49 protein-coding genes (1 of these 49 only partly in view) are annotated in these 57,357 nt (G+C 62.8%); 27 read left to right on the top strand and 22 right to left on the bottom strand.

The window, feature by feature from the left end; translation table 11 throughout:
* Together HWE04_RS08325 and HWE04_RS08320 are read left to right on the top strand one after the other, a co-directional pair.
* Positions 1-102 carry the final stretch of a pirin family protein gene (locus HWE04_RS08325; RefSeq protein WP_077237597.1) on the top strand. The gene continues 600 nt to the left of window position 1, outside the view, so only the last 102 of its 702 coding nucleotides appear in the window; its start codon lies beyond the left edge, outside the window; it ends in the stop codon at positions 100-102.
* Positions 103-230: 128 nt separating this feature from the next.
* Entirely contained in the window at positions 231-806 is a 576-nt protein-coding gene (locus HWE04_RS08320; protein WP_006464657.1) for a flavodoxin family protein, read from the top strand.
* A 94-nt stretch (positions 807-900) separates the two neighbouring features.
* On the opposite strand, the gene HWE04_RS08315 is transcribed toward HWE04_RS08320, so the two are convergent.
* Positions 901-1,791: a sulfurtransferase gene (locus tag HWE04_RS08315; protein ID WP_006464658.1), complete on the bottom strand. Its 891-nt coding sequence runs from the start codon at positions 1,789-1,791 to the stop codon at positions 901-903.
* Between the two features lie 239 nt (positions 1,792-2,030).
* On the opposite strand from HWE04_RS08315, the gene dnaE reads away from it, so the two are divergent.
* Both dnaE and HWE04_RS08305 read left to right on the top strand, forming a co-directional pair.
* Positions 2,031-5,489, top strand: coding sequence for a DNA polymerase III subunit alpha (gene dnaE, locus HWE04_RS08310; RefSeq protein ID WP_077237595.1), 3,459 nt, complete (start codon positions 2,031-2,033; stop codon positions 5,487-5,489).
* Between the two features lie 38 nt (positions 5,490-5,527).
* Complete coding sequence (locus HWE04_RS08305; protein ID WP_241812096.1) at positions 5,528-6,781, top strand: O-antigen ligase family protein; 1,254 nt, start codon at positions 5,528-5,530, stop codon at positions 6,779-6,781.
* Positions 6,782-6,797: 16 nt separating this feature from the next.
* On the opposite strand, the gene HWE04_RS08300 is transcribed toward HWE04_RS08305, so the two are convergent.
* The 14 genes from HWE04_RS08300 to HWE04_RS08235 form a co-directional block, all read right to left on the bottom strand.
* Positions 6,798-7,838, bottom strand: a complete 1,041-nt coding sequence (locus HWE04_RS08300) for a glycosyltransferase family 9 protein (RefSeq protein WP_241812095.1) — start codon at positions 7,836-7,838, stop codon at positions 6,798-6,800.
* Between the two features lie 41 nt (positions 7,839-7,879).
* Positions 7,880-8,866: a glycosyltransferase family 8 protein gene (locus HWE04_RS08295; RefSeq protein ID WP_241812094.1), complete on the bottom strand. Its 987-nt coding sequence runs from the start codon at positions 8,864-8,866 to the stop codon at positions 7,880-7,882.
* Complete coding sequence (locus HWE04_RS08290; protein WP_152486717.1) at positions 8,866-9,963, bottom strand: glycosyltransferase family 9 protein; 1,098 nt, start codon at positions 9,961-9,963, stop codon at positions 8,866-8,868. Before HWE04_RS08290 ends, HWE04_RS08295 begins: the two co-directional genes overlap by 1 nt.
* A gap of 8 nt (positions 9,964-9,971) precedes the next feature.
* A complete protein-coding gene (gene msbA / locus HWE04_RS08285) occupies positions 9,972-11,714 on the bottom strand; it encodes a lipid A export permease/ATP-binding protein MsbA (protein ID WP_006464664.1) in 1,743 nt (580 codons plus the stop codon).
* Between the two features lie 47 nt (positions 11,715-11,761).
* Positions 11,762-12,988: an O-antigen ligase family protein gene (locus tag HWE04_RS08280; RefSeq protein ID WP_241812093.1), complete on the bottom strand. Its 1,227-nt coding sequence runs from the start codon at positions 12,986-12,988 to the stop codon at positions 11,762-11,764.
* Between the two features lie 143 nt (positions 12,989-13,131).
* Entirely contained in the window at positions 13,132-14,595 is a 1,464-nt protein-coding gene (gene rng, locus HWE04_RS08275) for a ribonuclease G (protein ID WP_077237526.1), read from the bottom strand.
* Positions 14,592-15,206, bottom strand: coding sequence for a Maf family protein (locus tag HWE04_RS08270; RefSeq protein ID WP_077237525.1), 615 nt, complete (start codon positions 15,204-15,206; stop codon positions 14,592-14,594). The genes rng and HWE04_RS08270 overlap by 4 nt, the downstream gene beginning before the upstream one ends.
* Before the next feature lie 56 nt (positions 15,207-15,262).
* Positions 15,263-15,733, bottom strand: a complete 471-nt coding sequence (rlmH, locus tag HWE04_RS08265; protein WP_102664423.1) for a 23S rRNA (pseudouridine(1915)-N(3))-methyltransferase RlmH — start codon at positions 15,731-15,733, stop codon at positions 15,263-15,265.
* On the bottom strand, positions 15,733-16,545 hold the full coding sequence (gene rsfS / locus HWE04_RS08260; RefSeq protein WP_241812092.1) for a ribosome silencing factor: 813 nt from the start codon (positions 16,543-16,545) through the stop codon (positions 15,733-15,735). Before rsfS ends, rlmH begins: the two co-directional genes overlap by 1 nt.
* The gene (locus tag HWE04_RS08255) at positions 16,545-17,213 is read right to left on the bottom strand and encodes a nicotinate-nucleotide adenylyltransferase (protein ID WP_006464670.1); all 669 of its coding nucleotides are present in this window, start codon (positions 17,211-17,213) and stop codon (positions 16,545-16,547) included. The genes rsfS and HWE04_RS08255 overlap by 1 nt, the downstream gene beginning before the upstream one ends.
* Positions 17,213-18,133: an oxygen-dependent coproporphyrinogen oxidase gene (gene hemF, locus HWE04_RS08250; RefSeq protein ID WP_006464671.1), complete on the bottom strand. Its 921-nt coding sequence runs from the start codon at positions 18,131-18,133 to the stop codon at positions 17,213-17,215. Before hemF ends, HWE04_RS08255 begins: the two co-directional genes overlap by 1 nt.
* Positions 18,134-18,266: 133 nt before the next feature.
* Entirely contained in the window at positions 18,267-19,097 is an 831-nt protein-coding gene (locus HWE04_RS08245) for a mechanosensitive ion channel family protein (RefSeq protein ID WP_077237522.1), read from the bottom strand.
* Between the two features lie 155 nt (positions 19,098-19,252).
* Positions 19,253-20,521: a phosphoribosylamine--glycine ligase gene (purD, locus tag HWE04_RS08240; protein WP_006464673.1), complete on the bottom strand. Its 1,269-nt coding sequence runs from the start codon at positions 20,519-20,521 to the stop codon at positions 19,253-19,255.
* A gap of 51 nt (positions 20,522-20,572) precedes the next feature.
* Positions 20,573-21,298, bottom strand: a complete 726-nt coding sequence (locus HWE04_RS08235; protein ID WP_006464674.1) for a YebC/PmpR family DNA-binding transcriptional regulator — start codon at positions 21,296-21,298, stop codon at positions 20,573-20,575.
* A gap of 231 nt (positions 21,299-21,529) precedes the next feature.
* On the opposite strand from HWE04_RS08235, the gene HWE04_RS08230 reads away from it, so the two are divergent.
* The 6 genes from HWE04_RS08230 (at position 21,530) to HWE04_RS08205 (ending at position 27,843) form a co-directional block, all read left to right on the top strand.
* A complete protein-coding gene (locus tag HWE04_RS08230; RefSeq protein ID WP_241812091.1) occupies positions 21,530-23,197 on the top strand; it encodes a helicase HerA-like C-terminal domain-containing protein in 1,668 nt (555 codons plus the stop codon).
* 58 nt (positions 23,198-23,255) lie between these two features.
* The gene (locus HWE04_RS08225) at positions 23,256-24,170 is read left to right on the top strand and encodes a DMT family transporter (RefSeq protein ID WP_006464676.1); all 915 of its coding nucleotides are present in this window, start codon (positions 23,256-23,258) and stop codon (positions 24,168-24,170) included.
* 70 nt (positions 24,171-24,240) lie between these two features.
* Positions 24,241-25,215, top strand: coding sequence for a quinone oxidoreductase family protein (locus HWE04_RS08220; protein ID WP_182992751.1), 975 nt, complete (start codon positions 24,241-24,243; stop codon positions 25,213-25,215).
* A gap of 28 nt (positions 25,216-25,243) precedes the next feature.
* Positions 25,244-25,414, top strand: coding sequence for a hypothetical protein (locus HWE04_RS08215; protein WP_166758259.1), 171 nt, complete (start codon positions 25,244-25,246; stop codon positions 25,412-25,414).
* A 167-nt stretch (positions 25,415-25,581) separates the two neighbouring features.
* A complete protein-coding gene (locus HWE04_RS08210; RefSeq protein WP_241812090.1) occupies positions 25,582-26,814 on the top strand; it encodes an ABC transporter substrate-binding protein in 1,233 nt (410 codons plus the stop codon).
* 90 nt (positions 26,815-26,904) lie between these two features.
* Positions 26,905-27,843 carry a DMT family transporter gene (locus HWE04_RS08205; protein WP_006464680.1) on the top strand — a complete coding sequence of 313 codons (939 nt, stop codon included), beginning with the start codon at positions 26,905-26,907 and terminating at the stop codon, positions 27,841-27,843.
* Here the strand turns inward: HWE04_RS08205 and HWE04_RS08200 are convergent.
* Positions 27,840-28,493, bottom strand: a complete 654-nt coding sequence (locus tag HWE04_RS08200) for a DUF4136 domain-containing protein (protein ID WP_241812089.1) — start codon at positions 28,491-28,493, stop codon at positions 27,840-27,842. The genes HWE04_RS08205 and HWE04_RS08200 overlap by 4 nt on opposite strands.
* A 420-nt stretch (positions 28,494-28,913) precedes the next feature.
* On the opposite strand from HWE04_RS08200, the gene pepN reads away from it, so the two are divergent.
* Both pepN and HWE04_RS08190 read left to right on the top strand, forming a co-directional pair.
* The gene (gene pepN, locus HWE04_RS08195; RefSeq protein ID WP_241812088.1) at positions 28,914-31,610 is read left to right on the top strand and encodes an aminopeptidase N; all 2,697 of its coding nucleotides are present in this window, start codon (positions 28,914-28,916) and stop codon (positions 31,608-31,610) included.
* A gap of 77 nt (positions 31,611-31,687) precedes the next feature.
* Positions 31,688-32,689: a class 1 fructose-bisphosphatase gene (locus HWE04_RS08190; protein WP_006464683.1), complete on the top strand. Its 1,002-nt coding sequence runs from the start codon at positions 31,688-31,690 to the stop codon at positions 32,687-32,689.
* Positions 32,690-32,714: 25 nt separating this feature from the next.
* On the opposite strand, the gene HWE04_RS08185 is transcribed toward HWE04_RS08190, so the two are convergent.
* From HWE04_RS08185 to HWE04_RS08175, 3 genes are all read right to left on the bottom strand, one after another.
* A complete protein-coding gene (locus tag HWE04_RS08185; RefSeq protein WP_241812087.1) occupies positions 32,715-34,295 on the bottom strand; it encodes a sensor domain-containing diguanylate cyclase in 1,581 nt (526 codons plus the stop codon).
* 111 nt (positions 34,296-34,406) lie between these two features.
* Positions 34,407-35,318 (bottom strand): EamA family transporter RarD, encoded by a 912-nt coding sequence (rarD, locus tag HWE04_RS08180; protein WP_241812086.1) that lies wholly within the window; start codon positions 35,316-35,318, stop codon positions 34,407-34,409.
* 200 nt (positions 35,319-35,518) lie between these two features.
* The gene (locus HWE04_RS08175; RefSeq protein ID WP_241812085.1) at positions 35,519-35,845 is read right to left on the bottom strand and encodes a hypothetical protein; all 327 of its coding nucleotides are present in this window, start codon (positions 35,843-35,845) and stop codon (positions 35,519-35,521) included.
* A gap of 630 nt (positions 35,846-36,475) precedes the next feature.
* Here HWE04_RS08175 and HWE04_RS08170 point away from each other — a divergent pair.
* The 3 genes from HWE04_RS08170 to HWE04_RS08160 all read left to right on the top strand — a co-directional run bounded on the left by HWE04_RS08170 (position 36,476) and on the right by HWE04_RS08160 (position 39,426).
* Complete coding sequence (locus HWE04_RS08170) at positions 36,476-37,285, top strand: substrate-binding periplasmic protein (RefSeq protein ID WP_241812084.1); 810 nt, start codon at positions 36,476-36,478, stop codon at positions 37,283-37,285.
* Between the two features lie 232 nt (positions 37,286-37,517).
* Positions 37,518-39,041 (top strand): methyl-accepting chemotaxis protein, encoded by a 1,524-nt coding sequence (locus tag HWE04_RS08165; RefSeq protein WP_241812083.1) that lies wholly within the window; start codon positions 37,518-37,520, stop codon positions 39,039-39,041.
* Positions 39,042-39,045: 4 nt separating this feature from the next.
* Positions 39,046-39,426, top strand: coding sequence for a helix-turn-helix domain-containing protein (locus HWE04_RS08160; RefSeq protein WP_077237512.1), 381 nt, complete (start codon positions 39,046-39,048; stop codon positions 39,424-39,426).
* Positions 39,427-39,605: 179 nt separating this feature from the next.
* Here the strand turns inward: HWE04_RS08160 and HWE04_RS08155 are convergent, their stop codons facing one another.
* Positions 39,606-39,854 (bottom strand): DUF3297 family protein, encoded by a 249-nt coding sequence (locus HWE04_RS08155; protein WP_006464690.1) that lies wholly within the window; start codon positions 39,852-39,854, stop codon positions 39,606-39,608.
* A gap of 259 nt (positions 39,855-40,113) precedes the next feature.
* Here HWE04_RS08155 and HWE04_RS08150 point away from each other — a divergent pair, with 259 nt between their 5' ends.
* From HWE04_RS08150 to HWE04_RS08140, 4 genes are all read left to right on the top strand, one after another.
* Positions 40,114-41,496 carry an iron-containing redox enzyme family protein gene (locus HWE04_RS08150; protein ID WP_241812082.1) on the top strand — a complete coding sequence of 461 codons (1,383 nt, stop codon included), beginning with the start codon at positions 40,114-40,116 and terminating at the stop codon, positions 41,494-41,496.
* A 246-nt stretch (positions 41,497-41,742) separates the two neighbouring features.
* Positions 41,743-41,865 (top strand): hypothetical protein, encoded by a 123-nt coding sequence (locus HWE04_RS24450; protein ID WP_255411918.1) that lies wholly within the window; start codon positions 41,743-41,745, stop codon positions 41,863-41,865.
* Between the two features lie 237 nt (positions 41,866-42,102).
* Entirely contained in the window at positions 42,103-42,261 is a 159-nt protein-coding gene (locus HWE04_RS08145; protein ID WP_166758255.1) for a hypothetical protein, read from the top strand.
* 101 nt (positions 42,262-42,362) lie between these two features.
* The gene (locus HWE04_RS08140; protein ID WP_241812081.1) at positions 42,363-43,031 is read left to right on the top strand and encodes an SOS response-associated peptidase; all 669 of its coding nucleotides are present in this window, start codon (positions 42,363-42,365) and stop codon (positions 43,029-43,031) included.
* 25 nt (positions 43,032-43,056) lie between these two features.
* Here the strand turns inward: HWE04_RS08140 and HWE04_RS08135 are convergent, their stop codons facing one another.
* A complete protein-coding gene (locus HWE04_RS08135; RefSeq protein WP_241812080.1) occupies positions 43,057-46,827 on the bottom strand; it encodes an autotransporter domain-containing protein in 3,771 nt (1,256 codons plus the stop codon).
* Between the two features lie 344 nt (positions 46,828-47,171).
* A complete protein-coding gene (locus tag HWE04_RS08130; RefSeq protein WP_006464694.1) occupies positions 47,172-48,272 on the bottom strand; it encodes an alkene reductase in 1,101 nt (366 codons plus the stop codon).
* Positions 48,273-48,567: 295 nt separating this feature from the next.
* Here HWE04_RS08130 and HWE04_RS08125 point away from each other — a divergent pair, with 295 nt between their 5' ends.
* The 8 genes from HWE04_RS08125 to HWE04_RS08090 all read left to right on the top strand — a co-directional run bounded on the left by HWE04_RS08125 (position 48,568) and on the right by HWE04_RS08090 (position 57,332).
* Positions 48,568-49,467, top strand: coding sequence for a LysR family transcriptional regulator (locus HWE04_RS08125; protein ID WP_241812079.1), 900 nt, complete (start codon positions 48,568-48,570; stop codon positions 49,465-49,467).
* A gap of 189 nt (positions 49,468-49,656) precedes the next feature.
* Positions 49,657-50,289, top strand: a complete 633-nt coding sequence (locus tag HWE04_RS08120; RefSeq protein ID WP_077237505.1) for a LysE family translocator — start codon at positions 49,657-49,659, stop codon at positions 50,287-50,289.
* 350 nt (positions 50,290-50,639) lie between these two features.
* Positions 50,640-51,626, top strand: a complete 987-nt coding sequence (locus tag HWE04_RS08115; protein ID WP_241812077.1) for an MBL fold metallo-hydrolase — start codon at positions 50,640-50,642, stop codon at positions 51,624-51,626.
* Between the two features lie 153 nt (positions 51,627-51,779).
* On the top strand, positions 51,780-52,388 hold the full coding sequence (locus HWE04_RS08110; RefSeq protein ID WP_166758254.1) for a TetR/AcrR family transcriptional regulator: 609 nt from the start codon (positions 51,780-51,782) through the stop codon (positions 52,386-52,388).
* 41 nt (positions 52,389-52,429) lie between these two features.
* The gene (locus HWE04_RS08105; protein WP_241812076.1) at positions 52,430-53,866 is read left to right on the top strand and encodes an MFS transporter; all 1,437 of its coding nucleotides are present in this window, start codon (positions 52,430-52,432) and stop codon (positions 53,864-53,866) included.
* A 125-nt stretch (positions 53,867-53,991) separates the two neighbouring features.
* Complete coding sequence (locus HWE04_RS08100; RefSeq protein WP_241812075.1) at positions 53,992-54,750, top strand: SDR family oxidoreductase; 759 nt, start codon at positions 53,992-53,994, stop codon at positions 54,748-54,750.
* A gap of 288 nt (positions 54,751-55,038) precedes the next feature.
* On the top strand, positions 55,039-55,488 hold the full coding sequence (locus HWE04_RS08095; protein WP_241812074.1) for a carboxymuconolactone decarboxylase family protein: 450 nt from the start codon (positions 55,039-55,041) through the stop codon (positions 55,486-55,488).
* A gap of 383 nt (positions 55,489-55,871) precedes the next feature.
* On the top strand, positions 55,872-57,332 hold the full coding sequence (locus tag HWE04_RS08090) for an AIPR family protein (protein WP_241812073.1): 1,461 nt from the start codon (positions 55,872-55,874) through the stop codon (positions 57,330-57,332).
* The last annotated feature ends 25 nt before the right edge of the window (positions 57,333-57,357 follow it).

Below are 57,357 nucleotides of genomic sequence, written 5' to 3'. Positions count from 1 at the left end.
GCCCTGGAAGCCGGCGATGCCGTCAAGCTCAGTGCGGTCGACCGCATCGAGATCAGCGACGGCGACAAGGCGGAAGTCCTGTTGTTCGACCTGCCGCGCTGATGGATTCGGGTGTCTGCTGCGGCAGCCCCATGATTCTGTAGTCCCGTAGTCGCATTGCCCGCCGGTACCGATCACACCGGCGGATTTTCCACCGTGTCACTTCACTCTCTAGAGAAGGAATACCCGTCATGACCAAAGTTGCCATCGTCTACCATTCCGGCTACGGCCACACCAAGAAGCAGGCTGAAGCCGTGCAGGCCGGCGCTGCTGGCGTTGCCGGCGCCGATGTCGAACTCATCGCTATCAGTGCCGAAGGCACCATCACCGACGCGCAGTGGGCCAGCCTGGATGCGGCCGACGCCATCATCTTCGGCTCGCCGACCTACATGGGTACCGTGTCCTGGCAGTTCAAGAAGTTTGCCGACGCATCCTCCAAGCCCTGGTTCAGCCAGAAGTGGAAGGACAAGGTCGGTGCCGCCTTCACCAACTCGGCGACCATGAACGGCGACAAGCTCTCGACCCTGCACTACCTGTTCACCCTGGGCATGCAGCACAGCATGATCTGGGTCGGCACCGGTCTGATGCCCTCCAACAGCAAGGCTGCCCAACGCAACGACATCAACTTCGTCGGTTCCTTCTCGGGCCTGATGGCGCAAAGCCCGTCGGATTCCTCGCCGGAAGAAGGCCCGCTGCCGGGCGACCTGGAAACCGCCAAGCTCTTCGGTGCACGCGTGGTGGAAACCGCAGCCAAGTTCAAGAAGTAAGCAGCAGGAAGCATCCAGCAACCGCCACGGCGGACGCAAAAAAGCCGGCCTCAGTTCACTGGGGCCGGCTTTTTCATTGCTGCAGGACGGGCGATCAGGCCTGGGCGGACGCGGTTTCCTGTGTTTCTTCACCCTTTCGCTGCGCCGAAGCGCAATGCGGGCAGGACTTGCCCGGCACATAGTCTGGCGACAACTGCTCGCGTGGCGTGACCACGGCGCGGCAGGCGAAGCACTGGGCGGTCTGGGTTTCCTTCAGTTCCGGGCTCAGGGCGGTACGGTAGTCGAAGACGAAGCAGTCGCCGTTGTAGTGGGCACCGCCGACATCCTCGAAATACTTCAGGATGCCGCCTTCCAGCTGGTAGACATGGTCATAGCCGATGTTTTGCATGTGGATGGCGGCCTTTTCGCAGCGGATCCCGCCGGTGCAGAAGGTGACCACGGTCTTGCCTTCGAAGTCGGCCCTGTGGTCCTCGATGACCTTGGGGAATTCGGTGAACTTGCTGATGCGGTAGTCGACCGTGTTCTCGAAGGTGCCGACATCGACCTCGAACCCATTGCGGGTATCGACCATCACCACCGGACGGCCCTCGTCATCATGGCCCTGGTCCAGCCAGCGCTTGAGCTCCCTGGGTTCCACGAAGGGTGCCCGGCCCAGCTCGGGCTTGATCAGCGGATGCTTCATGGTGATGATTTCAGCCTTCAGTTTCACCAGCATGCGCGTGAACGGTTGCTTCTCGGAATAGCTTTCCTTGACGATCAGGTCGGCGAAACGCGGATCGGCGCGCAGCCAGGCAAGGAAGGCGTCGATGTCCGGCCGCAGGCCGGCCAGGAACAGGTTGATGCCCTCCGGGCTCAGGATCACCGTGCCACGCAAGTTGTGTTGTTGGCAAAACGCGAGGAATTCGGGACGCTTTTCAGCGGTATCGTCGAAGCTGACGAATTTGTAGGCGGCGATGTTGACGTACGGTGTATCGGGGGACTGCATGGTTCGTTACTCAGCTCTAAGTCTTTGAATTGTCAGCATTATATACGCGCGGCCCAGGCGTTCGCAGCAATTTGCCGGCGCCTGCCCGGCTGGATGTCGCTTCTCTGATGCAGATCAAGGCGGCTTCTAGCAATATTTCGAGCAGATTTGTGTAAATTGTTCACAGGCAGTTGAATTCCTGTGAAAAGCTGGTCTCGCAAAGCCGAAGTGCATCCCAAGCTCCGGTAAAATGTCGTCCTATGACTACCCCGCAATTTGTTCATCTCCGAATGCACTCGGAGTACTCCATCGTCGACGGCCTGGTGCGCATCGACGACATCGTCAAGGCCGCTGCCAAGGATGGCCAGGCCGCTCTGGCGGTGACCGATCTCTCCAACCTGTTCTGCATGGTGCGGTTCTACAAGGAAGCGCGTGGCAAGGGTGTCAAGCCCATTGCCGGCTGTGACCTGTGGATCACCAACGATGCCGATCGCGACAAGCCGTTCCGGCTGCTGGTGCTGATCAAGAGCCGTCATGGCTACCTGCAGCTATGTGAAGTCCTGTCCCAGGCCTGGTTGAACAACCAGTACAAGGGCCGCGCCGAAGTGCGCATGGAGTGGCTGGAGGCGCTGCGCCACCAGGAAGGTGGCAATGGCCTGATCGCCCTGTCCGGCGCTGGTCTGGGCGACATTGGCCAGGCCATCGACAACGGCAACCTGGCCCAGGCCGAGGCCTGCGCCCGCCGCTGGGCCGATATCTTCCCGGGTGCCTTCTACCTGGAGCTGCAGCGCGCCGGCCAACCCAACATGGATGTACAAGTGCGCCAGAGCGTGGCCCTGGGCGCCAGGCTGGGCCTGCCCTGCGTGGCTACCCATCCGGTCCAGTTCCAGAGCCCGGAAGAATTCATCGCCCACGAAGCCCGCACCTGCATCGCCGAAGGCGAGATCATGGCCAATGCGCGCCGGGTGAAGCGCTTCAATGAACAGCAGTACTTCAAGTCGCAGGCCGAGATGGCCGAGCTTTTCGCCGACCTGCCGGGGGCCATTGCCAATACCGTCGAAATCGCCAAGCGCTGCAACCTGGTGCTGCAGCTGGGCAAGCCACAACTGCCGGACTTCCCTACGCCGGACGGCATGACCATCGACGACTTCCTGGTGGCCCAGACCAAGGCCGGGCTGGAAGTGCGTCTCAAGGAACTCTTCCCCGACGAAGCCGAGCGCGAGAAGCAGCGCCCGCGCTATGAAGCGCGCCTGGAGTTCGAGAACAACACCATCATCAAGATGAAGTTCCCGGGCTACTTCCTGATCGTGGCCGACTTCATCCAGTGGGCCAAGAACAATGGCGTGCCGGTTGGCCCCGGCCGGGGTTCCGGCGCCGGCTCGCTGGTGGCCTACTGCCTGCTGATCACCGACCTCGACCCGCTGCGCTACAACCTGCTGTTCGAACGCTTCCTGAACCCGGAACGCGTCTCCATGCCCGACTTCGACATCGACTTCTGCCAGGAAGGTCGCGACCGGGTGATTCAATATGTGAAGGATCGTTACGGCAAGGAGGCGGTCTCGCAGATCGCCACCTTCGGTACCATGGCGGCCAAGGGCGCGGTACGCGACGTGGGTCGCGTGCTGGACCTGGGCTACAACTTCTGCGACGGCATTTCCAAGCTGATTCCCTTCAAGCCGGGCAAGCTGGTCACGCTGGCCGATGCCATCGAGGAAGAGCCGCTGCTGAAGGAGCGGCTGGAGAACGAAGAAGAGGTCAAGCAGTTGATGGGCCTGGCCCAGCAGGTCGAAGGCATCGCCCGCAACATCGGCATGCACGCCGGTGGCGTGCTGATTGCCCCCGGCAAACTCACCGATTTCTGCCCGCTCTACACGCAGGGTGGCGACTCCGGCGTGGTATCGCAGTACGACAAGGACGATGTGGAAGCCGTCGGTCTGGTCAAGTTCGACTTCCTGGGCCTGACCACGCTGACCATCCTGGATCGCGCGGTGCGCTACATCCGCATGCTGGACCCGGCCATGGCCGAGTTCGACCTGGCCAAGCTGCCGCTGGACGACCGGCCCTCATACGAACTGCTGACCAAGGCCAAGACGGTCGCCGTGTTCCAGCTGGAAAGCCGCGGTATGCAAGGCATGTTGAAGGACGCACGCCCCGACCGTTTCGAGGACATCATCGCCCTGGTGGCGCTGTATCGTCCCGGCCCGATGGACCTGATTCCCGACTTCTGCAAACGCAAGCACGGCGAAGCCTTCGACTATCCCGACCCGCGTACCAAGGACATTCTCTCCGAGACCTACGGCATCATGGTCTATCAGGAGCAGGTGATGCAGATGGCGCAGGTGATCGGCGGCTACTCGCTGGGCGGCGCCGACCTGCTGCGCCGGGCGATGGGCAAGAAGAAGGCCGAGGAAATGGCCAAGCACCGTGAACTGTTCCGCGAAGGCGCGGCCAAGAACGGGCTGGACCAGGCCAAGGCCGACGAGATCTTCGACTTGATGGAAAAGTTCGCCGGCTACGGTTTCAACAAGTCGCACGCGGCCGCTTACGCGCTGCTGTCCTACTACACCGCCTACCTCAAGGCCCACCACCCCGCCGCGTTCATGGCCGCCAACTTGTCGCTGGCCATGGAAGACACGGACAAGGTCAAGATCCTGATCGAAGATGCGATCGACATCTGCAAGCTGGCCATCCTGCCGCCGGACATCAACAAGTCCGACTACCGCTTCATGCCGGTGGGCGAGCCCGGCAAGAAGGCGACCCAGATCCGCTACGGTCTGGGCGCGGTCAAGGGCGCCGGGCAGAATGCCATCGAAGCCATCCTGGAAGCACGCAAGAGCGGCCCCTTCAAGGACCTGTTCGATTTCGCCAAGCGGGTGGACAAGAAACAGATCAACCGTCGCACCATCGATTCGCTGATCCGTGCCGGCGCCTTCGACTGCTTCAAGGTCGATCGCGCCATCCTGCAAGCCTCGGTCAACCTGGCCTGGGAAAGCGCCGAGCAGGCCGAGAAATCGGCCAACCAGGTCAGCCTCTTCGGCGGCGACGACAGCGACCTGGAAGCCCCGCTGGAATACGTGCAAGTGCCGCCCTGGAGCGACAAGCAGCGCCTGACCGAGGAAAAGGGCGCGCTGGGCTTCTATCTCTCCGGTCACCTGTTCTCGGCCTATGAAAAGGAAGTGCGCCGCTTCGTACGCACCAAGATCGCCAGCCTGGAACCCTCCTGGGAGCCGCGCAGCCTGGCCGGCATCATCACCGGCGTGCGGGTGCAGATGACCCAGCGCGGCAAGCTGGTGATCTGCACGCTCGACGATGGCACCGGCGTGATCGAAGCCACCATCTACAACGAACTCTTCGAACCCTTCAAGCATCTCATCAAGGAAGATGAGTTGCTGGTGGTCTCGGGCAAGGTCTCGGAAGACCGCTTCAATGGTGGCCTGCGGGTGGCCGCCGACAAGGTCATGGACCTGGGCGCGGCGCGTATCCAATATGGCGTGCGCATGGTGGTGTCGCTGAACAAGGCGGTTGATCCCAACCAGCTGCGGGACACGCTGTCGGCACACCGCCAGGAGCAGGGCCTGCCCTTCGTGATGCGCTACCAGCAATCCGATGCGGCCTGCGAGGTGGTGCTGGGCGACGCCTGGCGCGTCAATCCCAGTGACAGCCTGCAATCGACCCTGGTGGCGTCGTTCGGCAAGGAGGCGGTGGTGGTCGAATACTAGTCTGTCGGGTCCCAGTCACATAAAACAACATAATTACCATGCAGATTTCCTCGTGTCGGCTGCCGTCGCTCGCCGTCCTTCTGGCCTTCTCTTCGCTAGGCCTGGTGTTGCCCAACCTGTCCAATGCCAGTCTGTTTTTGCTGGTCCTCCTGGGCATCGTGACCCTGTTCGTCTATCGCCACCAGACGCCCGGGTGGCAGGCCCAACTGCCATCGATGAAAGTGCTCTTCATCGTCATGGCCCTGCCGGCCCTGGCAGTGTTGATCCATCAGGTGGGTGTGGGGCACTTCACCTTCCGTGACTATGACCGCCCATTGCGGCTGGCCTTCTTCGTGATGGTGTTCCTGGCGGTCTGGCGCGTGACCGATATGGCGCTGGACTGGCTGCCATGGGCCTGGATGCTGGCCTGCGTCCTGTGTTTCGCCAAGGCCTGGATGATCACCGATGGCGGCAGCCTGCCCAATTCCGGCAGCCTGGGTTTCATGGCAGGGATTGCGTTTTCGAACGCGGCCATGCTCATCGGCACCTGGCTGTTATTGTCACTGCAACTGCCGATGTCGACCTTGACGCGCGGCTTGCGCATCGTGGCCATCGTCCTGGCCCTGGGCGTGACCTTCATGGTCAAGACCCGCGGCACCTGGCTGGTGCTGCCGTTCTATGCGGTCTTCCTCATCCTGTATCTGAAGCAACTGAGCATGATGCGCAAGATGCTGATCCTGCTGCTGCCGCTGGTACTGGTGGGAGTTGCCATGCTCTCCAGCGACATGGTGAAGCATCGCATCTACGACATCGGTGATGACATCCAGGCGTATTCCGATCGCAGTGACCGCGAAACTTCCGTGGGCCAGCGCCTGCAGATCTGGCTCGGTTCCTGGCAGCTCTATCGCGAGCATCCTGGATTCGGCGTGGGGCGGGAAGGATTCAAGCCGGAACTGCATCGCCTGGCCGACAAGGGAGAGATCTCCAACGCCGTGGCCGAGCTTCCGCACTCGCACAATGGCATGCTGTTCCAGATGGCGCTGTGGGGGACTGGCGGCCTGGTGGCCTGGGTGCTGACCTACCTGGTCCCGCTGGTGATGTTCTGGCGGGAACTGGGGCACGCCGACGTGAAGGTAAGGACCTACGCCGCCATGGGCGTGGCTTTGTGCCTGGGCTACTGGGTATTCGACTTTACCGATGTGATGTTCTTCTGGGTGATCCTCAATGGCTTCTACACGATCAACCTGGCCATCTTCTTCTGCGCGATAGGGCGGTGCAAGCAGGCTTCGGCCGGCCTGCCCGCGAACGCCTAGCCGCGCTGGTCAGCCGCTATTGCGGCGATGCCTGTCGGTCGGCGATCCAGCCTTGGACGATGTCCAGCACGCTCTGCACGCTGATGGCGAGCATGCAATCGCAGGTCATGATGCGCAGTTTTTCGCAGCCCTGGCAGGACGGTTGATCGGTGCACAGATTGCTGGCGCGCTTGCCCAGTGCCGCCCAGCGACCGGGGTGCATGGGGCGCGTCGGGGGGAACAGGCCAAGGGTACGCTGACCGATCGCTGCCGACAGGTGCAGCGGACCGGTACCGCTGGCAATCAGGCCGTCGGCCTGAGCGATGAATTGCGTCAACCGCGCCAGGCTCATCGTGCCGCAGGTATTGACCACGTGCGGCAGAGCCAGCAGGGCGCCGGCATGCTGCTCCAGCCACTTTCCTTCGTCGGCGCTGCCGGTGAGCCAGATACGCAGCCCAGGTTGCTGTTGCAGTGTCTGTGCCAGCGCCGTATAGCGCTCTACCGGCCATTCGCGGCCGTGGCCATTGGACTTGGTGTGCAGGATCAGGTTGAACGCGTGGGGCGCAAACTCTGCCGCGATCCCGGCGTCAACCGGCATCGAAAAATGATAGCTGTCGGCAATCTGTTCGCGAGTCGGAATATGGCTGTCGCCATAGGGGCGCAGGAACTCGAAGTTGATCTGTGACTCGTGGTTCTCGGACAAGCCCTTGCTGAAGCGCACCCTGTCATTGCAGTAGATCAGCTGGTACACCTTCTGCCGCGCATTGCCGATCCGGTGCTTCACCCGTGCGAAGAAGGCGGCCTTGGCCAGGTCGCGGTTGGGCTGGGCCAGGATCACGGTGTCGATGTCGCTGGCACGCAGGAAACCATAGAGATTCTCTCCCACATCCTCTTCTTCCACGACGTCATCGATGTCGTCGCAATAGCGCACCACGTCGGCCGCATAGCGGCGGCACAGCATGCTGATCCTGACCCCGGGGTTGAGTTCTTTCAGGCGCGCTGCCATCGGCAGGGTCAGGACGATATCGCCGATGTTGTCGGTACGACTGATGAGGATGTGCTTGCTGGTGATCGGCATGGCAGGAACGAAAGTGAGTCTGTTCTTCTTGGTGGGCGAGTTTAGCGGGCGCGGCGCTTGCGCAGATAGCGCACATACCACTTCAGGCTCTCCAGCGGGCGTCCCTGGCGGTACATGAAGCGCGAATGCATGCGCAGTTCCTTGGTGTTGCGGGGCTCCTGGTCCAGTGCCATGTCGGCCCAGGGCGAGATATCCAGGTAACGGCGGAACAGGTCGCAGGCCTCATGTCGGCTCCATGCCGCCCATGGTTTCACGGCACCGGCGAAGTGCACGAAGATGGCCTTGCCCACCGGCTTGAGCGCGAACTTGTTGACGTTGAGGTCGTGGATCAGGTCGTACAGGTAGTTCCATTTCGGTGACAGATATCGCGCCCGGCCGTTGAGGACGATGTTGAGCGCGTCCTGGTCGTTGAAACGCATGTCGGTCTTGCTGTCCAGCAGCGCTTCCAGCGTCTTGGGCGTGATGTCTTCGGCCAGCCATTTGCGGATGTTGATGAAGATCACCCCACCGTTGAAATATTCGTTGTGTGCCAGTCCCAGTGCCGCCACCCGACGTTGCAGCGTCACCGGCGCGTCCGGTACCACCACTGCGATGTCGTTGGAGATATCCATGTCCACCAGTTCGTCGACGCGGTTGAAGCACAGGATGTCGGCGTCCAGATACAGCACGCGATCGGTCACCTCGGCCAGCACGGTGGGGATCACCAGGCGTGTGAAGATCGACAGCGAATAATGCGAATGGCCCAGGAAGTGCGAGAACTGGGTGAAATCGTTCAGGTCCAGCAGGTGTAGTTCGGTCTTGACCCGATACATCGACTCAAGCTGCTTCAGGCGCCGCTGATGGTCTTCCGATACTTCGAAGGCCAGCACGTGGAAGGTGAAATGCTGCCCCGGATTATTGGCCACGATGGAAGCAATGGTGCCACCCATGGCGCGGAAATAATTGTTGTCCACGCAAAACGCAATGTGGAAGGAGGGCTTGCCGTTACCGGGCTGCGCCTGGATTTCTGCTTGGCTTGGGACGTTCATCAGATGGCTTTCATGACTTGTTCGACGCTGACCGCCTTGACCCAGTCGCGGCGGCCCGGGGCGGTGATGACGACGCTGTTGGCGCGATCGACCGGTACCCATTCCGGATTCTTCTGCCGCATCAGGGCGATCACCGGCACGCGTACTGCGTTGGCCAGGTGCATCACGGCCGTCTCCACCGAGATGATCAGGTCGCATTCAGCCAGCATGGCCGGCAACTGGAAGAAGTTCTCTTCGGCGCTGAAGAGTTGCGTGCGCTGCAGCTGGTAGCGGCCGATCACCTCGCGCGCATTGGCCAGTTCCTGCGGTACAGCGTTGACGATGAAGCAGGCATCCTGCCAGCCCTCGCGCGCCTGCATGGCCTGGATCAGCGCGGCCACCTGTTCCAGCGTCCAGCAGCGCTTCCTGGTCTTGGCGTAGGGATTGATGAACACCAGCTTGCCGCTGCGTGCGGCGAATTGCCAGCGCACCAGTTGCTCCTGCGCATACTGGTGCCATTGCAAGGGGATGTCCACGAACGGGAACCGCGCCTCGTCCTTGACCTCAAGTCCACTCAACTGACGGAACCAGAAGGCATACACATCGCTGATGTGATGCTCCGGATCGTTGCTGCGGTAGCTCGGCATCTCGGCATCCAGCTGCCGGTAGGCCAGCAGATGATGCGGCTGGAACAGCGAGACCTTCTTGCGCATGCCGACCACCCAGCCTTCCGGACTGATCTCGCGCGCCAGACCGGCGTAGAGGTGCGGGCGCAGGGTCGCCAGCGATACCACGATGGGATAGTGCTCGCCACGCGCCTCGGCGATGGAGGCGCGATACAGCTCCGGACTGTAGGTGCGGGTGTAGACCTTGTCGAAGAAGGAGCAGGCGGCCGTCCAGTCGTAGAGCGAATACTTCTTCAGGTGCGGCCACTGGCTGGCGTCAGCCGTGCGGCGCACTTCATCGACCCACAGGTGGACCTTCAGATGCGGATTCTGCGCGGCGAAAGCTTTGAAGAAATTCTGCAGATAGGTGAAGTCGCCCAGGGCCAGATGGGCGATGAAGAGGATCTTGTCGGATTTCTTCAGCAGGTCGGCGGGGATCAGGCAGTTTTGCATGGGCATGCTCAGACGGAGGCTTCCTGTTGCTGGGAGAACTGCAGGCGGTACAGGTTGGCGTAGACCCCTTCCTTCTGCAGCAGTGCCTGGTGGTTGCCCACTTCGACGATCTGTCCGTGCGACAGCACCACGATGCGGTCGGCACGTTCGATGGTGGACAGGCGGTGGGCGATGACGAAGGTGGTGCGGCCCTGCATCAGGCGATCCAGCGCCGCCTGCACGGCGCGTTCGGACTCGGTATCCAGCGCCGAGGTGGCTTCGTCCAGGATCAGGATGGGCGCATCCTTGTAGATGGCGCGGGCAATGGCTACACGCTGGCGCTGACCGCCGGACAGGCGCGAGCCGTTGTCACCGATACGCGTCTGCAGGCCTTCCGGCAAGCCCGCCACCACATCGTTGAGGTGCGCGGCCTCGACGGCTGCGGCCACGCGCGCTGCGTCGGGGCTGGGGTCGCCATAGGCGATGTTGGCGGCCAGGGTGTCATCGAAGAGCACCGTGTTCTGGTTCACCATCGCGATCTGCTGGCGCAGGCTGGGCAGGGAGATGGTTTCGATGGGGCGGCCGTCGAGCAGGATTTCACCCGAGGTGCTGGAATAGAAGCCGGGGATGAGGCTCACCAGGGTGGACTTGCCACCGCCGGACATGCCCACGAAGGCGATGGTCTCGCCCGCTTCGACCTGCAGGTTGAGGTTCTTCAGCGCCAGTTGCTCGTGGCCCGGATAGGCGAAGCTGACATCGACGAAGTCCAGCTTGCCGGTCGCGCGTGCGGTCAGTGGCTGGCCGGTGGTGCGTTCGGTGGTCTTGTCGATCAGGTTGTAGACTTCTTCGGCAGCGGCCATGCCGCGTTGCAGGGGGCCGTTGATTTCGGCCAGCTGCTTCAACGGTGCCAGCAGCATCAGCATGGCGGTGATGAAGGAGACGAAGCCGCCCACGGTGATCTGGCCGTTGCCGGACTGGATCAGGGCCATCACGATGACGATCGCCACTGCGGTGGCGGTCATGAGCTGGGTGATGGGAACGGTGGAGGCAAAGGCGGCCGTCATGCGCATGGTGTAGCTGCGCAGGTTCTCGGCGCGACGATGGAAGCGCTCCTTCTCGTAGTCCTGGCCGCCGAAGATCTTGATGACCTGCTGGGCGCGGGTGGTTTCCTCGATGACCTGGGTCATCTCGGCGTTGACGTTGAGCGAATCACGGTTCAGTTTCTTGAGGCGCTTGCCGGTGGTGCGCACCACGATGGTCACCAGCGGCAGCAGGACCAGGGTGACGATGGTCAGCACCCAGTTCAGGTACAGCAGCCAGGCCAGCAGGCCTAGCACGGTCAGTGCCGAACGCAGGATGGAGGTGAAGACCTTGGTCACCATGTCGATGATCTGCTGCACTTCGAACATCATCGAATTGATCACCTTGCCCACCGTATTGGTGGCATAGAACTGCACCGGCAGGTCCAGCATGCGGGCGAACATCTGGCGGCGCAATTCGTTGAGGATGCGGGTGGACACCCAGGTCATCATGTAAGAACTGGTAAAGGTGGCGATGCCGCGGATGAAGAAGATGCCGATCACCGCCGCCGGCACCAGCCAGAGCGAGAAGGTTGGCTTGCCCACGAAGCCCTTGTCCAGCAGCACCTGGAAGATGTAGGGCACTACCGGTTCGGTGGCGGCGGTGACGATCATGGCGATGAATGCCACGGCCAGCCGCTTCTTGTAGGGCAAGTGCAGGGCCGCCAGGCGTTTCATGTTGTAGGACAGCATCGGGAGAATCCTTGCGTGCAGGTAATGCGGGTAACGAAAAGGTGAGATTATGCCGTGTTCGCCGGTCCAGCAGGCTGTTGCCGTGCCAATGACCACAGGATGACCCCCAGGAAGGCGAACATCATCACGCCATTGTTGTGTGTCAGGAAAGCCTGGGTCAGCCCGAAGGCCAGGTAACTCAGCATGAGCATCATGCCGGCGCCGGCGGCCATACGAGCCTCGATGCTCCTGCCAGGGACGGCCCGCCCGGCAAACAGCCGCAATGGCAGCAGGTACAGCACCAACACGGCCAGCAGGCCGGGGATGCCATGCTTGACCAGGGCATCCAGGTATTCATTGTGGAGATGGGTATGCTCTGCCACCGAGTCCGATGCCAGGCCCTCTTCGACCATGTGCTGCTTGGCCTGCATCATGCCTTCCTTGCCGAAGCCCAGCAGCAGGTGGCGGGGCGCCAGGTACAGGCCCACACGCAGCATCTCCAGGCGCGCGCCCACCGAGGACTGGGCATCGGCGTGTTGGAGGTAACCGCCGGCCTCGCTCACGGCCTGCCGGTAGCGTGCGGTCAGCGGCGAATGGGGTAGCAGCGCCAGTACCGCCAGTGCGACCAGAGCGAGCACGGCTGGCTTGAGCAGGCGCCGGGCCTGGCCGGCACGTATCAGCAGGTATGCGGCCAGGATCGCGCAGAAGGGCAGGGCCAGCCAGCTGCCGCGGCTGCCGCTGAGCAGCGTGGCGACCAGGGCCATCAGAACGCCGGTGGCATGCAGCAGTTTCCAGCGCAGCCCGTGGCCCAGCGCCAGCGCACGCGCCAGCCCATAGGCCGACAGTACCGCCAGCAGCGCGCTGATGTTGCCGTACTGGATCGGATTGGTACTGCCGCCCGGACGGTCCATGCCCCAGGCCAGCCATTGCCACAGACTCAACAGCCCGGCGCCGATGGCGCCGACCGCCGCACCCGACCACAGCGCGCCCGGCCGGGGCGGGAACGTGCACAGCAGCAGCAGTGCCGGGATCGCCAGCAGGAAGCGCAAGGGCGCATCGTATTCCCGCCCCGGTGCGTGATGTATCAGGTTCAGGGCCACATGCAACAGGAAATAGAAGCCCAGGGCGGCGATGAACAGGTAATCCGGAGCTGCCAGGCGGAGGCGGGGAGAGGCGGGCCGCAACAATACCGTCGCACCCAGCACCAGCATCCCCGCACCCAGGGAAAAACCGCTTGCGATGACCAGCGAAATTGCCGACAGCAGGAAGACAGCCAGTGAGGTATAGGTGGGCATGGAAAGCGAAAGAACGCGCAGGCGGGCCGCGAAGTGCGCATTGTAATCGATGCGCTGCGGCCATCGCCTTGCGCCGGGGCGTGGTGCCCGGCAATTCTGCGATACGTGTTGCGCCCGTCCGCGCCGGACGACCTGGGGCCGGATCACATCAGGATGATGTCGTACTGCTCCTGCTGATAATCGCTCTGGACCTGCAGTGACACCGGCTTGCCGATGAAGTCCCCCAGCATGGCCAGGTGCTGCGACTCTTCTTCCAGGAACATGTCCACCACCACCTGTGAGGCCAGGATCCGGAATTCACGGGGGTTGAACTGCTTGGCTTCGCGCATGACCTCGCGCAGGATCTCGTAGCACACCGTCCGCGGCGTCTTGACCTGGCCGCGCCCCTTGCAGGCCGGGCAGGTCTCGCACAGGATGTGGGCCAGCGATTCGCGGGTGCGCTTGCGCGTCATCTCCACCAGGCCCAGCGTGGAGAAGCCCGACACCGAGATCTTGGTGCGGTCGCGTTGCAGCGCCTTGCCCAGTTCGGCCAGCACCGCCTGGCGGTGCTCCGTGCTCTCCATGTCGATGAAGTCCAGGATGATGATGCCGCCCAGGTTGCGCAGCCGCAGCTGGCGGGCAATGGCATGTGCCGCTTCCAGGTTGGTCTTGAAGATGGTGTCGTCGAAGTTGCGACCATTGACGAAGCTGCCGGTGTTGACGTCGATGGTGGTCATCGCCTCAGTCTGGTCGACGATCAGGTAACCGCCCGACTTCAGGTCCACCCGACGTCCCAGGGCGCGTTCGATTTCCTCTTCCACGCCATACAGGTCGAACAAAGGGCGCTCGCCGCGATAGTGCATCAGCTTGGGCAGCACCGAGGGGGTATAGATGGCGCCGAACTCCTGCAGCATGTGGAAGTTCTCGCGTGAATCGACCTGGATGGTGGCGGTCTGGTCGGACACGAAGTCACGCAGCACGCGCTGGGCCAGCGACAGGTCCTGATGCAGCAGCGTGGGCGCCGGCTTGGTCTTGGCTTGCTTGATGATGGTGGCCCAGGTGGTGCGCAGGTATTCGACGTCCATCTGCAGGTCGGCGTCGGAGGCATCCTCGGCCATGGTGCGGATGATGAAGCCGCCTTTTTCCTCGGCCGGCAGCAGGGCTTGCACCTTGCTGCGCAAGAGCTCGCGCTCGGCTTCGTTCTCGATGCGCTGGGAAATGCCGATGTGCTTGTCCTGCGGCAGGTAGACCAGCATGCGCCCGGCAATGGAGATCTGCGTGGACAGGCGCGCACCCTTGGTGCCGATCGGGTCCTTGATCACCTGTACCGTGATGGTCTGGCCGTCGTGCAGCAGTTTCTCGATGGGGATGGCAGGCGCGTTCTGACCGTCATGCGGACGGGCTTCCCAGATGTCGGCCACGTGCAGGAAGGCGGCGCGCTCCAGGCCGATGTCGATGAAGGCTGACTGCATGCCCGGCAGCACCCGGACCACCTTGCCCAGGTAGATGTTGCCGGCCAGGCCGCGCGAGAGAGTGCGCTCGATGTGCAACTCCTGCACGGCCCCTTGCAGGATCAGCGCAACCCGCGTCTCCTGCGGCGTGATGTTGATGAGGATGTCTTCGCTCATAGGATTCGAACGCCCGCTTGTTGTAGTAGTTGAGCCGTCTCGAATAGCGGCAGTCCCATGATACCGGAATGACTGCCCACGATATTGCTGATGAACACCGATGCCAGGCCCTGGATGCCATAAGCGCCGGCCTTGTCGTAGGGTTCGACGGTATTGCAGTAGGCGGCGATGGCCTCGGCGGTGAGCGGCGCGAAACTGACATCGGACTGCTGCACGATCTGCCAGACCTCGGTTTCCACGCCCAGCGTCACGCCCACGGCCACACTGGTCAGGACCTGGTGCGTACGGCCGGAGAGCAGGGTGATCATGCGCACCGCCTCGTCATGGTCGGCCGGCTTGCCCAGGATCAGGTCGTCCACCACCACGGTGGTATCGGCCGACAGCAGCGGCCGGTGCGGCAACTGGCGCAGGATCATAGTCTGCTGGGCGCTGTCGAGCTTGGCGCGGGTGACGCGGGCGACGTAGTCCAGCGGGGCTTCCCCGGGCAATACGCTTTCGTCGACTTCCTTGTCCGAGAGCATCAGTTCGAAATCGATGCCGATCTGGCGCAGCAGTTCGCGGCGGCGCGGGCTTTTCGAGGCGAGGTAGATTTTGTGGTCCGCTTGTTTCATTGAGCCATGCATGTCAAGGGCCGCTGCCCGGGAGGCGAGGCCGGCGGTGGACGGGTTCAGGCGCGGTGATACGGGTGGTTCTGCGTAATCGACCACGCGCGGTACAGTTGCTCGGCCAGCAGCACGCGCACCATGCCATGCGGCAAGGTCATGCTGGAGATGCGGATGAGCGTGTCGGCGCCGGCCTTGAAGCCGGGATCGAGCCCATCGGCACCGCCGATGACGAAGGCCACGTCGCGGCCATCCTGCTGCCACTGGACCAGTTGCTGCGACAACTGCACCGAGGTCCAGTCGCGTCCGCGCTCGTCCAGCGCAATCACGCGCGCGCCCTTGGGCAGCGCGGCTTCGATCTTTTCGCGTTCCTGTGCCATCACGGTCTCGGCCGTGCGGCTGCCGGAGCGTTCGACGGGTTTGATTTCCTTCAGGATGATCCGGCATTCCGGTGGCATGCGCTTGGCATACTCCTGGAAGCCGGTCTCGATCCACGCCGGCATCTTGTGGCCGACGGCAGCAATCACCAGTTGCATCAAGCCTTGCTGGTGCGCTTGGCGGCCGGCTTCTTGGCGGTCTCGCTCTTGGCGGGCGCCACGCGCACGGTCTTGCCGGTCGGGGTCTTGGGGGCAGCGGTTCTGCTACGGGTGGTCGCAGCCTTGGGCGCGGCGGTCTTGCTGCCGGCAGCGGTGCGGGTGGTGGTGGTCTTGGCGGCGGTGGTCTTGCTGCCGGTAGTGCGCGTGGTCTTGGTGGCAGCAGTCTTGGCACCGGTAGCGCCCGTGGTACGGGTGGTACGGGTCGTGCCGGCTGCAGCGCGGGTGCCGGTGGTGGTGCTGGTCGAGGTGGCGCGCGGCTTGCGGGCCGGCTTCTTCGGTGCATCCTCGTCGTCGTCCAGGGCCTGGCTGGCTTCGACCGCTTCGGCTTGGGCACGCGTACGGCGGATCTTGGGGGCCGGCTCCTCGTCGGCGGCAGCGCGCTTGGCGGAGGCCGAGGTACCGGTGCGCTTGGCCGCGCCCAGCTTGACTTCCTTGTCGCCCCAGATTTCTTCCAGGCGGTAGTAGGTGCGGATGGCCGGCTGCATGATGTGCACGATCATGTCACCCAGGTCGACCAGCACCCATTCGCCGGTGTCTTCGCCTTCGATGCTCACGACGTTGCCGCCCTTGGCCTTGACCTTGTCGCGCACCGAGGCGGCCAGCGCCTTGGTCTGGCGGTTCGAGGTACCGGAGGCGATCGCCACGCGGTCGAACAGGCTGGTCAGGTGGGTGGTGTCATAGATGCGGATTTCTTGCGCCTTGACGTCTTCCAGAGCGTCCACGACCAGGGTTTGCAGTTTTTTGATGTCCATTATTGAGTTCGGTACAGATGTTGTTGTTCGATATAGTCTAGCACCCTGCCCGGGATCAGCGAATCGGGTCGGATGCCGCGTTGCAGCTGGGCACGGATTTCAGTCGACGAGATATCGACCGCCAGCCCGAGGGCCAGGTAGCCGTATCCGTGCGTGGTGCTGCGGATCTCTTGCGGCGCAGCGTTGCGCCGCTTGAATTCTTCCCTCACGGCCGGCGGCACGTGGGCGTCGGCCAGCTCGAAACCGGGCCGAGAGGCGGCACACAGGTGCGCCAGTTCAAACAGTTCCTGCCAGTGCTGCCAGGTGTCCAGGTGCTGCAGCTGGTCGGCGCCCATCAGGAACACGATGGACACCTCCGGCCCCAGTTCGGCACGCAGGGCGCGCAGGGTATCGATGGTATAGGTCGCGCTGGCGCGGCGGATTTCCTGCTCATCGATGACCACCGGCACCCGCTGGCGATCGAAGGCCAGGCGCACCATCTCCACCCGGTCCGCCGGCGCGGCTTGCAGACCGTGCTTTTGCCACGGGTTGCCGGTGGGAATGACGCGCAATTCGTCCGGATGCAGCAGATCCACGAAGTGCTCGGCCAGCTTGACATGCCCATTGTGGACAGGATCGAAGCTGCCGCCAAGCACGGCAATGCAGCGCTGCGCCGCGGGCGGCGCCATTACAGCCATTCCTTGTGGACCAGGAAGTCCGAATACAGTGCGGCCTCCGGGCTGCCGGCTTCCGGGTGCCAGTCATAGCGCCATTTCACCAGCGGTGGCATGGACATCAGGATGGATTCGGTGCGGCCTCCCGACTGCAGCCCGAACAGGGTGCCACGGTCGAAGACCAGGTTGAATTCCACGTAGCGTCCGCGACGATAGGCCTGGAAGTCACGCTCGCGTTCGCCATAGGGCGTCTCGCGGCGGGCCGCCACGATGGGCAGGTAGGCCTCCAGGAAGGCGTCCCCCACGCTGCGCTGCATGGCAAAGGCCTGCTCGAAGGGCAGGGCGTTGAAATCGTCGAAGAAGATGCCGCCCACGCCACGCGGCTCCTTGCGGTGCTTCAGGTAGAAATACTCATCGCACCAGGTCTTGAAGCGCGGGTACAGATCGTCGCCGTATGGCTGCAGCGCATCGCGACAGGTGCGGTGGAAATGGCGGGCGTCATCCTCGACCCCGTAGTAGGGCGTCAGGTCCATGCCGCCGCCGAACCACCAGACCGCTTCTTCTCCCTCTGCATGGGTGGTGAAGAAGCGCACGTTCATGTGCACCGTCGGGATATAGGGATTGCGCGGATGCAGCACCAGCGACACCCCCATGGCTTCCCAGGCACGGCCGGCCAGCTGCGGGCGGTTGGCGGCTGCCGACGGCGGCAGGTTCTTGCCCATCACGTGCGAAAAGCCCACGCCGCCGCGCTCCAGCAGGTTTCCTTCTTCCAGCAGGCGCGAAGTGCCGCCGCCGCCTTCCGGACGTTCCCACGAATCCGACAGGAAGGCCTTGCCATCGGCGGCTTCCAGGGCCGCGACGATGCGCTGTTGCAGGTCTTGCAGGTAGGCCTTGACGGCGGCGGTGTGGGTGGAGGCGTTGGAATGGGTGGTCACGGCGGGTCGCTCTGGTGCACGGTTACTGGGCGGAAATGCGTTCCAACCCGCGATTGTACCTTGCCCGCCCCTTCGTGGGGCGGCAAAAGCCGGTCCGTCAGGCGCCACGGACCGGCGGTGTGGGGCGTTAGCCTCAGGTTTGCGGTGGTTGCGCCAGCGGCACGGCCACCTGGTAGGTAGCCGGTGCCGGCCAGCCTTCCTTCAGGCAGACCTCGGCGATGGCATTCTGCACATCGGTATAGACCTGGCCGAAATTGGGTGTCGGGGCATGTACGCGCAGGGCGATCAGGGTGCCGGTGGCGTTGAATTCCTGGATCACGATGCCCGGTGCCGGCGTCTGCAGCACATTGGGAATGGCCTTGATGCGCTCGGTCAGCTTGGCGATGGCCACCTGGGGATCGACGCTGTAGGCAATCTGGCAACGCAGGTCGGTGCGGCGCGTGGCATTGACGTTGTAGTTGATGATGTTTTCCGAGAACAGCTTGTTGTTGCCGATGATCACGCGCAGGTTGTTGTCGGTGGTGATGATGGTGGTCACCAGGCCGATGTCGGAAACCGTTCCGGTCTGCCCGGCGGCGGTGATGTAGTCGCCCACCTTGAAGGGACGCAGCACCACCAGGAAGATGCCGGCCGCGAAGTTCGACAGCAGGCCCGACCAGGCCACGCCCAGCGCCACGCCGACCGCGCCGATCATGGCGGCAAAGGAGGTGGTGGGAATGCCGCAGACTTCCAGGATGCCCATCACCAGCAGGATGCGCAGGATCACGTGCATGGCCGAGCTGGCGTAGTTGATCAGGGTGGTCTCGAACTGGCGCGCGGTCAGCACCCGGCGCACCACCTTGGACAGGGTGTTGATGAACATGCCGCCGATGATCCAGATGGCGATGGCGGCGATTACCTTCAGGCCGAATGGCACCAGGTAGAGGTTGATGAGGGTGTCGAAGTTGAGCAGGTGTTCAGGCATCGGGGCTTCCTTTTCTTCGGTGGTGGCGTGTCGTGCTTAGTCTGCCGGCATGGGCTTTTGTTGCAGTCGGCGGGCGGCGTGCATGAAGCATAAAGCGACTGTCCCCCGCAACACACCGGGCGTTGCGGGGGACAGTGGGTCGTACGGTGTTCGGCTTAGCGCTTCAGGGCGCGCCAGCCGATGTCGCGGCGCATCTGCGAGCCGGCGAAGTGGATCAGGTCGGCGGCGTCGTAGGCGTGCTTCTGCGCGACTTTCACGCTGTCACCCAGGCCCACCACGCACAGCACGCGGCCACCCGAGGTGGTCAGCTTGTCGCCGGTCAGGGTGGTGCCGGCGTGGAAGGTCACGCAATCGACGGTTTCGGCCGGGATGTCGGTGATCAGGTCGCCACGGCGCGGTTCTTCCGGATAACCGTGGGCGGCCATCACCACGCCCAGCGCGGTGCGGCGATCCCATTCCAGCTCGACCTTGTCCAGCGTGCCGGTCACAGCGTGTTCGAACACCGTCAGCAGATCGGTCTTCAGGCGCGCCATGATGGGCTGGGTTTCAGGGTCGCCCATGCGGCAGTTGAATTCCAGCGTCTTGGGGTTGCCTTCGGCGTCGATCATCAGGCCGGCATACAGGAAGCCGGAGAAGGGGATGCCATCCTTGGCCATGCCCTGCACGGTCGGCACGATGATTTCGCGCATCACGCGGGCATGCAGCGCCGGAGTCACGATGGGGGCAGGGGAGTAGGCACCCATGCCGCCGGTATTGGGACCCTGGTCGTTGTCCTGCAGGCGCTTGTGGTCCTGGCTGGTGGCCAGCGGCAGGATGTTCTTGCCGTCCACCATGACGATGAAGGAAGCCTCTTCGCCGGCCAGGAATTCCTCGATCACCACGCGTGCACCGGCATCGCCCAGCTTGTTGTCGGAGAGCATCATGTCCACCGCCGAATGCGCCTCTTCCAGCGTCATGGCGACCACCACGCCCTTGCCGGCGGCCAGGCCGTCGGCCTTGATGACGATGGGGGCGCCCTTCTTGGCGATGTAGTCATGCGCGGCCGCCACGTCCGAGAAGGTCTGGTACTCGGCAGTGGGAATGGCATGGCGCTGCATGAAGGCCTTGGCGAAGTCCTTGGAGCTTTCCAGTTGCGCCGCTTCCTTGGTGGGGCCGAAGATCTTCAGGCCACGGGCGCGGAAGACGTTGACGATGCCGGCTGCCAGCGGGCCTTCCGGGCCGACCACGGTCAGCGCCACGTGTTCCTGCTCGACGAAGTCGGCCAGGGCCACCGGATCGGTGATGGCGATGTTCTGCAGGCGCTCGTCGAGTGCGGTGCCACCGTTGCCGGGAGCGACGTAGACCGTCTGGATGCGCGGCGACTTGGCGATGGCCCAGGCCAGCGCATGTTCACGGCCACCGGAGCCAACAACTAGGATTTTCATGGGATAGGGAGGTAAAAGTGGCGAATGGGCGAAATGGGCAAAAGCGGAGAATTATTCTTCGATCACGGCGTTGGTATAGAGCTCCTGGGTGTCGTCCAGGTTCTCCAGCGCATCCAGCAGTTTCTGCATCCTGACGCCGTCTTCGCCTGCGAACACGGTTTCGGTGGCAGGCTTCATGGTGATCTCGGCGACTTCGGCCTTGAAGCCGGCAGCTTCCATGGCGGCCTTGACGGCGGCGAAGTCGTTGGGCGCGGTCAGCACTTCGATGCCGCCTTCCTCGTCGGTGACCACATCTTCGGCGCCGGCTTCCAGGGCCGCTTCCATGATGGCGTTCTCGTCAGTGCCGGGGGCGTACATCAGCTGGCCGCAGTGCTTGAAGAGGAAGGCCACCGAGCCTTCGGTCCCCATGTTGCCGCCGAACTTGGAGAAGGCGTGGCGTACTTCGGCCACGGTGCGCACGCGGTTGTCGGTCATGCAATCGACGATGATGGCCGCGCCGTTGATGCCGTAGCCCTCATAGCGCACTTCCTCGTAGTTCACGCCGTCCAGGGCGCCGGTGCCACGCTGGATGGCACGGGTCACGTTGTCCTTGGGCATGTTGGCGTCGGAGGCGCGGTCCACCGCCAGGCGCAGGCGCGGGTTGGCGTCCGGGTCGCCGCCACCCATGCGGGCAGCCACGGTGATTTCCTTGATCAGGCGGGTCCAGATACGACCACGCCTTTCGTCCTGACGGCCTTTACGGTGCTGAATATTGGCCCATTTGCTGTGTCCAGCCATGTTGAATCTTCCTGCAAGATGGTGAGGGCAGAACCGTCCCTGTGCGGCAATCCGTGATGATCGGCAGGCGCTGCGGCAGGGCCGGCAGGCGCGGACGACGGATCGGCGCGGACGGGGACAAGGTTCGGACAGGACCGATAATGCTTTCCTGCCGCCATGTTCTGACTATAATCGGGCGGGCATTTTACCATACCGCCACCCTGTGATTTTTGCCTTCGAAGCCGAGTTGACATGATTAATCCCCTTCCCATTGCCACCCATTCCGGCGGGCAACTGTGCCTGCTGCCGCAACTGGCCAATCGCCACGGCTGCATTACCGGCGCCACCGGCACCGGCAAGACGGTGACCCTGCAGGTGCTGGCCCAGGCGCTGTCCGATATCGGCGTGCCGGTGTTCATGGCCGACGTCAAGGGTGACCTGTCCGGCCTGGGCAAGGCCGGCAGTGCTTCGCCCAAGACCACCGCACGCCTGGCCCAGCTGGGCCTGCCCGAACCGGCCTGGGCCGCGGCCCCGGTCGCCTTCTGGGATGTCTATGGCGAAAAGGGCCATCCGGTACGCGCCACCATTTCCGACATGGGGCCGCTGATGCTGGCTCGCATGCTCAACCTGAACGACACCCAGCAGGGCGTGCTGCAACTGGTGTTCAAGATCGCCGACGACCATGGCCTGCTGCTGCTCGACACCAAGGACCTGCGCGCCATGCTGCAGCATGTGGGCGAGAACGCCGCTCAGTTCAAGACAGAATACGGCAACATCTCGGCCGCCAGCGTGGGTGCCATCCAGCGCGGCCTGATCGCCATCGACGAGCAGGGCGGCGACCAGTTCTTCGGTGAACCGATGCTCAACATCGAGGACTGGATGCAGACCGACGCCCAGGGGCGCGGCATCATCAACATCCTGGCTGCGGACCGGCTCATGAACGCGCCGCGCCTGTATTCCACCTTCCTGCTGTGGATGCTCTCGGAACTGTTCGAACACCTGCCCGAAGTGGGCGACCTGGACAAGCCCAAGATGGCCTTCTTCTTCGACGAAGCCCACCTGCTCTTCGACGAAGCCCCCAAGCCACTCCTGCAGAAGATCGAACAGGTGGTGCGCCTGATCCGCTCCAAGGGCGTGGGCGTCTATTTCGTCACCCAGAACCCGCTGGACATTCCCGACACCGTGCTGGGCCAGCTCGGCAATCGCGTACAGCACGCCCTGCGCGCCTATACCCCGCGCGACCAGAAGGCCGTCACGGCGGCGGCCGAGACCTTCCGTCCCAATCCCATGCTCAATACCGCCAAGGCCATCACCGAGCTGGGCGTGGGCGAGGCGCTGGTGTCCTTCCTCGATGAAAAGGGCCGGCCCAACGTGGTCGAGCGCGGCTATGTGCTGACCCCGGCTTCGCAGATCGGCCCGGTCACCGATGACGAGCGCCGGGCGCTGATCGCGTCGTCGCTGGTGGCCGGCGTCTATGAACAGGTGATCGACCGCGAATCGGCCTATGAGCGCCTCAAGGGCCGCGCCGTGCAGCAACCGCAAGCCGCCCCGCAAGCCTCGCCCCAAACAGCCCCGGCCCCTGCTCCCGCCGCTCCGGTGGACGACAACGCCTGGGGGGCGTCAGCCGGCCGCAGCGCGCCGTCGCCGACGACGTCATCGCGTCCCGCCGGGGGCACCCGCATGTCGCCCCGCCAGCCGCAGCCACAGCAGCAACCGGCCCCGCAACAGAACGACGGCGGCGGCCTGGGCGATCTGTTGAAGGATGCCGCCGGCGGCATCTTCGGTAATGGCGGTGGCGGCAATCGCCGCAGCGATTCGCCCCTGCAGGCGATGGTCAAGTCGGCCGCCCGCAGCATCGGTTCGCAGGTCGGTCGCGAACTCATTCGTGGCGTACTGGGTTCGCTGATGAAGAAGCGCTGATGCGCCCGCGCCCGACCGTCCCCGGCGGAGGGCGGGCGCAGGCATTACAATCGCGGCCATGACAGCCGCCACCTCCCACTCCACGCCGCGCCAGGTTTTCCTGGGCGGCCTCCTGCTCGCCATCGTCGGCGCCATCTTCTTTTCCGCCAAGGCCATCGTGGCCAAGCTGATGTACCGCTACCAGGTCGATGCGGTCATGGTGATCACGCTGCGCATGCTCTTTTCCTTCCCCATGTTCGCCGTCGTGGCGATCTGGAAGGCCCGCACCCAGCCGCCGCTGGCGCGGGCCGACTACCTGCGCATCGTGGTGCTGGGGCTGATGGGCTATTACCTGTCGAGCTTCCTCGACTTCCTCGGCCTGCAATACATCTCCGCCGGGCTGGAACGGCTGATCCTGTTCCTCACGCCGTCCTTCGTGATGCTGATCGCCTTTTTCTTCTTCAAGCGCAAGGTCGGCTGGATCGAATGGGCGGCCTTGCTGGTGTCCTACTTCGGTACCGTGCTGGTGTTGCAGCACGACCTGCACACCGGTGGCAGCGACGTCCTCCTCGGCAGCGCCCTGGTACTGGGCTCGGCCTTCAGCTATTCGATCTACCTGATTTCCTCCGGCGAACTGGTGCGCCGGGTTGGCGCGATGCGACTGGTGGCCTATGCCATGTGCGTCTCCAGCGTGGCCTGCGTGATCCAGTTCTTCGTGCTGCGGGCACCGGCCGAGCTGTTCACGCAGGTAGCCCCGGTGTACCAGCTTTCACTTTTCAATGCGGTGTTCTGCACGGTATTGCCGGTATTCCTGACCATGGTGGCGGTGGCCCGCATCGGCGCGCCCACGGCGGCGCAGGCCGGCCTGGTCGGGCCGGTATCCACGCTCTTCATGGGCGCGGCGCTGCTGGACGAACCCATCACCGGCATCCAGCTGGTCGGCACCGCGCTGGTGCTGGCCGGCATGTGGCTGCTGTCGCGCAAGAAGCGCTAAGGCGTTCTATACTGCCCCACCGGAACTGAAGTTCCAGACATACCGCTCACCGAAAATCAAGGAGACCCAGATGGCAAAAGCAATCCGCATGAGCAAGACCGGCGGCCCCGAGGTGATGGAATACGTGGACGTCGAAGTCGGCCAGCCCGGGCCGGGCGAAGTCCGCATCCGCCACGCCGCCGTCGGCCTGAACTTCATCGATTGCTATTTCCGCTCCGGTCTCTATCCGCAACCGTTGCCTGCCGGCCTGGGCCAGGAGGGCGCCGGCACCATCGAAGAACTGGGCGCCGGCGTGACCGGCTTCCAGGTCGGTGACCGGGTGGCCTATGCCGGGCGCCCCAACGGCGCTTATGCCGAAGAGCGCGTGATGCCGGCCGATATCCTGGTCAAGCTGCCCGACGCGATCAGCTTCGACACGGCTGCGGCCATGATGCTGCAGGGCATGACCGTGCAATACCTGCTGCGCCAGACCTATGCGCTGCAACCGGGCGACACCATCCTGTTCCATGCCGCCGCCGGCGGCATCGGCCTGATCGCCTGCCAGTGGGCCCGTGCGCTGGGCGTGAATCTGATCGGTACCGTCAGCAGCGAGGAGAAGGCGGCCCTGGCCAAACAGCACGGCGCGGCCCATGTGATCAACTACAAGACCGAAAACTTCGTCGAACGCGTCAAGGACATCACCGGCGGGCGTGGCGTGCAGGTGGTGTATGACTCCATCGGCAAGGACACTTTCATCGGCTCCCTGGATTGCCTGCGTCCACGCGGCATGATGGTCAGTTTCGGCAATGCCTCCGGTCCGGTGGCGCCGTTCGGGGTGTCCGAACTGGCTTCGCGTGGCTCGTTGTTCCTGACCCGGCCTTCGCTGGGCAACTACACCTCCACCCGCGCCGAACTGGACGCCACCGCCGGCGACCTGTTCGACATGGTCCAAAGCAACAAGATCAGCATCGAGATCAACCAGCGCTACGCCTTGAAGGACGTGGCCCAGGCGCATGCCGACCTGGAGGGGCGCAAGACCACCGGCTCCACCATCCTGATCCCCTGATCCGCCATCTCACCGACCAGGAGCCGCCATGGACCAGCCTCGCCACGATCCCGGCAGCCGTAATCCCATGGATCATCCGCCCGAGCAGGAAAGCGGCGCCGACGGCTCGCCCAAGTTCGGGCGGCTGTTGGCGGTGCTGATCTGTGCGGTACTGCTGATCGTCGTCATCACCTTCGCGAGCGAAGCCTACTTTTCATAGCGAACTCGAAATTCTTCGGTGTGAATCTCGCAAGATATCCATAAATCACATCAACAATGCGCCAATAGCGCATTTCTTCCCGTCTTGATCGTCAAATGCAGCCTCTGCGCCTGCGCGAATATTCGCGTCGGCGCCGTCAGGGGCGAACATTTTGACGGGAGTGGGAGATGGGATGGAAATGGCACCGGGGCCGCTATAGCGGCGCACCCGGTTATCCGTGGCGGATCTGGGGCCTGGTCCTGTTGCTGTGCGCAGGTGCGGTGGCAGCTGCGCCGGGCAATATGGGCAGCAGCGGCAGCGCAATCACCCGGACCAGCGCACACGGCGTTCCCGGGGTCAGCGAGACCGAGATCATCCTCGGCCAGTCGGCGCCGTTTTCCGGTCCGGCCGGCGAGCTTGGACGGGATTTCCAGGAGGGGGCGCAAAGCTACTTTGCCCGGGTCAATGCGCGTGGCGGCGTCTACGGCCGTCGCGTCAGGCTGCTGAGCCTGGACGATCGCTACGAACCCGAGCGGGCACTGGCCAATACCCAGCAACTGATCTGGCGCGACAAGGTGTTCGCCCTGTTCGGCTACTCCGGCACACCCACGGTACTGGCGGCATTGCCGGTCATCCGCGAGGCCGGCATTCCCCTGTTTGCACCGCTGTCGGGCTCGTCTGCGCTGCGCCAGCCCTTCAATCGCCTGCTCTTCCACATCCGTGCCAGCTACGTCCAGGAGACCGAATTCCTGCTGCGCCAGTTGAAGAGCACCGGTCGCCGCCGTGTGGCGGTGTTCTACCAGAACGACGAACTCGGCAAGGGCCTGCTGGATATCCTGCGCCAGCGTGTGCCGCTCTACGGCCTCACGCTGGTGGGTAGCGCCGGTATCGAACGCAACAGTGATGCCGTGGCTGCGGCGGCTGCCGAGCTGGCCCGGGCGCGGCCCGACGTGGTGATCCAGGTGGTGTCCTACCAGCCAGCGGCGGCCATGATCAACCGCATGCGCGCTGGTGGTTACCTGGGCGGGTTCTCGCACTATTCCTTCGTCGGTAGCACCTCCCTGTCGGCACGCCTGAAAAACGCCGGCGTCGGCGCCGAGGTCACCCAGGTCGTGCCCTTTCCCAACAAGGCCCGCCTGCGCATCGTCTACGAATACCAGCAGGCCATGGCCCATACCCCCGGGATCGACTGCAACTTTACCGGCCTGGAAGGCTATATCGCCGCCCGCGCCCTGGTGGAAGGTCTGCGTCGCGCCGGCCGCGATCTCACTCGCGAAGGCCTGATCCGGGCGCTGGAGAGCATCGCCCCGGCCAACTACGACGGTGGTGGCTTCAGCCTGCATTTCACCCCGACCGACCACAGCGGCTCGGATTTCGTCGACCTGACCGCCATCGGCGCGGGCGGACGCTTCATCAACTAGCCGCCCCGGCCCACAGGGCCGGGGCGGGTTTGCGCTACACTGCAGCCTTCGGCCGATCCGGCCTTCTCTCATCCGCCTCAAGGATTTGCCGTGACTGCTAGCCGCTATGCCACGCTTGCCGCTGCTCCATATTCGGGCGTGGCGCTGATCGCCGCCTGCTCGGCAGGCTTCCTGTGGGGGACTGGCGCGCTGGTGGTCAATATCCTGATCGCCCGCTACGGCTTTGCCCCGGGCGATATCTCCTTCTGGCGCTTCGCCGTCGGCGCGATCTTCCTGTGCCTGATCTTCGGCACCCGCATCCACCTGCCCACCTTGCGTACGCTGCTCGTGCCGGTGGTGCTGGCCGGCGCCACCATGGCCGGTTACGTGCTGTGCTGGTTCCTCGGCATCGAACGCATCGGCGCGGCGATTCCGACCTTGATTGCGCTCTGCCTGCCGCCGGTCTTTTCCACCCTGATCGCGCTGGCGCGCGGGCAGGAGCGGCTGGACCTGTCACTGGCGGTGATCCTGACCGCCGCCCTGGGCGGCACCGTGCTGATCGTCGCCCGTCATGGCGGGATGGGGGAGGCCGGTCAGGCTGACCTCATCATCGGCCTGCTGTGCTCGGTGGCCTCGGCGCTGCTCTATACCGGCTTCACGCTGGTCAGCGGGCGTCTGTCATCAGCCCTGGGCGCCGGGCAGGCGGCCACCTGCCTGACCGTGGTGGCCGCGCTGGTGATGGGCCTGACGACTCTCGCGCGTCCCCTGCAGTGGCCGTCCGGCATTCCTCCGCAAGCCTGGTTCCTCTATCTCGGGGTAGTCACGGCGGCGCTGGCACTGCTGGTCTTCAGCTGGGGCGCGGCGCGCCTCACACCCACTGCCTTGACGGTGGCCACCCTGATCGAACCGCTGACCGCGGTCGTGCTCTCCGCGCTGCTGCTGGGTGAACGACTGGGCGCCAGTCAATGGGCCGGCGGCGTGCTGCTGCTGTTGAGCATCTGGGGACTGGGGCGGAGGCTGTCGCGTCCCACCCCATCAGAGCAAACCTAGTCGACCGGCTGCCCGTCCTTGTCCACCTTGATGCGGATGCGGCGCGTCACGCCACTCGGGCCGGGGAAGTCCTCGAAGGCCGAGCGCACCATGTAGGGCATGGCCGCCGCCAGTCCGGCGCGATTGCCTTCGCTGTCTACCACCACGTCGAACAGTTTCCTGCCGTCGGCCACATTGCTGATGCCGATCTGCAGCCGCCTCAGGAAGACCGGGTAGCTGGTGGACTGCATGGGGCCGCCATACCAGAACGGATCATAGAATGGACCGTAGGGACCATAGAAGCCGAACGGCCGTGGCCCGAAGCGTCCCCAGCCCGGTGCCGGGCCGTAGAAGAAGGGATCGTAGGCCGGCCGGCTGACCACCACCTGCTCGGTATTGATGCCGTAGCTGAAGCTGACGTTGAGCTGGGCCTGTTTCGGCTGGGCCGCTTCGGTAAAGCCCAGGAACTGCAGTTCCTGCCGGATCAGGCCGGCGTAGTTCTGGTATTCCAGGTCGTTTTCCTGTGCCGGGGTGGGGGCGAAGGCATAAGCCTTGTCGTTGTCGGCCGGGGACCAGGCGTGGAAGGAGGTGACATTGCTCTCGATCACCGAGGCGCAACCGGACAGCAGCAGACCCGCCGCCGCGATGAAGGGGTAAAGCCAGCGTTTCATGAAGATGCTCCAGTGGAAAAGGCCAGGCGCCGGGCGGATGGCTGGGCTCTCTGCGGACGCCAGGTCAATGACCAGGGCCGCCGGGAAGCAGTAGGACAAGGGGCCGGGACTTTCTATCCCGGGCGCACCGTCCGGCCGCTTCCTGCGCAGTGCTGCCCCATCCTGGGGCGTGCGCCACGGTCGCTATTGTAGTGCCGCCGTGCTCCCTTGGCGAACCATGGCGGTCGGCGGTGGTCTTTCACCGGACGCGTCCCCGATTCCCGGCTGGTTTTTCAGCCCGTTTTCAGCCCGATAGCATCCGCGTGATGCGGGATGATTGGTAAAATCGGGTTTTTGCTGCACCTGATTTAGATTGCGACTGTCGTCGCCTTCATCTCACCTCATCTCCATTATCCCCATTTCCACTCTGGACAGGCCTCCATGCGCACCGATACGCCTCAGACGATCTACCGTAAAGATTACGCCGCTCCCAACTATCTGGCCGACACCGTCGAGATGGGCTTCGACCTCGATCCCGCCGACACCCGCGTGGCCACCCGTATCACGATGACCCGCAACCCGGCCGCCAAGGGCCGCGACCTCGTGCTCTTCGGCGAGGAACTGGAACTGGTGGCCCTGCGCCTGAACGGCAAGACGCTCTCGCAAGACAAGGGGGATTTCCGTATTGCCGCCGGCGTGCTGACCATCCCCGCCGCGCCGGCCAGCGTGGAACTGGAAATCGAGACCCTGATCCACCCGGACCGCAACACCTCGCTCATGGGCCTGTATGTGTCCAATGGCAATTTCTTCACCCAGTGCGAAGCCGAGGGCTTCCGCAAGATCACCTATTTCCCCGACCGTCCGGATGTGATGGCCCGGTTCACCGTCATGCTGCGCGCCGACAAGGCCCGCTACCCGGTGCTGCTGTCCAACGGCAACCTGATCGAAGAGGGCGCGCTGCCCGATGGCCGTCACTACGCCAAGTGGGAAGACCCGTTCAAGAAGCCGTCCTATCTCTTCGCCCTGGTGGCCGGCCAGCTGGTCTGCCAGGAAGAAACCGTCCGCCTGCATTCCGGCCGCGACGCGCTGCTGCAGGTGTGGGTGGAAGAGGGCAACCTGGACAAGACCCAGCACGCCATGGATTCGCTCAAGAACAGCATCGACTGGGACGTCGAACGCTTCGGCCTGGACCTGGACCTGGAGCGCTTCATGATCGTCGCGGTGGGCGACTTCAACATGGGCGCCATGGAAAACAAGGGCTTGAACATCTTCAACACCAAGTTCGTGCTGGCCAACCCGCGTATCGCCACCGATGTGGATTTCGCCAACATCGAAGCCGTGGTCGGCCACGAATACTTCCACAACTGGACCGGCAACCGCGTCACCTGCCGCGACTGGTTCCAGCTCTCGCTGAAGGAAGGCCTGACCGTCTTCCGCGACCAGGAATTCTCGGCCGACATGATCGGCAGCGACAGCGGCCGCGCCGTCAAGCGCATCGACGACGTGCGCGTGCTGCGCCAGGCGCAGTTCCCGGAAGACGCCGGCCCCATGGCGCATCCGGTGCGCCCCGACTCCTACGTGGAAATCAACAATTTCTACACCGTCACCGTCTATGAAAAGGGCGCCGAAGTGGTGCGCATGTACCAGACCCTGCTGGGCCGCGAGGGCTTCCGCAAGGGCATGGACCTGTACTTCGAACGGCACGACGGCCAGGCCGTCACCTGCGACGATTTCCGCGCCGCCATGGCCGACGCCAATGGCCGCGACCTTTCCCAGTTCGAGCGCTGGTACAGCCAGGCCGGCACGCCGCTGCTGCAAGCCGCCGCCGACTACGATGCCAAGCGCAAGACCCTGACACTGACCCTGGAGCAAAGCTGCCCGGCCACGCCCGGCCAGAAGAAGAAACAGCCCTTCCACATCCCCGTGGCCGTCGGCCTGCTGGACGCCCAGGGCCGCGACCTGGCACTGACCCTGGAGGGGGAAAAGAAAGCCGGTGCCACCACCCGCGTACTGGAACTGACCAAGGCCAAGCAAAGCTTCCGCTTCATCAATGTCGACCAGAAGCCGGTGCCTTCGCTGCTGCGCGGCTTCTCCGCACCGGTGGTGCTGCAGTTCGACTATAGTGATGCCGAGATGGCCTTCCTGATGGCCCACGACAGCGACGCCTTCAACCGCTGGGAAGCCGGCCAGCGCCTGGCTACCCGGCGCCTGCTGAACCTCACCGTGGCCGTGCAGGCGGCACGCCAGTCCGGTCATGTGGTGGCGGTCGACACCGTGCTCAACAACCTGCAACATGATGGCGCCCTGGCCGATGCCCTGCGCGCCACCCTGCAGGACGAATCGCTGGACCCGGCCTTCCGCGAACTGGTACTGACCCTGCCGTCGGAGACCATGATCGCCGAGCAGATGGAAGTCATCGACCCGCACGCCATCCACGTGGCGCGCCAGTTCCTGCGCCGCTCGCTGGCGCGCGAACTGCGCGACGAGCTGCTGGCCGTCTACCGCAGCCACCAGACGCCGGGTGGCTACAGCCCGGATGCCGCCTCCGCTGGCCGCCGCGCCCTCAAGAATGTGGCCCTGTCCTACCTGGCCGAACTGGATGACGAAGAGGCCATGGCCCTGGCCCGCCAACAGGACGAGGATGCCAACAACATGACCGACCGCCTGGCCGCGCTGTCGGCCATCCTCAACAGCGCTGCACCCGGCAAGAGCGAGGCACTGCAGCGCTTCTATACCGAGTTCGAGCAGGAAGCCTTGGTCATCGACAAGTGGTTCACGCTGCAGGCCACGGCCCGCAATGCCGACGTCAACACCGTGCGCACCCTGACCGAACACCCGGCCTTCACCCTGAAGAACCCCAATCGCGCCCGCAGCCTGATCTTCAGCTTCTGCAACGGCAATCCGTCCGCCTTCCATGCACTGGATGGCAACGGCTATGCCTTCTGGGCCGAGCAGGTCATCGCCCTCAATGGCAGCAATCCGCAGGTCGCAGCGCGCCTGGCGCGTAGCCTGGACCGCTGGCGCAAGTACACCCCGGCGCTGCAGGAAAAGATGCGTCTGGCCCTGCAGCAGGTGGCAGGCACGCCGAAGCTGTCGCGCGACGTGGCCGAAGTGATCACCAAGGCGCTGGCCGATTGATCACCGGAAAAGATAATTCGACGATCTTTTATTTCCCTCATTCATAAATCATAAAACCACACACAAGGAAGACCATCATGAAACGTATCAGCCTCACGCAACACCTGATCGAGCAGCAGCGCCTGCACAACAAGATTCCGTCCGAACTGCGCCTGTTGATCGAAGTCGTCGGTCGCGCCTGCAAGTCGATCTCGCATGCCGTCGGCAAGGGTGCGCTGGGCGAAGTGCTGGGCAGCGCCGGCAGCGAAAACGTGCAAGGCGAAGTGCAGAAGAAGCTGGATGTGATTTCCAATGAAATCCTGCTGGAAGCCAATGAGTGGGGCGGTCACCTGGCGGCCATGGCCTCCGAGGAAATGGAGACCATCCACCGCATCCCCAACCGCTACCCCAAGGGCGAATACCTGTTGATGTTCGATCCGCTGGACGGCTCCTCCAACATCGACGTCAACGTCTCCATCGGCACCATCTTCTCCGTGCTGAAGGCACCCGACGGCATGACCGAGCCGAGCGAGCAGGACTTCATGCAGCCCGGCACCAAACAGGTCGCTGCCGGCTACGCCGTGTATGGCCCGCAGACCGTGCTGGTACTGACCACCGGCGACGGCGTGCACTGCTTCACGCTGGACCGTGAAATGGGCGCCTGGGTACTGACCCAGAAGGACATCCGCATCCCCGAGGACACCAAGGAATTTGCCATCAACGCGTCCAACGAGCGTCACTGGTTCCCGCCGGTCAAGCGCTACGTGGATGAAATGCTGGCCGGCACCACCGGTCCGCGCGGCAAGGATTTCAACATGCGCTGGATCGCCTCCATGGTGGCCGACGTGCATCGCATCCTCAATCGCGGCGGCATCTTCATGTACCCGGCCGACGCCCGCGAACCCGGCAAGCCGGGCAAGCTGCGTCTGATGTACGAAGCCAACCCGATGGCCTTCATCGTCGAACAGGCCGGTGGTGCCGCCACCGATGGTCAACAGCGCATCATGGATATCCAGCCGGAAAAGCTGCACCAGCGCGTAGCGGTGTTCCTGGGTTCCAAGAACGAAGTCGACCGCGTCACCTCCTACCACCAGCAGTAAGTACTGATGCTGGCCCCGGCCAGCCTCAGTCAGCTGATACGGGGGCCGGCGCAGGCATACCCGCCTGCGCCATGCGTACCTGATTGCGGCCGCCGCGCTTGGCTTCATAGAGCGCGGCATCGGCCCGCCCCAGCAGTTCTTCCACCGAGCGCGAAGCGCCCTCCAGCAGATCCAGCGCACACACACCGGCGCTGACCGTCACCACGCCTACCGGATTGCCACGATGCCCCAGGTCCAGCGCCTGGATGCCGGCGCGTATCTTCTCGGCCACCACCACGGCGCCCTCGGCATCGGTCTCGGGCAGGAGCATGACCATTTCCTCACCACCGTAGCGCGCCGCCAGATCCCCCGGGCGCCGCTGGCGCTCCTTCAGGACCAGGGCGATGCGACGCAGGCATTCATCGCCGGCCTGGTGGCCGTACAGGTCGTTGTACTGCTTGAAGAAATCGACATCGATCATCACCAGCGACAGGGCCGCGCCGCTGCGCGTGGCACGCCTGAATTCGGCATCCAGCACCATGTCCAGATGGCGCCGGTTGGCCAGGGTGGTCAGGCCATCCTGGTGCGCCAGCAACTCCAGCTGCTTGTTGGCCTGGCGCAGTTCGCCCATGGCCTGCAGGGCACGGTCCTCGGCGGCCAGGCGTAGCTCGATCTGGCCGATCAGGCGCCAGCCGAACATGGCAATGATCAACAGCAGCAGCGACACGGCCGCCCCATAGACGATGGTTTGCTGGCGCCAGTCGGCCAAGGCTTCGTCGCGCGCGATGGTGACTGTCACCACCAGCGGGAATGCCTGCACCGATTGGTAGGACAGGTAGCGATAGGTGTCGTCCAGCGGCGAGAGGATTTCCGCGTGACCACTGGCCGGGCCGCCCAGCAACTGACGGATGCTGGTATCTGCCGTGATGTCGCGGCCAATGTAGTCGGCCTCGAAGGGCTGGCGCGTGAGTACCGTGCCCGGACGCAGCACCAACAGGATGGAACTGCTCTTGCCGATATCCACCGTCTGGTACAGCGCGTTGAAGTGGTCCACCCGCAGGGTCGCCAGCAATACGCCGGCAAAGCTGCCGTCGGGGTGGTTCAGCCGGCGCGACATGGGAATGATCCAGTTGCCGGTACTGCGGCTGACCAGGGTCGCACTGATGTGGGGTTCGCTGTCCTCGTGGTCGCGATGGTAGATGAAGTAGGCGCGGTCGGCATTGTTGGCATCAGCCGGCCGTGGTGTGGATGAACTGCCCATGCGATTGCCGGCGGCATCGTAGATGTAGAGCCCGTCCAGCTGCGGCATTTCCTTGGACAGCTGGCGCAGCAGGGGGGACATGCCACGGGTGTGGGCGGGGTCCACGCCGGTTTCGTAGATGCGGTCGCTGATGTTGATCAGGGAGCCATGGGTCGCCTGGAACACGTCATAGGCATGACGCGCCAGCGCCTTGGCGATATTGCCGGAATAGATGCGGGTGTTTTCCACCTGGGCCAGACGGGCGCTCAGGCTTTGCCAGGTATGGCCGGCGGCGATGGCAATGCAGATCAGGATCACGAAAAGTCGCGCCCGGCGCGCCACCGAATGGCGCGCAACCCGTCCCGCCTTTGCCAATATGGGCCGCATGTAAAGTCTCTCCCCTCCCGGCGGCACTTTCCCCGCGCAGGGGAGGCCGTTTTGACCAGTATAAGGAGAAGGCGGGGGGCACTGCGCCGCGATCAGTCCACGAAAACGCCCTCAATTCAACGGCTGGGACGGCAGCGCCGGCCGCCGCATCAGTCGCACGCTGTGCAAGGCCGTCAGCAGCACCGACAGCCAGATCGGGCCATAGGTCCCAAGCTGCGAGAGGTGCAGCGATTCGCCCAGCACCGCCATGGCCACCAGCACCAGCAGCACCGGTTCCACATAGCCCAGGATGCCGAACAGCCCCATCGGCAGCAGCTTCCCGGCGCGCAGGTAGCTGGTCAGGGCGATCATGCTGATCACGCCCAGCCCCGGGATCAGCAGCCACATGGACGGGGTCCGCACGGTGGCCGCCAGAGAGGCGCTCATGAGCACGGCGACCAGGGACGGCAGCGCCAGCACCATCAGCTCCACCGCAAAGATCAGCAGGGAGTCCAGCCTGATGCGCCGACGCAGGATGAAGTAGGGCGGATAGCCGAGCGCCACGGCCAACGTCGGCCAGGAAAAGGCACGCGTCATCCACAGTTCGTGCGCAACGCCGATGCATGCACACAGCACCGCCAGGCGCTGCAGCAGGTTCATTTTCTCGCCGTAGTAGAAGCGTCCCACCAACACCATCGACAGCGGCAGCAGGAAGTAGCCGAGCGAGACTTCCAGCGCCCGCCCGTTCACCGACGCCCACAGGAACAGCCATTGCTGCAGGGCCAGCAAGGCCGCCATCGCCAGTGTCACCAGACAGGTGCCGGGACGCCCCAGCAACTGCGCCACGGCCGCCCGCAGCCGCGGCAGCTCGCCGCGCCAGGCCAGCAGGCCGATCACGGTCAAGAGGGTGCCGAGGATGCGCCAGGCAAAGATGTCGGTGCCGTCCAGCGGGGCCAGCAGGCGGGTATAACCGGAGAGGAAGGCGAACAGCGCGGACGCCAGCACGGACAAGCCGATGCCACGGCCGATTTCTTGAGGATTCATTGCAAGACCAGAGGACGGCCCGCGCCAGGGAAAGGCGCCGGCAAAAGCGCGATTCTACGGCATGCCGTGGCGCTGCGCGGGTCTCACAATGAAAAGCCCCGGCCGAGGCCGGGGCGATGGTGCGGTGGTCGCCGGTATAGCCTTGGCTAACCGAAGACGTTCAGGCTTTGCTCAGTCAGCAATCAGGCCTCAGTCAGCAATCAGGCGCCCGGCGAGGTGCCCATGGGGCCGTCCTTCAGTTCGCGGGCATAGTTGTTGGGACGACCGTTAGGGACTTCATAACCCTTGGGATCCACATACTGGCCGTTCTGGCCGCTTTCCTGCAGGCCAGCCGGCGAGCTGGTTTGCTGGCCCTGGTAGTTGTAGTACTGAGGCGACGAAGAGGACGAGGACGATGGCGACGCATCGTATTGCTGCTGCTGCGTACCCTGCATGCCGCTGCCACCCTGGTCATAGGATTGGGCGTAGGCGCCAGTGGCGAAAGTAGCGGCGGCCAGCACCGCGGCGGTGAGGAAGGTCTTGGTCATGGCTGTTCTCCTTTATCCTTGAATGATCATTGCTTGCTGCCCGTGGGCAAGTGTTGCAGTGTTGCGCCAGGCGATGCCAGGTTGCACGGGCAGGCAGTCCGGAAGAATCGTTTTCCCCGAGGCCGTTGGCGTTTGTGGAAAACTTGGCTTTATCATAGGAAGCCGTGGCCGCGCCAACAGTCGGAAAGCCCAGCATGTTGTTGTCAGACGTTTCTCGCGTGTCCGACAGTCGCGGCGGGTCAGGATGCGCATGTCGGTCAAGGGAAAAAGCCGGCAGGAAAGCACGACTCCTGAAGCTCATCAAGCGCAATCCTTGCAGGGTAGCGGAGCCTGGCCCCCTGGTGCCGCGCGTGCAATGAACAGAGGAGGCCGGAATGAATGTCAGCGCACAGGCTGACAGGACCGGGACGATTCGTTACAAAACGTATCCATGCCCGGATCTGGTGCGCCCTGATGGGTCTGCAAGCTCCGTCAGGCGACAAACACGGCTGTCGCAAAATCATCGCCGTACTGACTTCCTTGATCAAATTCATGCCGACGCCTGCTGCAATCGGGTTATGCTGACCTGATCACACCAGCCAATGACGCCGCTACGGGGGACGTCATGATGATGCAAGGAAGGGGGACAGCATGCATAGATTCCTGCCAGCGATGCTGCTGGCGACCATGGCCGTCACGGTCCTGCCACTATCGTTGCAGGCCGCTGAATGCACGAAGGTCGTCATCTCTGCCGATTCGGATTACGCACCTTTGCATTGGTACGACGGCAAGCGCCTGACCGGCGCCAGCATCGAGATCGCCACCCGCGCACTCAGTGCGCTGAACATTCCCTATGAGGTCCGCTATGTCGGGCCTTTTCACCGCGTCCTCAAGGAGGCCGAAAGCGGTGAAGTCGCCCTGGTCTCTTCCCTCAAGAACACGCCCGAACGCCAGCAATACCTGGCCTATGCCTCGGTGCCGCTGTTCCGCAACCCGATCGCCGTGTTCGTGGCACGCAACAATCGCTTCCCCTTCAGCGGCTGGAAGGACCTGATCGGCAAGCGCGGGGCCATTACGTTAGGCAACCAGTTCGGTGGCGGCTTCGACGAATTCATGCGCGACAACCTCATCATCGAGACCGCGCAGAAGGTCTACATGAATTTCAGCAAGCTCGATTCGGGCCGTATCGACTATCTCATCACCGGTTACTACAGCGGCATGATCTACCTGAACCAGACCGGCCAGTCCGAGAACTTCATGCCGCTGCGCCCCTTCGTCAGCGAGACCGACAATTACATCGCCATGAGCAAGGCCAGCCCCTGCGTGAAATACCTGCCACGCATCAACGCGCAACTGGAGGCAATGCAAAAGCGCGGCGAATTGCGCGCCGTCCTGCAGAGCTTCGAGACTGACTTGCGCATCGATCCGGCCAATCAGGACGAGCCACCACGGCCGCGATAGACCAGCACCCGGTGCCGGCGCGGGAAATCCCGGTTTGAAGCCGGAAAGCGGCTTTGTTCCGCCCAAGGCCACCGTTGCTGCCGGGTTACATTGTCATCAGCGCGGACGCTGCCGTCCCCGGCAGGGCGCGGAAGCGTCCACATCCACATCAATGCTCACACGCAAGCCTCGCCACAGAACGAGGCAGTGCGGGCTTGTCATTTGTTCATGAATCCAAGAGACGGAGAGGCCCTTGAAGCTGCGTACCAAAATCATCTGGCTGTGTGCCACCACCCTGATCGGCATCCTGGTGATCGCCGCGGTCTCGCTGACCACGCTCAGGCGCACCATGATGGAAGAACGCGAGGCGCAGCTGTCCTTGCTGGTGACCCTGGCCAAGGCTGCGGCCGAAAAGGCGCAGGCCCAGGAGCAGGCCGGCAAGCTGACCCGCGAGCAGGCCCAGGCGCAGGCCAAGATGGTCATCGGCAGTTTTGCCAAGGAGCAGAACTACTACTTCGTACGTGGCTACAGCGACGACTTCAACTACGTGCACCCCAATCCCAAGCGGGTGGGCATCCAGGACAAGACCGCCAAGGAAGATGGCGACCGCTACCGCGCCGCCCTGCAGGGTAAGGAAATCGGCCTGCTCATCGCCGAAGGCACGCGTCCCAATACCACCGAGAAGGTGCAGAAGCTGTATGCGGTGACCCGCTTCGCGCCGTGGGACTGGACCATCGGCTTCGGCGCCTACATCGATGACATCAACCAGTCCTTCTATCGCAATGCCCTGGTCCTGCTGTTGCTGGGGGCGGTACTGATGGGTGCCATTGCCACCATGGCCGCCTTCATCCTGCGCTCCATCCTGCGCCAACTGGGCGGCGAGCCGGCACGGGCGGTGGAGATCGTGGAACAGATCGCGCAAGGGGACCTGTCCACCGCCGTGGCGCTGAAGGCCAACGACCGCCACAGCCTGCTGCATTCCATCGAAACCATGCGGCGCAGCCTCTCGGGTATCGTCCAGGGCGTGCGCCAGGGGACCGATACCATCACCACCGCTTCCGGCGAAATCGCCGCCGGCAATCTGGACCTGTCGTCGCGCACCGAGCAGCAAGCCAGTGCGCTGGAGGAGACCGCCTCATCGATGGAAGAACTCACCTCCATCGTGCGCCAGAATGCCGACAATGCCAGCCAGGCCAACCAGCTGGCCATCACTGCCTCCGGTGTTGCGGCCGATGGCGGGAAGGTGATCGAGCAGGTGGTCGGCACCATGGCCGACATCAACAGCGCCTCCACCAAGATTGCCGACATCATCGGCGTGATCGACGGCATTGCCTTCCAGACCAACATCCTGGCCCTGAACGCCGCGGTGGAAGCGGCACGGGCCGGCGAGCAGGGGCGCGGGTTTGCGGTGGTGGCATCGGAAGTGCGCAACCTGGCCCAGCGCAGCGCCCAGGCCGCCAAGGAAATCAAGGGCCTGATCGAGGATTCGGTCGGCAAGGTGGACAACGGTTCGCATCTGGTCGAGCAGGCCGGCCGCACCATGCAGGAAATCGTCACCAGCGTGCGTCATGTGGCCGACGTGGTGGCCGAGATCAGTGCCGCCAGCCGCGAGCAGAGTGCCGGCATCGAGGAAGTCAACCGCGCCATCACGCAGATGGACCAGGTGACCCAACAGAATGCCGCGCTGGTGGAGGAGGCCGCAGCTGCGGCGGCCTCCATGCAGGACCAGGCGGCCCAGCTGGCGCAACTGGTGACGGTGTTCCGTCTGCCGGGTTGAGTCGGTGGGTTCCCGTCCTTTCGCCGCTGGCAGCTCCGGCGCACCGGCCTATCGCCAGCTTTCACCCGAGCAGGTGCAGCAGGTGCTGGACTATATCGATGCCAACCTGCAGCGCAATATCACCGTGTCCACCCTGGCGGCGATGTGCCATCTTTCATCCAGTTGCTTCAGCCGGGTCTTCAAGGCCAGCACCGGCTACACACTTTGCCAGTGGATGATGCGCCAGCGATTGCTGCGCGCGCAGGTGTTGCTGGCGGAGCCGGGTCGCACGGTGGTGGATGTGGCCATCGCCGTGGGTTTTCATGACCAGAGCCATTTCCTGCGCCAGTTCAAGCGCATCACGGGAACGACGGTGCAGGAGTGGCGCCAGCGGCCGGTGACATGACGTCGCCTGTTTCCCGGATCGCCAGATTGACAAATCGACGGAATCGATGCGCGGGCATTGATTGATCTGTAGCAGAGATTAATCTTGCGGTTCGCCTAGCCAGCAAAAAGGCCCGCAGTTGCGTTGCGGGCCTTTGTGTTGTTGAGCTGGAATGGCTGTGATCGGCAATATCAACGATCTCAACGATAGAAGGGTTCGACCCGCCCCTTGAGCTTGGACATCATCGGATTGCCCTTGCGATCCAGTGCGCGGCCGGCGGGAATCTTGACCCAGCCTTCGCTGATGCAATATTCGCTGACGTTGTTCAATTCCTTGTCGTTGAGCTTGATGCCGATGTCATGCTCGAAGATGGCGGCATCATAATGCGGGCTGCGGGGATCGACGCTGAGGCGGTCGGGGAGGGCGGGGCGTTGTGCGGTATCGTTCATGGGCGCGATTATCGGATATAAAAACGGGCAAGACAATTATTTCATATCCGCAAGCAGGCCTGTATTGCCGTCGTGCCAAGCCTTGCTCTCGCACCTTCCAGCCCCAGGTCTTCCTTCCCACTGACGGAGCTCGCTGCGCAGGCGTGACGTCGTCCTACTCTTCGCAGGGCATTTTCCGACAGCAAGGCTGGCCGCTCGCCGATAGCGTGGCCGCCCCTGGCATCGCATCCTTGAGGCCTCTGATCTTGCGCGAGGATGTATGCGATCTACCGTCGAGGAAATGCAGGCCGCCGAATCGGCCGCCCGGGCCTACCGTCCACAGGCCGATGAGCTTGTGCCCAGCCTGCTGCATGGCAAGCTGCTGGCGCCCGCTCCCGATGCAGACGCGCTGGCGTCGGCCCGTCTATATCTGGAGCAGCAATTGCGGGCCGCCGAAGCGCTGCCCTGCGATCTCCCTGAGGATGCCCACGCGCTGGCCGGGTGGATGGAGCGGCGCGCGGCTGATGTCGGCCAGGCTTATGCCGCGTATCTTCAGCAGCGTCAGGCCGGGGCGCCGCGTCGCTTTTTCAGCGGCAAGGCACATGCGCTCAATTTTCTGCGCCGCGTGGCCCCGACCAAGCTGGTCGATGGCGCATGGCTCTACAGCGCCCTGGAACGCTGGCGCGACCCGCTGTTCCGCCCGTTGATCCTGACCTATCTCGAAGAGCTGGGTGATGGCGACCCTGCCATGAACCACGTCAGCCTGTACCGCAGCCTGCTGGCCGCCCATGGCGGCGAACCGGCCCTGCCCCTGTCCGAGCCTCATTACGTGCAGGGCGCGCTCCAGCTGGCGCTGGCCTACCACGGCGGGCAATATGAAGCGGAAATGTTCGGCTTCAACCTGGGCTATGAACAGTTGCCCCTGCATCTGCTCATTACCGCCTACGAGCTCAACGAACTGGGGATCGATCCCTACTATTTCACCCTGCACATCACCATCGACAACGCTGCCAGCGGACATGCACGCAAGGCCGCGGACGCCGTGGCCCAGGCGGCAACACAGGCAGCCGATCCGCAACAGTTCATGCAGGGCGTGCGGCGGGGCTACCTGCTCAACGACCTGGGCCTGAGCACGATGGATGTGATCAATTCCTTCGACCTTGAGCAGGAGGTGGTGAGCGTGATGCAGGACAAGGCGCAGTTCGGCCGGATGATGCATTCCGATTACTGCCGCATCGGTGGCAAGACCGTCAACCAATGGCTGGAACAGCCAGACGGGATGGCACGTTTCCTGGAGGAATTGACCAAGGCCAGATGGATAATCCGGGCGGCGCCGGCAGAGGAAAGCCGCTTCTGGCGACTCATCGATGCGCCGGGTGGGCAGATGTTCGGTGTCTTCGACGACTACGAAAAGCAAACCATCCGTGAATGGATAGAAAAAGGCTGGAGTGACGCCAAGCGCCAGCCCAGTTATCGCGCGCTGGCACGCGGGCGCCAGCTGGAGCCGATGGCGCCGCAGGGCGGGCCACGCGCCGTCATTGGCTCAACCCAGCAGCTCGATGCGCTGGTGGAGCAGATGTCGCCTGGCCGCCATCACTTCGTGCCGGGCCTGGAAGCGTCGCGGCGCTTCAGCGCCCTCTATCGGACAGCGTGTGTGGCATGACGGTGTGGCAGGAAAGCACGGATGGCAGGCGCAATTCCCGTCGGGCGGGAGCGTCGTCCTCAAGGAAACGGACGGGCATCGCCCCGGCTCGGCTATAATTGCCGGCCTTGATCCGCTCGAGTCAGTGTTGCCCGCGTTCCCGCGCGGCAATGGCCACAGCGGACCATGCCTGATCGCCGCGCCGCAAGTCGCGGCCTACCCCACATCTGTCATTGGATCGGCCCCGCGCCGGTCGTAGGAGAAATCATGAACATCCGTTCCAGAAAACGCCTGGTCTATCGTCGCCACCGCATCGGCATGCTCATTGCCGCCATTGAAGCACTGATGGCGCTGGAAGAAGCCACGCTGGAAGCCAAGAAGGCAGCATAAGCGGTTCAAATGCGCCCGGAAAAGACCGGCCCGAGAGGCCGGTTTTTTCTTGCCTGGCCGGATCTCCCCCGCCTGATGTCAATTGAAACAATCGCGTGAACTCCTGACATCGATGTGTAACTGCCTCGCCTCAAGATACACCCATGCCGAAACGCAAACGCAAGCCCGGATGCGTATCGGTAGCAAAGCCCCACATTGACGACCCGTCACCACATTGACATTGAATTGGAGAACATCATGCGCATCTTCAGCACCCTCTTCACCGGCCTGATCCTGACCCTGGTTGCCACCGCCGCCCGCGCCGACAGCATCTTCACCGGTGCCATGGACTACGAGTCGCCGCTGCCCATGATCCTGCACGTCGGCGGACGCCTGATCGGCCGGCTCTTCAGCTGAGGCAATGGGTGGCGCCATGGCCGGCCGCGTGCCGGCCCATGCCCCCGGACCTGGTCTGCTATGGCACAATCAGCCGCCTTCAGCGTGAGGAACCGTCACCGATGTGCGTCAACTACAAGCCCACCCCCAAATCCGAGATTACCGCCCTGACCGGGGCCGATACCAGCGCCACCCCGGACTGGCCCGAGGAAACCTGGCAGGACTATGCTGCTCCGGTGGTGCGCGCTGGCCTGCAGGGCGAGCCCGAGCTGATCGTCGGCACCTACGGCATGATGCCCCGGCGCAAGTTGCAACCCGGTCTGCAGATATCGACCATGAATGCCCGTGCCGAAACCATCGGCGAGAAGCGCAGCTATGCCGGCTCCTGGCGCCAGGGCCATACCTGCCTGTTGCCGATGCAATGCTTCTATGAACCGAACTATGAATCCGGCCGCGCCCAGCGCTGGGCCATCGGCATGGCCGACGACCAACCGTTCTGCGTGGCCGGCCTCTGGCGCGCCTGGGAAGAGGCCGAGGGCGGCTATGCTTTTTCGTTTACGCAGATCACCATCAACGCTGACCAGCATCCGTTGATGCAGCGTTTTCACAAGCCTGGAGAGGAAAAGCGCAACCTGGTCATCATCCCGCGCGCGCTCTACCGGCAATGGCTCAATGCCGGCACGCCCGAGCGCGCAGCGGCGATGCTGCTGAACTATCCGGCCACGCAGATGAAGGCGTGGCCCGCGCCCAAGGCGCAGGCCGGCGGGCAGCAGAGCGGCTTCCTGTTCTGAGGGATCCGCACTGCTGCCCAGGGAGTTACCAGCGATAACGCCAGCCCGCCACCACGGCGTGCTGGGTCTGCAGGTCGTTCAGGCCCAGGTTGTAGTCCAGGAACAGGCTCGACGCCTGGCCCAGCTTGCCGGACAGGCCGGCTCCCAGCACCAGGCCGTCGCGCTTCTGTTGCAGGCCGGCGACCTGGAAGTTGACGCCCGGCGCGCCCTGGAAGGAGGCATTGAGGCTACCGCCGGCATCCAGCCATTGATGGCTCCAGAATGCGCGCAGCTCGCTCTGCAGCTTGCCATCTTCGCGCAGGGGCAGGTGCCAGCGGGCACCTACCATCGACACCGCCGAGCGTGAAGTCTGTGCACTGGCATTGAGGCCGAGCGCACCGGCACCGGTTTCGGAGAAGGCGTCCTGGCGCAGCAGCGTGCCTTGCAGCGAGACCAGCGGCTCGAACACGTAGCTGCCGCGATCGATGCGATAGCTGGCCTCGGCATGCAGGCCGAGTTCATCGCCGTTGTAGTCACCGGCCGCGCGCGAGACATCATTGCCGATCACGATGCTGCGCTGGGTAGCGTACTGGTTGCGGCCATAACCGACGATGCCCTTGAAGCGCCAGTCACCGCTCTGGTACTGCGCGTACACGGCGACCTGATGGCCTTCCACCTTGGCGCTGTCGCCGGCGGTGTTGTAGGCCAGGCGGGTATTGTCGTAGTGATAGGCCAGGCCCATGCTCCAGCGATCATCCAGCACCCGTTCCACCCCCATCAGCAGGCCATTGCTGTTGCTGGTGTAGCCGGCGGCATTGCCGTCGGAGCGGGTATTGCCATGGCCGCCCGCAACCTGCGCCCAGGCGCCGCCATCTTCGCGCACACGCAGGGGCCACAGACCGCTGCTGCCATTGCTGCTGTCGGTCATGGTGGCGGCGCTGTACTGGTAGTCATAGCGATCCGTCTCGGCCGAGGCCAGTTGCAGCTGGCTCATCGCAAAACCGCTGCCGCCGGAGAAGGCGGACCCGCCGCCAATGTTGCGGTTACCCAGGGTCTGCAGCGATTGGCCCATCAGGCCCAGCGTGGACAGGCCCTGATAGGCACGCCCCCCCAGGCTCTCGAAGGCGCTGCGCGCCTGCACTGCCGACAGGCCGTCGATCAGCGCCAGCTTGGCGCGCATGGCGCTGGACAGGTTTGCCAACTGGCCGGCCTGGGTCAGGGCATTGGCCACGCTGGCCTGGTTGCCGGTGGTGGTGACCGAGGCATAGCTGTTACCGTTGCGCGCCATCGTCAATTGCACCGCATTGCCGGTGTAGCTGACTGTGGGTGAGACAAAGGCGAAGTCGCTGCGCACGGCATTGAAGCTGCCGCTCACGGTGCCGCTGGTCGACAGGATGGTATAGGGCGTGCTCAGCGCATAGGCGCCGCTGCCGGCGGCGATGGACAGGCTGCCGGCCAGGGCGGCATTGCCGTTGACCTGGATCAGGCCGCCGCTGCCGTCGGCGCTGGTGCTGACCTGGGTGGTGGCGCCGTCCTGCAGGTTCAGATTGCCCTGGACCGTCAGCGTCGAAGTGCCGGCCGTGGCCAGCGTGCCACCGGCGGCCACCGTGGTGCTGCCCACCGTGCCGGTCCCGGAGAGGGTGCCGCCACTGTTGACGCGCACTGTGCCGCCCAGCACGCCATTGACGCTGAGCTTGCCGCCATTGACATTGGTGCTGCCGGCGAAGCTGGTCGAGTTGCCGCTGAAGACCGTTTCGCCGGCCAGCTGGTTGATCGTGCCGTTGCCCGAGATGGCCGCTGCCAGCGTGTAGTTGCTGCTGCCGCTGGCATTGTGGTTCAGGTTCAGCGTACCGTTGCCGGCGCCGAAAGCCAGCGATGTGGTGTCGAGCTGGCCGGGCGCGGCTGCCGTGCTGCCAGGGGCGGCACCGACGTTGAGGGTACCTGTGGAACCACTGCTGGTGGCGATGCGGATCACCGAGGCGGTAGCGCGCGCACCGTCGCTGATGGTCAGGGTGCCATTGCCACCGGCCCCGACATGCAAGGAATTGGTGGTGATCCAGGCCGAGTTGGCACCGGTCAGCGTCACGCTGCCGTTGCTGTTGGCATTGTTGGCGATATAGCTGCGGTTGCCGGTGACCTGGCCGCCATCGGAGATGGTCAGCGTACCGTTGCCCAGACGACCGACGTTGACGTCCGAGCTGCTGCTCCAGGTGGAGCCGGCCCCGGTCACCGTCATGGTGCCGGAGGCGCCATTGAGGTCGCCCAGCAAGCCCTGCACATCGTTGATACGGCCACCGGCCGAGATGACTACGCTGCCCGTGGCGCCATTGTTGTGGCCGACAAAGAAGTCTCCCGAGTGGTTCCAGACCGAGCCGCTGCCAGTGACCAGGGCGCTGCTGTTGGACCCCGCTTCGGTTCCCACATAGCCATCGGTGCTGGTGACGTTGCCGCCTCCCGAGATGGTCAGGTTGCCATTGCCGACGTTGCCCACGTAGAGCACGCCGGTGTTGATCCACTTGCTGCCGCTGCCGGACACGGTGACATTGCCGCTGCTGCCGGCCAGGTGGCCGACCAGGGCGCCGGTATCGGTGACTACGCCCCCATTGCTGATGCTGAGGTTGCCGCTGGCGCCGTCGCCGTAGCCGATCGACAGGCGATCGCTGGCGGTGAAGTTGGCATTGTTGACCGTGAGCGTACCGCGCGCGCCAGTGATGTCACCCAGATGCACGACCGCGGCAGTGGCATTGGCACCACCGCTGACGGTGAGCCATCCGGTGCCGCCAGTGGAACCGGAGCTGGCGTCACCGCCCACGGTGAGGTTGCCCGCCGCCAGCGAAGAACCGGCGCCGCTGACATTGACGCTGCTGTTGGAGGTGTCCTGGCGCCCGATCACCGTATTGGCGCTGCTGACATTGGCACCGTCGCTGATGGTGAGGTTGCCATTGTTGACCGTGCCCACGAAGAGCGAACCGGTATTGGTCCAGCGACTGCCGACGCCGCTGATATTGACGGTGGACAGTGTGCTGCCGGCGGTACCGATCACGCCGGTGACGGAATCCACCGTGGAACCACCGGTAATGGAAAGGCTGGCGCTGCCGCCACTGCCGACCGTGAGCCGGTCGCCGATCAGCCATTGCGCCCCGTTGATCAGGCTGGCGCTGCCATTGCTGCCGCCGCCACTACCCAGCACCACCGAGCCGCTCATGTTGACGACACCGCCATCGACCTGCATCGTGCCGACCGCCCCGGTGTTGCCGATGACCAGGCCGTTGCCGATCAGGCTGCTGTCGGTATTGATCGTGAGGTTGCCTACGCCACCGCTGGCACCACCGACATAGGTGGTACCGCTGATGTTGGCGACCGCACCGGCGTCAAGCGTCAACGATCCGACGCCATTGAGGCCGACGGTCGCATCGCTGCTGCTGTTGAGCCTGGCGCTGCCATTGGTGCCGCTGCCGGTGACGGTAATGGTGCCGTTGGAACCGTTGCTGTTGCCGATCAGGACCGACGAGGTGTTCAGCGTCGCCTGGTTGATCTGCAGGTTGCCCACCGTACTGCCGCCGACGGTCAGTGCCTGAATGGTGGTGTTGCTGGAAAGCACCGGATCGACACCGGGATAGGCGTTGATGACCGCAGCATCCGTGGACGTGGGTGCTGCCCCCGTCCACTGCCAGTTGCTGTCGTTGGTCCAGTTGTTGTCGACGTTGCCGGTCCACGACGCCACCTGGGCGTGCGCGGCGCTGCCGATCAGCAGCAGTGTTGCCAGTGCACTGACTGGCAACGGTCTTGCATGAGCGAAGCTGCGCTTCGATTGCATGATTCCCCCCCTGGGTAGAGGCTGCCTGTTGCCGACATCTCTTAGCGGATGAGCTGGCGTTGCAGCCTATGCTTGTTGTTGATTGATCTTTACGGAAACCCGCAAGGATTTTACAAGCATCAAAACGAATTTTTGGTGGGAGTGATGATTTTTTGTGATCTTGCGCATAGGGGAGGCATGATCATTCCCGTTGACCGGTACTTCGGTTTCACTGGGTGGGATTGCGGCGTGGCCGTACGCAGCCCTGGAACAGGCTTGGGCAGGGCAGGGAGCGGGCTTCAGGAGGCGGCGCTGCCGTCCCCATCAACATCACGGGCGACGGCAGTGCCAGCCAGGTCATCGAGTCAGGCAGCCTGGTAGGTCGGATAGTCGGTATAGCCTTCGGCACCGCCACCGTAGAAGGTGTTGCGGTCGGCCTCCGCCCAGGGGGCGTCCAGACGCAGACGTTCCACCAGGTCGGGATTGGCGATGAAGGGGCGGCCGAAGGCCACCATGTCGGCATGCCCCGAGGCGACCGCATCCATCGCCATCTGGCGCTGGTAGCTGTTGTTGGCGATGTAAAGGCCACCGAAGGCGGCGTGCAGCTTCTTGAAATCGAATTCCGATGCCGCGTTGCTGCCCCGGGTCTGGCCTTCGACGCAGTGCAGATAGGCCAGGCCTAGCTTGCCCAGTTGCTCGGCGTAGTACAGGTAGGTACGCTCGGGATCGCTGTCCAGCGGGATGTCACCGGCCGAGCGGGTCAGCGGCGACAGGCGCACGCCCACGCGATCGGCACCCCAGATATCGGCGACGGCGGTGACCACTTCCACCGGGAAACGCACGCGGTTTTCCAGCGAGCCACCGTACTGGTCGGTGCGGTGATTGGTGCTGTCGCGCACGAACTGCTCCAGCAGATAGCCATTGGCCGAATGCACTTCCACCCCATCGAAGCCGGCTTCCTTGGCCAGCCGCGCAGCGTGGCGATAGTCCTCCAGCAGGCGCGGGATTTCGGCAGTCTCCAGAGCACGTGGCATGGAGGGCCTTGCCTGCGTCTGCGACTCCAGGAATACCAGCTCACCCGCCTGGATCGCCGAGGGGGCGACCGGCGCTGCGCCGTTTTCCTGCAATGAGCTATGCGAGACCCGGCCTACGTGCCAAAGCTGGTTGACGATCTTGCCACCTGCTGCGTGGACCGCATCGGTGATCTTGCGCCAGGCCGCGACGTGTTCCTCGGTGTAGAGACCTGGGGTGAAGGCATAGCCGCGGCCTTCGCGCGAAATATTGGTGGCTTCGCTGATGATGAGACCGGCCGAGGCGCGCTGGCGATAGTATTCGATGGCCAGTTCGCTGTGCACGCCCTGCATGTCAGCGCGCGAGCGCGTCAGTGGGGCCATGGCAATGCGGTTGGCGACGTCGATGGCGCCGATGCGGGTGGGGGAAAACAGATCAGATCCGGTGTGCGACATGATGTTGACTCCTTCTGGTGAGGTGGTGATGGTCGTCATCATCGGCAATGGGGAGAAATTCGGCCAATTTATTATTGATAAAACAGATTTATCGTAGACAATATATCTAGAACTCATTTCATAAATAGTCGTGAGATGCGTTCTGGGCAGAACCCGGAGGGAGCGGCCCGTTTGGGCGAATTGCTGCGTTACGAATTTGGGCCAAGACGCCCAGTCTTGACCCAAATTCGCGCCTTGCACTTCATCCCAAACGGGACTCGCTCGCACTCGCGCCTATTTATGAAATGAGTTCTATATGAAATACGACCTCAACCTGTTGCCGGTCTTCGTCGCCCTGATGGAGGAGCGCAGCGTCACCCGGGCCGCCTCGCGACTGGGCATGACGCAGGCAGCCTTGTCCAATGCGCTGGCCCGGCTGCGCCTGACCCTGCAGGATCCCCTGTTCATCCGCGAGCGCTACGGCATGCGCCCCACGCCCAAGGCCGAATTGCTTGCCCCCTCGCTGGTGACGGCATTGGCGTCGATGGATGCGGTGGTATTGGGCCAGCAGGCCTTCGAACCGGCGCGCGCCGATCACCTGATCACCATCGCGCCCAACAGCTATGTCGAGTTCGTGCTGGTGCCGCATCTGGTGGCCCGCCTGAGCGTGGTGGCGCCAGGTGTGCGCCTGCGCACCTTGCCTTTTGGTACCGACCTGGCCGAGACCGGCGTGAGTTCAGGCGATACCGCCATGGTGCTGGGACGCATCAATGACGCCCCGGATAACCTGGTGGTGCAGCACATCGGCGAGGATGGCCTGGCCTGCGTCGTACGGGCCGACCATCCGGTCATCGGCACGCGCATCGGCAAGAGACAATATGAGCGCATGAAGCACGTCAATGTGCTGCCGCCCGGCCGTCTGCGCACTGGCCTGTTCCAGGCGCTGGAGCGCAGGGGCCTGCGACGCGAGGTGGCCGTTTCGGTCACGCATTTCGCCTCCATCCCCGAGATCGTGGCCGCGACCGATTACTGTGCGACCTTGCCCATGCTGATCTGCAAGCGGCTCGTCCACGATACTCGGTTGAAGGTATTGCCGGCGCCAGTCGATCTGGGCAGTTTTCCGCTGCACATGGCCTGGCACGTCCGTTATCGCGACGATCCGGCGCATATCTGGTTGCGCAAGCTGGTGGCAGAGGTGGCGCAGGCCCTGGGCTAAGTGCCGGTAATCGGTGGAAGTGACGGCGGGGCGTTTTCAGGGTGTAGACGAGGGGCGGGCGTCGGTGCGCGTAGCATTTCCGACTAACGCGGTGATGTCCTGCCGATTGCCGATAGGGCGATCGCTTGTATCATTGCGGCTCCTGCCTTCGCCGATGAAGGTTTTTCCACCCCCCCAACTGGTCACATCATGCCTCTTGATACGCTCCTGCTGTTTGTACCGGCCTGCTTTGCATTGAACATGGCTTTCGGGCCGAACAATCTGCTGTCCATCACCATCGGCGCGCATTACGGCTTGCGGCTGGCAATTCTGGCTTCCGTCGGGCGCCTGGTCGCCTTTGCGATCATGATCGCCGTGGCCGCGCTGGGCATGGGAGCATTGCTCATGGCGTCGCAACTGGCCTTCACGGTCTGCAAGCTGCTGGGCGCCGCCTATCTGGTCTGGCTGGGTTTCAAGGTCTTCTTTTCCAGGGCAACGCTGTCCGTTGACGGCCTTGCGGGAGAGCAGGCGCGCGGCGATATCCGCACCTTCATCCGCAGGGAATTCCTGGTCGCCATCGGCAACCCCAAGGCGATCCTGGTCTTCACTGCCTTTTTCCCGCAGTTCGTGGTTCCCGGCAATTACTGGGTCAGTTTCCTCATCCTCGGCGGGATCTTCCTGAGCCTGGAAGTGGTCGCGATCGCGGCCTATGCCTATGCGGGCAGCCGGCTTTCCGGCGTGATCCAGAATGCCCAGGGGCTGCGCTGGATGAACCGCATCAGCGGCGGCACCATGATTCTGTTCGGCGCCATCCTGGCGCTGGCCAAGCGGCCTGCTGCGTAAGACGCGCCTCTGTCGCGCAGGTCTGTTGATGTCACAGTCTGTGCAAGACACGTTTCCCGGATGTTCGAGGTCCATCGCTTTTCCCAGGCGTGATGCCATGCATCTCGCCTATCCTTTCGTATAACTAGACACTCCCTCCTGCACTGTCCACACTGCGCCCTGTGGCAGAGCTGCAATGGGGTCTCACGCCGTCCTTCGGCGCAGTGCGACCTGTGCCCTCGCAGCCTCGCTTCGCCCATCGATCCTTCCGGCCGGTATTGGCATCGTCCCGATCAGTCGGACGGCCATCCATGCATGCCTACCGCGTGCCGGAATCGGTCGGCTTCAATGACCCTTTGAGGAAAACAACAATGTCCACTTCCCTTCGCCAGATCCGCGCATGCTCGCTCACCCCACTGCTGCGTCCTCTCGCTGCTGCCGCCATGATATTCGCCATGGCCCAGGCAGCGCATGCCGAGGCGCCGATGCTGAAGAATCAGCCGGGTTTCTATCGCACCATGATCGGTGACATCGAAGTCACTGCACTGTCGGATGGCACCAACCATCTGCCAGCAGGCAAGATGCTCAAGGGCATCAGCAAGGAAGATCTGGACAAGCGCCTGCAGGCAGCTTTTGTCACTGATCCGGTGGAGACATCGGTCAATGCCTTCCTGGTCAACACGGGCAAGAAACTGATCCTGATCGACACCGGAGCCGGTGGCGTGCTCGATGCCGACAGTGGCCACCTGCTCACCAGCCTGAAAGCGGCAGGGTATCGCCCGGACCAGGTGGATGAGGTCTACCTGACCCACCTTCATCCCGACCACGAAGCCGGTCTCACGCACAAGGGCAAGCGTGTCTTCCCCAAGGCCGTCGTGCGGGCCGACAAGAAGGATGCCGACTACTGGCTCAACCCGGCCAACAAGGCCAAGGCCAGCGCCATCAATCAGGAATTCTTCGAGGTCGCGGAGAAGTCCCTCAAGCCCTATATCGCGGCCGGCAAGTTCCGCCCCTTCGAGGGTGACGGCGAGCTGCAGCCGGGTGTGTCCAGCGTGGCCAACTACGGTCATACCCCTGGTCACAATGCCTACCTGGTCAGCAGCAAGGGCCAGCGTCTGTTGATCGTGGGTGACATGATCCATGTGGCGGCGGTACAGTTCCCGCAGCCGGATGTCACCATCGGTTTCGATACCGACGAACATGAAGCCATGGGTGATCGCCGCAAGGCTTTCGATGCGGTGGCAGATACCCGGGAACTGATCGCGGCTGCTCACCTGTCCTTCCCCGGTATTGGACATATCGTCAAGGATGGCAGCGGGTATCGCTGGGTGCCGATCAACTACGCACTGGCGCGCTGAGCGTATTGATCGTTGCGATGATGTGACCATCGACCAGAAGCGGCTCCCATCGGCGAGCCGCTTTTTGCTGTTGGCAACGTCCGCCAACAATTTCTACTTGCATCAATAAATCGCAGTCGGTATTATTCGGAATCATTCGGTTCCAAATATTCCATGAGCTTATCCCATCTCCCATCAGGACCAGGACGTCCGCGCGAATTCGAGATCGATGCCGCCGTCGAATCGGCGATGCAGGTCTTCTGGACGCGTGGTTACAACGGCACGTCGCTGGTCGACCTGATCGATGGCACCGGGCTGTCACGGGGCAGCCTGTACAAGGCTTTCGGCGATAAGCATGGCTTGTTTCTTTCCGCACTCGACCGCTATATCTCCCAGTCGCTGGTCCGTCTGCTCAGCACGCTGGAGCAGCCAGGATCGGCCAAAGCCGCGATACGGGAAACCCTCATGCGCCTGGCGGAAATGTCTTGCCGCAAAGAAGGGCGTCGCGGCTGCATGCTGGTCGCAACGGCGATGGAAATGGTGTCACACGACGATGATGTCGCTGAACGCGTCAAGGCCATGGTCGACCGTATCCGTCATGCGTATGCCAAAGCCATTGCGCGTGGGCAGGCCAGCGGGGAAATTCCCGCGCATCACGATCCACAAACCTTGGCAACCGTGATCGTCAGCCTGACTCACGGCATGCGCACGCTTGGAAAGGTAGGAGCGGTAGACAAGCAAATGACCGCTGTCGTCGAAACGGCGATGCGGCTGCTCGACTGAATTTTTTTTGCTCAATTTGGAACCTATCGGTTTATATTTAAATGAATTCACTCACCACCTCTTCGCACGCAGAGCATGTGCCCCATCCGCGTCGATGGCTGGCATTTGCCGTCTTGCTGGTGGGGGCTTTCCTGCCGCCGCTGGATTTCTTCATTGTCAATGTCGCACTGCCGTCCATCCGTACCGGCCTGGGTGCCGATCCTGCCGAGATGCAACTGGTGATATCCGGTTACGCCGCCGTGTATGCGGTGTTCCTGATCACCGGGGGACGGCTGGGAGACCTGTACGGGCGCAAGAGGGTGTTTCTCGCAGGTCTGGCGGGCTTCGGCCTGTCGTCGCTGCTCTGTGGTGTTGCGCCTACGCCTGCCATGCTGATCGCCGGCCGGCTGCTGCAAGGCTTGAGTGCGGCGATCATGGCGCCGCAGGGGCTGGCATCGATTCAGGCGCTGTTTCCCGAGCGGGAGAGGGCGCGGGCGCTGAGCATGTACGGCGCGATCATCGGACTGGCAGCGATTGCCGCCCAGGCGCTCGGTGGACTGCTGATTGCGGCCAATGTCGGCGACCTGCAATGGCGGGTCATCTTCCTGATCAACCTGCCGCTCGTGGCGCTCGTGTTCCTCGGCGGAATTCCCTTGTTGCCGGACACGCGCAGTCCACATCCAGCGCGGCTGGACCGGATGGGCGTGCTGCTCTGTGCACTCTCGCTGGGCCTGCTGGTGGTACCACTGGTGAAAGGGCCTGAGGCCGGCTGGCCGTGGTGGACCTGTCTCATGCTGCTCGCTTCACCGGGGTTTGCCGTTGCGTTCTGGCGCTACGAGCGGTGGCTCACGGAGCGCGGTGGAACGCCGTTGGTCGCGCCTCAGTTGGCCGATGCACCCGGCCTGGTGGTGGGGATGATCGGAGTGTTGTTCTTCTATGTGGTCTCGGCCTTCTTTCTCACCTTCTCGATCTATCTGCAGGAGGCGATTGGGATGAGCGCATTTGCGACCGGCTTGATGTTTGTGCCGTGCGGACTGGGCTTCCTGATCGGTCCCTTGACGACACCCGCCGCCGTGCGCCGGTTAGGACGCTGGACCCCGGTATTGGGGATGGCGCTGGAAGTCGTGGGCTGCCTGATTCTCAGTGCAGTGGTGGCTTCCACACCCGCCGCGCGGACACCGGCACTGGCGGGCGTCGTGATCGCGCTCTCGCTGATCGGGTTCGGGCAAGGGATCGCCGTGCCCACGCTGGTGCGATCGGTCATCGATCTTGCGCCGGCCGGTGGTTCCGGCATGTTGGCCGGGATCGTGAATTCCGCTTTGCAAATCAGTGCGGCCCTGGGCGTGGCTGTCATCGGCAGCGTGTTCTTCAGTCTGGCGGGTTCCCGCCATACGCCATCGTCCCTGGCGCATGCCTTCAGCTGGGCGATGGTATGTGTCGCCGCCAGCCTGACGATCGCGGCGCTGTTGGTTGCCCGTGCATCGCGTTCTCGTCGGTAGATAGTCATGGAAAAAATCTCCCACCACGCTGCACGAAGGCCAGAGCCAGACCGCAGCGCGGTCCCGCGCATCTTTGTAGCGATGCAATGTAAATGCTGTCCCACTTGATCACGATAGGAATCTCGATGTCTTCTCAATTTTTGAATCACGTCTCTGTTGTCACCGGCGGCTCCACGGGAATTGGATTGGCGATCGCGCAAGGCCTGCTTGCGCAGGGCGCCAAACGGGTGTACGTGACAGGTCGTTCACGCAAGAGTCTTGATGAGGCCCTTGGTGTTCTGGGCGACTCAGCGGTGGCGGTGGTGTCCGACGTCTCCAGGCTTGCGGACCTGGAATATCTGAAAGCCGAAATCGAAAAGCGCGGTGACCGCCTCGATTCGATTTTCGCCAACGCCGGCATCTGCGAGAAACACCCCTTCGGGGCGACCGCCGAGGCGGATTACGACCGTACCTTCGATATCAACGTCAAGGGCGTGTTCTACACCGTGCAGACACTGCTCCCCCTGCTGTCGGATGGCGCTTCCGTGGTGCTGACATCCTCCATCTGTTCGAGCAACGGCATGGCTGAGCTGAGCGTCTATAACGCCTCCAAGGCGGCAGTGCGGTCCTTCGCGCGCACCTGGACCAACGATCTGCGGGCACGCAAGATCCGCGTCAATGCGCTGAGTCCGGGATTTACGCGCACGCCGTTGATGGACAACAGCCTCAAGCTCGACCACGCTCAGATCGATAGCCTGAAAGAGTATGTTTCCCAGATCACCCCATTGGGTTACATGGCTGATCCGGCCGAGATTGCGAGTGCCGGGTTGTTCCTTGCGTCTCCAGATGCTCGTTACATTACCGGGATTGAACTGACGGTGGATGGAGGTCTTTCTCAGATCTGAGCATTCCAGCGGATGGCAGGGATCGGTAGATCTCTGCCGGTTGAAGTGTGGTGATCTCTCTTGTCGAATGGGATGGCTGCCGAGGAGATTCTTATTTTGAATTGATTCCATAAGAGATCGCTCGTGGTTTCAACTACTCGGCAATTCGGGAGAGAGACCTAAAGCTTTATTGGAGATGCATTTAAGAAAAATTCTTTAGAAGTTGTCACAGACGACATCGTCCAGCCGTCTTGGGAGTAGCGGGATTTCGACATTGAACCCGCTCAACCCAACTTCAAGGAAGAATTTATGAAACGTCCGAATTGGTTTCAAGTTTCCGGCGAGGGCGCCAAGGCGCTAGGCGCACTTCATCATTACGTAACGACCGGCACCGACTTGCCTGGTGAGTTGATACATCTGGTCTTCTTGAGGGTGTCACAGATCAATGGATGCGCGCATTGCATCGACATCCATACGCGTGACCTCATCAAAAGCGGGATGTCGGTCGATAAGGTGGTCCTGGTACCGGTGTGGGAGGAAGTGAGCTATCTGTTCTCCGACGAGGAAAGGGCTGCGCTCGCCTGGACCGAGGAAGTAACGCGTATCAGCGAAACGCATGCTTCGGATGGAGCATATGCGGCGGCACTTTCTTTCTTTGGCGAAAAAAATCTGGTCGAACTCACTATCGTGATCGCCGCGATGAATGCCATTAATCGGATGGGAATCAGTTTTCGTATGAAGCCGCTTGCTAAGGCTTAGCATTTGAGGGAGGAGGGCAGGCTTTTCGTACCAGCATCGCCAAAATAGAAAAAGGGTTCCGGGCGAATGCCTGGAACCCCTTATGCGCTGGTGCTGATGGGCGGAATCGAACCCTCGACCTACTGATTGCGAATCTACGAGGAAAATTATATAAATCAATAGGTTAAGGATGTTTTTGCTCCGCAATTCATAAAATCAATGGGGCGCGAGGCCAATAAGGACGCCCCTCGATTTGGAATTGCGGAGCGGAATTTACGTCTCTGCAATGCAAATGGTAAGCTCCGGTTACGGTAACCGCCAGCGTCCTGAACGAAAGCGGTCCTTCTGTTGCTGCGTCGTGGGGACGACAGGTTCAGTGAAAAAATTGTGCTTAGGGGAAAAGATTGGACAAAATTACAAAATCGCTTCTGGATAGTTTTGCCAGCGAGAACGAGCTGGGAAAGCTTGGAGAAGATAAGCAATTTGAGCACTTTGCAAATTTTGCAGTGATTTCGAAACTTCATCGATCAAGCTTCGAGCTGGAATCTGTGAGCACGGGGGCTGGTGGAGACGCCGCCATTGACGGCATTGCCATACTCGTAAATGGAAAGCTTATTGAAGATGTCGAAGAGCTGGACGACATCGTCGGTGAAGCAGGTCACCTAGACTGCGATGTTGTTTTTATCCAATCCAAGACTTCGTCGAACTTTGAGGGTTCGCAGATTGGTTCTTTCATTTTCGGAGTTAAAGATTTTATCTCCGATGCGCCCAAAATGGTCCACAACGAAAAGTTGAAATCTTGCCGTGCCATATGGGATGCCATTGTTGAGAAGTCCGCCTTCATGGTGAACCGCCGCCCCGCGTGCAAGCTATTTTATGTAACCACAGGAAAATGGATTGGGGACCAAAATCTGGTTGCTGTGGTCACTAGCGGCCGACGAGAGATCGAAGAATCGGGCTTGTTTGAGACGGTGTCGATGACACCGCTCGGAGCTAACGAAATTCAAAAGTATTATCACGAGACTCGCAACAAGTTGTCAGCGACGATCAACTTTCAAAGTCGAATCACCCTGCCTGATATTGAAGGCGTTAAAGAGGCGTATCTCGGGGTCTTGCCCTACAAAGACTTCATGAGCTTGGTGCAAGATGAGAATGATGCCATCTACAATATTTTTTACGACAACGTCCGCGACTTCCAAGGCGAAAATGAGGTAAACAAGAAAATAAAGGGAACACTCGCGGCCGGCAATTTTGAGCTGTTCTGTGTCCTGAACAACGGAGTAACCATTGTTGCTACCTCGCTGACCCCGGCTGGTAACCGTTTCACTCTGCGAGACTATCAGATCGTTAACGGGTGTCAGACCAGTAACGTCTTACACGGATCACAAGCCATCGCCGGCATCGAGAATGTGCATGTACCGGTCAAAATCATTGTGACCGAGGACGAAGAGATCAAGAATGAAATTACAGTAGCTACGAACAGCCAAACTGAAGTGAAGGCTGAACAGCTCGAGGCGCTCACCGTCTTTCAAAAGAAGTTGGAGCAGTATTTCGCTGCCATGAAGGGTGATGGCAAGCTTTACTATGAACGGCGGGCGCAACAGTACCATTCATCCCCGGGTGTCAGAAAAACCCAAATTATTTCCATCCCAATCCAAATCAAAGCTTTTGCATCGGCTTTTTTAATGGTTCCTCATGCGGTTTCGGGATATTACGGAACGATAGTGCAGCGATTTAAGGGGCAAATCTTCGGTCAGGATCACAAGTATTCACCGTACTACGTGAGTGCGCTCTGCTATTTCAGGCTAGAAGGTGTTGAATTGCATCGAAAACTGACCCACTTAAGCCAGAAATTTGCATCCTAAGTTGACCCATGTTTAGACCACAATC

The sequence above is a fragment of the Herbaspirillum sp. C7C2 genome (assembly GCF_022627865.1).
In the GTDB taxonomy this organism is placed as follows: domain Bacteria; phylum Pseudomonadota; class Gammaproteobacteria; order Burkholderiales; family Burkholderiaceae_D; genus Herbaspirillum; species Herbaspirillum frisingense.
This window is presented reverse-complemented; position numbering and strand designations above follow the sequence as displayed.

What these genes read in the sequence shown, in the direction of transcription:
- HWE04_RS08320 (WP_006464657.1), top strand. Translation starts at nt 231, where the DNA reads ATGACCAAAGTTGCCATCGTCTACCATTCCGGCTACGGCCACACCAAG.
- HWE04_RS08315 (WP_006464658.1), bottom strand. Translation starts at nt 1,791, where the DNA reads ATGCAGTCCCCCGATACACCGTACGTCAACATCGCCGCCTACAAATTC.
- dnaE (WP_077237595.1), top strand. Translation starts at nt 2,031, where the DNA reads ATGACTACCCCGCAATTTGTTCATCTCCGAATGCACTCGGAGTACTCC.
- HWE04_RS08305 (WP_241812096.1), top strand. Translation starts at nt 5,528, where the DNA reads ATGCAGATTTCCTCGTGTCGGCTGCCGTCGCTCGCCGTCCTTCTGGCC.
- HWE04_RS08300 (WP_241812095.1), bottom strand. Translation starts at nt 7,838, where the DNA reads ATGCCGATCACCAGCAAGCACATCCTCATCAGTCGTACCGACAACATC.
- HWE04_RS08295 (WP_241812094.1), bottom strand. Translation starts at nt 8,866, where the DNA reads ATGAACGTCCCAAGCCAAGCAGAAATCCAGGCGCAGCCCGGTAACGGC.
- HWE04_RS08290 (WP_152486717.1), bottom strand. Translation starts at nt 9,963, where the DNA reads ATGCAAAACTGCCTGATCCCCGCCGACCTGCTGAAGAAATCCGACAAG.
- msbA (WP_006464664.1), bottom strand. Translation starts at nt 11,714, where the DNA reads ATGCTGTCCTACAACATGAAACGCCTGGCGGCCCTGCACTTGCCCTAC.
- HWE04_RS08280 (WP_241812093.1), bottom strand. Translation starts at nt 12,988, where the DNA reads ATGCCCACCTATACCTCACTGGCTGTCTTCCTGCTGTCGGCAATTTCG.
- rng (WP_077237526.1), bottom strand. Translation starts at nt 14,595, where the DNA reads ATGAGCGAAGACATCCTCATCAACATCACGCCGCAGGAGACGCGGGTT.
- HWE04_RS08270 (WP_077237525.1), bottom strand. Translation starts at nt 15,206, where the DNA reads ATGAAACAAGCGGACCACAAAATCTACCTCGCCTCGAAAAGCCCGCGC.
- rlmH (WP_102664423.1), bottom strand. Translation starts at nt 15,733, where the DNA reads ATGCAACTGGTGATTGCTGCCGTCGGCCACAAGATGCCGGCGTGGATC.
- rsfS (WP_241812092.1), bottom strand. Translation starts at nt 16,545, where the DNA reads ATGGACATCAAAAAACTGCAAACCCTGGTCGTGGACGCTCTGGAAGAC.
- HWE04_RS08255 (WP_006464670.1), bottom strand. Translation starts at nt 17,213, where the DNA reads ATGGCGCCGCCCGCGGCGCAGCGCTGCATTGCCGTGCTTGGCGGCAGC.
- HWE04_RS08245 (WP_077237522.1), bottom strand. Translation starts at nt 19,097, where the DNA reads ATGCCTGAACACCTGCTCAACTTCGACACCCTCATCAACCTCTACCTG.
- purD (WP_006464673.1), bottom strand. Translation starts at nt 20,521, where the DNA reads ATGAAAATCCTAGTTGTTGGCTCCGGTGGCCGTGAACATGCGCTGGCC.
- HWE04_RS08235 (WP_006464674.1), bottom strand. Translation starts at nt 21,298, where the DNA reads ATGGCTGGACACAGCAAATGGGCCAATATTCAGCACCGTAAAGGCCGT.
- HWE04_RS08230 (WP_241812091.1), top strand. Translation starts at nt 21,530, where the DNA reads ATGATTAATCCCCTTCCCATTGCCACCCATTCCGGCGGGCAACTGTGC.
- HWE04_RS08225 (WP_006464676.1), top strand. Translation starts at nt 23,256, where the DNA reads ATGACAGCCGCCACCTCCCACTCCACGCCGCGCCAGGTTTTCCTGGGC.
- HWE04_RS08220 (WP_182992751.1), top strand. Translation starts at nt 24,241, where the DNA reads ATGGCAAAAGCAATCCGCATGAGCAAGACCGGCGGCCCCGAGGTGATG.
- HWE04_RS08215 (WP_166758259.1), top strand. Translation starts at nt 25,244, where the DNA reads ATGGACCAGCCTCGCCACGATCCCGGCAGCCGTAATCCCATGGATCAT.
- HWE04_RS08210 (WP_241812090.1), top strand. Translation starts at nt 25,582, where the DNA reads ATGGGATGGAAATGGCACCGGGGCCGCTATAGCGGCGCACCCGGTTAT.
- HWE04_RS08200 (WP_241812089.1), bottom strand. Translation starts at nt 28,493, where the DNA reads ATGAAACGCTGGCTTTACCCCTTCATCGCGGCGGCGGGTCTGCTGCTG.
- pepN (WP_241812088.1), top strand. Translation starts at nt 28,914, where the DNA reads ATGCGCACCGATACGCCTCAGACGATCTACCGTAAAGATTACGCCGCT.
- HWE04_RS08190 (WP_006464683.1), top strand. Translation starts at nt 31,688, where the DNA reads ATGAAACGTATCAGCCTCACGCAACACCTGATCGAGCAGCAGCGCCTG.
- HWE04_RS08185 (WP_241812087.1), bottom strand. Translation starts at nt 34,295, where the DNA reads ATGCGGCCCATATTGGCAAAGGCGGGACGGGTTGCGCGCCATTCGGTG.
- rarD (WP_241812086.1), bottom strand. Translation starts at nt 35,318, where the DNA reads ATGAATCCTCAAGAAATCGGCCGTGGCATCGGCTTGTCCGTGCTGGCG.
- HWE04_RS08175 (WP_241812085.1), bottom strand. Translation starts at nt 35,845, where the DNA reads ATGACCAAGACCTTCCTCACCGCCGCGGTGCTGGCCGCCGCTACTTTC.
- HWE04_RS08170 (WP_241812084.1), top strand. Translation starts at nt 36,476, where the DNA reads ATGCATAGATTCCTGCCAGCGATGCTGCTGGCGACCATGGCCGTCACG.
- HWE04_RS08155 (WP_006464690.1), bottom strand. Translation starts at nt 39,854, where the DNA reads ATGAACGATACCGCACAACGCCCCGCCCTCCCCGACCGCCTCAGCGTC.
- HWE04_RS08150 (WP_241812082.1), top strand. Translation starts at nt 40,114, where the DNA reads ATGCGATCTACCGTCGAGGAAATGCAGGCCGCCGAATCGGCCGCCCGG.
- HWE04_RS24450 (WP_255411918.1), top strand. Translation starts at nt 41,743, where the DNA reads ATGAACATCCGTTCCAGAAAACGCCTGGTCTATCGTCGCCACCGCATC.
- HWE04_RS08145 (WP_166758255.1), top strand. Translation starts at nt 42,103, where the DNA reads ATGCGCATCTTCAGCACCCTCTTCACCGGCCTGATCCTGACCCTGGTT.
- HWE04_RS08140 (WP_241812081.1), top strand. Translation starts at nt 42,363, where the DNA reads ATGTGCGTCAACTACAAGCCCACCCCCAAATCCGAGATTACCGCCCTG.
- HWE04_RS08135 (WP_241812080.1), bottom strand. Translation starts at nt 46,827, where the DNA reads ATGCAATCGAAGCGCAGCTTCGCTCATGCAAGACCGTTGCCAGTCAGT.
- HWE04_RS08130 (WP_006464694.1), bottom strand. Translation starts at nt 48,272, where the DNA reads ATGTCGCACACCGGATCTGATCTGTTTTCCCCCACCCGCATCGGCGCC.
- HWE04_RS08125 (WP_241812079.1), top strand. Translation starts at nt 48,568, where the DNA reads ATGAAATACGACCTCAACCTGTTGCCGGTCTTCGTCGCCCTGATGGAG.
- HWE04_RS08120 (WP_077237505.1), top strand. Translation starts at nt 49,657, where the DNA reads ATGCCTCTTGATACGCTCCTGCTGTTTGTACCGGCCTGCTTTGCATTG.
- HWE04_RS08115 (WP_241812077.1), top strand. Translation starts at nt 50,640, where the DNA reads ATGTCCACTTCCCTTCGCCAGATCCGCGCATGCTCGCTCACCCCACTG.
- HWE04_RS08110 (WP_166758254.1), top strand. Translation starts at nt 51,780, where the DNA reads ATGAGCTTATCCCATCTCCCATCAGGACCAGGACGTCCGCGCGAATTC.
- HWE04_RS08105 (WP_241812076.1), top strand. Translation starts at nt 52,430, where the DNA reads ATGAATTCACTCACCACCTCTTCGCACGCAGAGCATGTGCCCCATCCG.
- HWE04_RS08100 (WP_241812075.1), top strand. Translation starts at nt 53,992, where the DNA reads ATGTCTTCTCAATTTTTGAATCACGTCTCTGTTGTCACCGGCGGCTCC.
- HWE04_RS08095 (WP_241812074.1), top strand. Translation starts at nt 55,039, where the DNA reads ATGAAACGTCCGAATTGGTTTCAAGTTTCCGGCGAGGGCGCCAAGGCG.